Genomic DNA, 57671 nt, shown 5'->3' with positions numbered 1-57671 from the left:
TGGCCCGGCATCTTTTGTTATTGCCCTGGTGCTCTCATTACTGCTCCTGTTTCTATGCTGGATGCTGAGGAATGCTAAACTTGAAGGCAGACCAACGGGAAGCCTTGTCGGGATTTACCTCTTTATTGCCTCTTTTTGTTTCATTGCCAATTTTAATGCTTTGTATACAAGATTTATGAAGACCGATATCTATACGGATGAACTTCGGGATATCAATAAAAACTTCACGAGTCTGGAAAACGATGTAGAATCAAAGTTAAGTTACAAATACAATAAAGTAACCACCCAGAATATCGAAATTAAAAAGAAGCAGCTGATGGAACAGATTAAAGATCCCGGAAATAAAGGGATTGGAACCCGTGCACAATCTTTAATCAGGGATATTGAAAAGCTGACCGGTCAGAAAGTTGACCTGCTTACTCCGGTAGGAAATGACTATGAAGATCTTTCAGAAAGAATGGGACATCAGATTGACAATATGATTTCGGACCTATCGCCCGAAGAAAGAGCCTTAAAAACCGATATCAATAATGCAGCCTTGAAATGGAACAAAAACATCCAGGAACTGCTTCTGCTATCCAAAAAAGAAAAAGATGAAATGTCTCAAGGGTTAATTGATGAATCCCTGGCCGATTACAATAAACTGGGAAGCAGGTCACAAACGGTCTTAGGAAATGAAAAAATCCATTTTGAACCCGTTGTATCGCAGACACAGCAGGTGGGAAAAATTGGTTTCGCTTTTGAGCATGCCATTAAAAACTTTGGAATGTACCAATTTGTAGTCCTGGCAGGATGTATCTTACTGGATTTCGTGATTGTCATTATTATTTTACTGGTCACTACTCCCGGCGGCTACAACAGAAATAACGGAGGAAGTGTATTCAGCAATAAAAGAAGTGGTAAAACTATAATTCCCAATAATTAAACTATGGAAACTAACGACCAATTAAAGCCTTTATCTTTTGATATTGAAACTGAAGAAGCTTTAAAACCGCTTTCTTTTGAATTTAAAAATGATGCTCCTGAAGATTTTGTCCCTATTGCAAAAACCATATCCAATGATATAAAAAATAAAGAAAGCAACTTTGTTTTTTTCTTTGGAACAGCAGAATCCGGGAAATCAGTGATCCTTTCCTCTATGCTCTATTACCTCAGATCATATGCCGGGGTTTTAAGACCTAAGCTGGGTACTCCAAATTCTAAGGAAGCCAACGTTCTTCTTTCGGATTTTTTTGAAAATATACGCCAGGGGGTTTTGCCCAACAGAACAACCAGAGATCAGGTAACCCGCCTGGACCTCGTCTTTGAACCCAATAATAAATCTAAAAAAGTAGTGCCGATAGATCTTACTTTTCTGGAAACTTCGGGAGAAAACCACAACGATATCCGAAGAGGCGGAAGCTATCACAGCAGTATAGAATCTTTCTTGAATGCCAATATTCCGCTGACCTTTATTATTGTAACCAGTTATGAATCTGCTTATAAAGATGACTCCCTGATCAATGAATTTCTGGATGAACTGGAAAGAAAGGGTAAAAATTTAAAATCCGTCAATGCGATACTGGTGATTTCAAAATGGGATAAATCCGGAAGAATGGATGTGGAAAGCGCCGAAGAGCTGGATGGATTTATCTCCGAACGCCTTCCTATGACCTCACAACGTATTGATACCTATGGCTTAAGCAAAACCTACTACACCGTAGGAAGTGTGCAAAATGCAACCGGTGAAGAGAGGATTAATTTACTCAATCTTTCTACAGCAGAGGTTTTATCGAAATGGCTGTACAGAAGCATCATTGGCTATGATCTTGACTATGAAGGAACATTTTGGGAACGTTTAAAATTTAGTTTTACAAATTAATGGATACTACTTATTTTTTCTCTGCATTCGGTACCTTTGGCAATCCATACGGTTTCAGGCAGTCTTTTTTCCTGGGTGGAAACAGGAATATTGCAAAGGAAATCAGAACCTATGATTTAAAAACAGATGCCATTAAGCTATTTCCCCAAAGCAGCATCTATTCCATCCGGAAAGATTTTGCCGGTGATTGTAATCTCATTTCTTATGCTGTCTACAAATTTGCAAAAGAACAGAATTCTGACCGGGGCGGAACTTTTATAGGCTCAAGCCTTCTTTTCATTGATAAAATTGCATCGGAAAGCCTTGTCATCAATACATTGAATGATTTTCAGGATCAACTTGAAAAAAATAACCTGTCTGAAGGGACAATTGCTGTAAACCACTCTGATAACTTTTCGATACGAAAGCCCAAAGATTTTGATAAAATAGGGTTCAATGTCCGGGAAATGGAGGATTTGAATTTTACCAGGGCTACCCAAAACTACCTGGTTATTTATTGTGAAACCAATCCGGCCCAATTACAAAACTTTTTTACCAAGGCACTCGATCTTTTGAATGTGTATGATACCCTCTATTTTACCCAAAGTCACGAAATTGCAGAATTTGTAAAACAGAAAGGAATTTTTAAAATTGTAGATACCGGTGGCTTTAATAAAGAAATTGAAAAATTTCATGAAGAAAGGCTTCGGGAGGTTCAAAATGCTGTTGCTGATCTTAAAAAGGAAAAAGAGAATCTTAAAGAAGAAAAGACACAACTGATGGATGATCTCAGGAAACAGGTCGAGCGAAATGAAAAAAAGCATCAGGAAAATGAAGTCAAAATTCAAGAATCCAAAACAGGAATAGACCTCATCAGCCGGGAATACGAACAGTATGCTGAAAAAATTGATACTGTGATCAGGAATTTAGAATCAGATGGAAAAGTAGAGACTGCAAAGAAAAGATATCTTGAGCATAAAAAAACACTGATCAATACCATCAGCCAAAATAAGAATATAGAATCGCTTGATTCAATTTCTTATTTTAATACCAGAGCAGGAAATTCAAGAGAAGACAGGCCGTATGGAAATGATCTTGCAGAGTTCAATAAAGGTCGTAAAAATCATGAGGAAAAAGAATTCAGACTGGATGTTTTCAAAGTGCTGACATTTGTACTTTCTCTTTTATTAATCCTAGTTGTGACTGGGTGTTTTGTATTTTTGGATGCCGGAAAATTATTTCAAATCAGTTTATGAGGAGATTCTTATTCCAATGCAGCCCCCTTTAATCTGAGTTTCCACCATGATGAATTTATTCATGCATCAGTACTAAAAAATCAAAGAATACTTAACAGAAATCTCTGATTTCCTTGCGCCTTAAAAGCAGCCATTATTTAAATTTCTTTGCGTCTTTGCGTTTTCCAACCTATAAAATAATCTCAAAATAAAGTTGGTATATCGCAAAGGCGCAAAAATATTAACATGCCCAATAATCAAAGGCGCAAAGATTTTATCTCCGATAAAATTGTATCCTGTATAATTTTTCAAATAGTATTTAGATTTTGCCGATGAAACCAACCCGCACCCAGATTACCTATTCGTCTATCAATGCTAAAAAATCAAAGAACACTCGACGGAAATCTTTGATTTCTTTGCGCCTTAAAAACACCATATTATTTAAATTCCTTTGCGTCTTTGCGTTTTCCAACCTATAAAATAATCTCAAAATAAAGTTGGTATATCGCAAAGGCGCAAAAATACTGACATGCCCAATAATCAAAGACGCAAAGATTTTATCCCCGATAAAATTGTATCCTGCATAATTTTTCAAATAGTATTTAGATTTTGCTGATGAAGCCAACCCACACCCAGACCATCTTACTCATCTATTAATCGTAAAAATCACGGAATACTCAACGGAAATCTTCGATTTCCTTGCGCCTTAAAAGCAGCCTATTATTTAAAATCCTTTGCGTCTTTGCGTTTTCCAACCTACACCCTATTAAAATACCCTTACAAATCCCAATGTAAGGGTATTTTATATCTCTATAACTTTCAAAATCAACCCAGGAAATCACATGTATTTTTTCCAGAAAAAAGTACCACATATTTTAAAAATACAATGAAATTCAATCTATTAAAAATAAAATTGTTTATATTTAAATTAATAAAATAGCAACAGAATTCAATGTTTTGAAAGGCAAGATAATTGCAGTTATCTAAAAACCACACAAAATCAGACCTATGAATGTACAGTTAGATTCACATGCTAAAACTGAAAATGAGCCTATTGATTATTTTCTTCAGGATGTTTTAAACGGCTTACAAAGCATTCCCAAAAAGTTATCTTCAAAATACTTTTACGATAAAATTGGAGATCACCTTTTTCAGCAAATTATGGCAATGCCTGAATATTACCTTACCCGTTGTGAGCTTGATATTTTTAAAAATAAAACCGATGAACTTGCCGGCCTCCTCATTCCGGAAAATGAGCCTTTCGATTTGATTGAATTGGGAGCCGGTGACGCCATGAAATCTACCTATTTACTTGAATATTTGGTAAAAAAAGGAGCTGACTTTACTTATATGCCCATTGATATTTCCGGGAATATCCTTTCCATACTCGACAAAAAAGTAAACAGTCAATTTCCGGCATTGGAAGTAACCTGCCTGGAAGGTGACTATTTTGAGATGCTTCAAAAAGCGGCTTCATTATCCAACAGGAGAAAAGTGGTTTTATTTTTAGGAAGCAATATTGGAAATATGTCCCTGGAGGAAGCTGAAAGTTTCTGTTTGCATCTTAATAAAAACCTGTCTTCAAAAGATCGTGTATTGGTAGGTTTTGATCTTAAAAAAAATCCCCACATTATTTTGGATGCCTATAATGATAAAGAAGGGATTACTGCTGCCTTTAATCTTAATCTCCTGACACGAATCAATAACGAACTGGAAGGAAATTTTGATCTGGAACAATTTCAGCACTACCAAACCTATGATCCTGTAAGTGGGGCCTGCAGAAGTTTTCTGATAAGCCTTAAAAATCAAAAGGTAACGGTTGGAAATGTCAGCATTTCATTTGAAGAACATGAACTTATCAATATGGAAATTTCTCAGAAGTTCTCTGCAGAACAGATCAACGCATTGGGAGAGAAATCAGGGTTTGCCATAACCGGAGAAATTAAAGATTCTAAAAAATGGTTTGTAGACAGTATCTGGCAGGTACAATAAAAGTAAAGCATCTGAAAAAAGTATTGGATGCATTCGATATAAACTACATCACTAAAACTAAAAGACATGACACCAGAGATCACCACAAAAGATATAGTGAAAAAATATACGGATATCCGCAGACGTTCAGAAGAGATCTGTGCCCCGTTGGAAATCGAGGATTATGTAGTACAGCCCATCGTTGATGTAAGCCCACCGAAATGGCATCTCGGCCATACGACCTGGTTTTTTGAGACTTTTATTCTGGCTCCTCATTTTCCTGAATATGAAATTTTCGATCCTCAGTATAATTTTGTTTTTAACAGCTATTATGAAACTATTGGGGCAAGAGTAATCCGTACAGACCGGGGAAACCTCAGCCGCCCTTCTGTTTCAGATATCTATCAATACCGGAAATATGTGGATGAGCAGATGAAAGCTTTTCTTCAGAGCAGATTTATGACGGAAACCATTGAACCGTTATTGGAACTGGGTCTGAACCATGAACAGCAGCATCAGGAATTATTAATGACTGACATTAAATATATCCTGGGACATAATCCGCTATTTCCAGCCTATACAAAAGAGAAACAAACTGTAAAACCCTACGTGGAGGATGTACACATGCTCAGATTTCCTGAAGGCCTTTATGAAATAGGTTTTCATGGAGAAGGATTTTGTTTTGACAATGAGTTAGGAAGGCATAAAGCCTACCTTACCGGTTTTGAAATAGCCAGCCGGCTGGTGACCAACGGTGAATATTTGGCATTTATGGAAGCTGGCGGGTACAGCGATTTCAGGTACTGGCATGCCGAAGGCTGGGATTGGGTGAAGCAAAGCCATGCTGAATCCCCATTGTACTGGTATTATATAGACGGAAAATGGATGAATTATACATTGAACGGATTACAGGAAGTGGATCCTAATGGTATCCTGTGTCATATCAACTTCTATGAAGCATCTGCTTTTGCATCCTGGAAGGGAATGCGTCTTCCTACTGAAGCAGAATGGGAAGCGGCATCGGATCATTTTAACTGGGGAGCCCGCTGGGAATGGACCAATTCGGCCTATCTGCCCTACCCTCATTTTAAAAAAGAAGCAGGAGCTGTGGGTGAATACAATGGAAAATTTATGGTCAATCAAATGGTTTTACGTGGTGCTTCCGAAGCCACACCTCCTGGCCATAGCAGAAATACCTACCGCAACTTCTTTCAAACCAATTTAAAATGGCAGTTTACAGGAATCAGACTTGCCCAATAATTTTTGCCGATGATTACAGTTGAATCAGTTTCAAAAAGTTTTAACGGAAAAACCGCAGTAGATCATATTTCTTTTCAGGCCTATGATCAGGAAATACTCGTCCTCTTAGGAACCAGCGGCTGTGGGAAAACAACCACCCTTAAAATGATCAACCGGCTTATAGAAGCAGATTCCGGAAACATTCTTATTGACGGCAAAAATATCCGTGATCAGAAAGCTGAAGAGCTGAGAATGGGAATAGGTTTTGTGATGCAGCATTCCGGATTATTTCCTCACTATACTATCCAACAGAATATTGCGGTAGTTCCTGAACTGCTGAAGTGGGAGAAAAAGAAAACGGAAACAAGAACCCACGAGCTCTTAGCTAAGCTTCACCTTTCGGAAGAGGTACTTTCCCGGTTTCCCAATGAATTAAGTGGCGGACAGCAGCAGCGGGTTGGCATTGCCAGAGCTTTGATTGCCGATACTCCGGTTTTACTGATGGACGAACCTTTTGGAGCCCTGGACAATATTACAAAAGCAGATATCCATTCCGAATTTAAATCTTTGGAAGAGCTTAAAAACAAAACAATAGTATTGGTTACCCATGATGTACAGGAAGCTTTTGAGCTGGGTCACCGGATATGTCTGATGGATCAGGGGAAAATTGTTCAGACCGGTACTCCAAAAGAAATGCTTTATCGTCCTGAAAATAATTTTGTCCTCAATTTTTTTGCTGAAAACCGGCTCTTGCTGGAATATAAAGTAGCCACTTTACAGGATATTGCCCCTTTCCTGAATACTGAAGATTCCTATCACGAACCTGATCTTTCAGAAAACACAAGCGTCTGGAATGCCCTGCAGACATTAAGCTCAGATCACAATCATACAGGGTTGTATGAAAATCTGGTCAAAGCATTTAATCATTACAGAAAATTACAGACCGTATGACGCATCAGAGTCTTTGGCAGTTTATTGCTGAACAGCACGAAAAGTTAATAACCCAGATTATTCAGCATCTTGGGCTTACCTTTCTGTCTTTATTATTGGCGATCATGGTGGGACTTCCTTTAGGAATACTGATTGCCAGAAAAAAAAGGCTTTCCGGTTCTGTGCTTGGTATTGCTGGTATTTTGCAGACCATTCCCAGTATTGCATTGCTTGGATTTATGATTCCTGTGTTCGGCATCGGTCCTAAACCGGCTATTGCCGCCTTGTTAACCTATGCTCTTTTACCTATTATCCGCAATACATATACCGGAATCACAGGTGTAGATCCTGCTGTGATTGAGTCTGCCAAAGCAATGGGAATGAACAGAAGCCAGCTGCTTTTTAAGGTTAAACTTCCTTTAGCTATGCCTGTTATCATTGCCGGAATAAGGACTGCCGCCGTTATTAATGTAGGGGTAGCCACCTTAGCTTCATTTGTAGCAGCAGGTGGTTTGGGAGAATTTATCTTTGGAGGTATTTCGCTTAATAATACCAATATGATTTTGGCGGGTGCAATTCCTGCAGCATTACTGGCTATTCTATTGGACCAGGTGATTGCTATGATACAAAAGTCGGGATATCTGGTATTCCGGAAACTGAAATATGTAGCGCCGATTGTTCTTGTTATCATGGCAGTCGGCTATCTGCTTACTTCTGTTTCACATCATAAAATAAAAGCAGGTTTTACGCCGGAATTTATGGGAAGGCAGGATGGTGACATCGGGCTGCGTTCTGTCTATGGGCTCAATGTAAATCCACTGGTTGTCAATGATGCCATTATGTATAAAGCAGCTTATGAAAAAGAACTGGATCTGATCAGTGGTTATTCTACAGACGGGAGGATCAAGGCCTTTGATCTCTATGTACTGGATGATGATAAAAAAATCTTTCCCCCATACTTTGCGGCTCCCATCATGAAAACCAAAACTCTGAAAAAATTTCCGGAACTGGAAAAAGCTTTAAATCTGCTGGCGGGAAAATTCAATGATTCTATTATGACCGATTTGAATTACAGGTCTGATCATCTCCACCAGACACCGGAGAAGATTGCCAGGGATTTTTTAGTCCAGAATGGTCTCTACAAAAGTCCCCGGAAAGGAAATTCAGGAACGGTAAGAATAGGTTCAAAAATCTTCGGGGAACAATACATTCTTGCAGAAATGTATACTATGCTTATTGAAGGATATACAGACTATAAAGCGGAAACAAAAACAGGCTTGGGAGGAACTAAAATCTGTTTTGATGCCTTAATGAATGACGCAATTGATTTTTACCCTGAATATACGGGAACCGGGCTTCTTGTCCTCTTACAGCCTACGCCACAAATCCTGAAAAATGTTACCCAAAGCGCTGATAAAACCTACCAATATGTTAACTCAGAATTTGAAAAACAATATGGAATTCAATGGCTGAAGCCGCTTGGTTTTAATAATGCATATGCCTTAATGATGCGCCGAAAACAAGCTGAAGATCTTAAGATAAAAAGCATCTCTGATCTTAAAAGGTATGTAGACGGAAAATAGGTTGCCTTTATTTTTACTGACCGGTACTCTGAACACTTACCCAATCCAATCACAGTTAAAAAAATACTAAAATAGAGCAAATAAAATTTGAAAGATATTCTATGAACTATCTTTATATTTAAGCTATAATTAAAAACATGCAGAATAAAATACTTCCTTTTATTGTCTTATTATTGTTTTTGGATTCCTGCCAGGCTCAGGATACGGATATTCTTCTGATAGATCAACTGGATAAAACATTCAGTGTTTCAAAATTTTACCAATCAAGATTGCAGAAAACTAATGAGATTTTATCAACCGATCTCAAAAAGATGGATAAAAACGCGGCATTAAAAGCCCTGGAAACAGCTATGTTTGAAAAAGACACGTTGGCTTTCTACGCATCAGAAGGAAGATTGCCCTCAGACTTTTATCTTGAGTCTACCAATGATTGGATGAGCAGAAAAAAGAAACCGGTCAAATATTTTGGCTATCAATATAAAACAGTAGCTTATGATGAAGCAAAAGATACTTTGGCGATCGTAAATACAGTAGCCTTCCCTTCTTTGGACATGGCGGAAAACAATAAAGGAGAGTTTTCGTATCTAAGAGCCAGTAAAGCCTCAAGAAATAAAAAAGATTTTTTAAACCTGCTGAGTTTTCTACAAAAAAACAGCAAACGTATACCTATTGAAGACAGCTCATCTGAAGAAGTAAGCTGTTGGGAAAATAAAAACTTCTATTACATTCTGTCTAAAAAAGATGGAAAGGAGGAAGAGATCCTCTCATACGATCATTCAGGAAACAAAAATTCTAAAATGATTGAGATTTCAAACATACGTCTGAATGTATACAGCAAAGAATATATTCAAACTCTCGGAAAAGAAAAGTCCTATATTCCGGAATACATCCCGGCACCTAAATGAAAGCTATGAAAAACAATATACTGACCTTATTTTTAACGGTAACAATAAGACAAAAAGTTCCGTTAGGTATTGCTCTTGTTGCGGGAACATGTATTTCTTCTGCCCAGACATTCACCTCATCCGGAATCTGGTATGATATCATCCCCGGCAAACTTAATACAGACAGCCTTTTGGTCCAAAAAGGGTTTAAAATGAAGTACAGCGGTCCCAAAAAACAAGGAGGTCTTTTGTCTTGTTATTTTAATAAAAAGTCTGATGAATGGATGTTTATTCATGCCAATGTTCAGAATCAGATCACTTTCATATCTTATCTGCTCCCTACCTTAGAAAAATACAAGAAAAATCTGATGGAGAAGAAACAACTGCTCCCGGAAGAAGAAGTACAGGCAATGGGTAAAACCAGGCAGGAAAACAAGATATATTATGATCTCGGCTATATTTTTAAAAGACCTGAGTTATCATCTGATCAAAAGGAATGAAAGCCATGGTAAAAATTACCCAACGATCTTTTTCAAAAACATTATCTTCGCAGCAAATAAAAAAAACCTGACAATATGAAAAAAATAATATTTCTCGCCTCAGCTGTTCTTGTATTAAATTCATGTGTAGTATCCACTGCCGCAAAAGTGGTAAAGGGAGCGGTCAATGTAAGCTACAAGGCAGTAAAAGGAACGGTGAATGGGATTAGCTGGGCCGTAAGCAAAGCTAAAGGAAAGATTGATGAAGACCGTTTAGACGGAACCTGGAAAGTAGTGGGTGTATACCGTGGTTCTTTTGAAGATTTTTCAAAAGATCAGAACCCGGAAAGTTCATTCAGTACAGATTGTACAGAAAGTTATGATCAGATTATTTTCAAGGCTAAAAAATCTAAATTTCAGCCGGTACACTGCAGTTCTGAGAAAGAAGACTGGGTAAAATATTCTCTTGAATTTGGAAAAAATCCTTTGACTAAAGAAAAGGAAAACTATATAGAATACAACTCCAACAACTATATTTCAGTCATTGATGTCAACAACAAAACAATGGTTCTGGAAGGTAATGTAATGCCCAAACTGGCATTTTCCGGAGCTAAACTCTATCTTTTAGAAAAGGTGAAATAATCATTAAAAAGGTAATGAGGAGTTACTTAACCTGTACTCCTCTCCTTTTTAAAATACCTAATGGCTGCTTCAGTGTAACACTAAAAACATCAAAGTATTGTCAGACTTTAATCTCAATACCTTCTTTGAAAAGGCAATATATCCTTTGCTTGATCTTACGGATAGGGAGAAGCAAATGCTTTTGTCTGAAACCCGTATTCTATCTTTAAAAAATAACAGCTTTCTAATCAGGGAAAATACAATTGTGGATCATCTGTTCTTTTTAAATAAAGGATTGGTAAGAAGCTTCTATACTAAAGACCATCGTGAAATCAATACTGAATTTTTCTTTGAAAATGATTTTCTTACCGCATTAACAAGCTTTCTGACCGGTAAAATAACATATCTCAATTTTCAATGTCTCGAGGAATCTGAGGTCATTGCTATACCCAAAACTTTAATTGACCACCTTTTATTGCAGGATCAAAAATGGCATGTGCTCCTCAATCAGATCCTGAAAAAAGAGTTTATCAAGAAATGCTGCAGGGAAAGTTCTTTCCTGTTACATGATTCCCTTGAACGGTATCTGTATTTTCTTGAACAGTTCCCCAATTCGGAAAACAGAATTCCTCTTTTCCATATCGCCTCCTATCTGGGGATAAGCCCGGAAACATTAAGCCGCATCAGAAGTAAAAAATTGAAGCAAATTGATTTAAGTCAAGTAAATAAGATCTGATTTTCTGCACTTTTGTTTTAAATAATTCAATTATGGACAAAAGAGTACGATTTGATTTTGAAGTTTATTTTACCAACGGAGGAAATCTTAAAGGGGAAGATTTCAGACTGGACATCATGGGCGATGACATTACAGATCGGGAGCTTGCAGATTATATTATTGAAGATCTTAGGTTACTTATGGCCGGCAAAGTAAATATTCTGAATAAGCAGATCTTCAGTGAGCCTCACAAAAGAAAATCCGCAAAAGAACACTCCCCTACGGAAAGACTTATAGAGCTAAGTCATACCATCGAAGAAGGGCTGATCACCTATAAAGGACTTCCGGCTCCTCATATCTGTGATTATTTAAGTCGCAAGGATTCTCAAAAGTTTTATGACAAAGGTACAGAGTTTCAAATCGGCAATATAGAGATGGTCACCAATACAGGAACTTATATCGATTGTCCTTTTCACAGATTTGAAAACGGAAAAGATACAGCCGAAATAGAATTGGAAAAGTTTGCTGAATTAGATGCCGTAGTCTTTCGGATTCCTTATTCTGAGACACTGGAAATCACAGACGAACATTTCAGAAACAGGGAGATCAGAAATAAAGCCATACTCATTCATACCGGCTGGGATCGTCACTGGAATACTGAAACCTATTATGAAAACCATCCTTACCTTACGGAAAGTGCAGCAGAATATCTTAAAGACTGTCAGGTAAAACTTGTCGGCATTGATTCCCATAATATCGATGATACAGCAGGCAAAAGCAGACCGGTACATACCATTCTTTTATATGCCGAAATATTAATTGTGGAACACCTTTGTAATCTGGATAAACTTCCTGATGAAGATATCACTTTTACCGCTGCTCCTCCAAAATTCAAAGGGGTAGGAACTTTTCCGGTAAGGGCATTTGCTTCGGTAAAACAGACTTTACAAAAATAGTTTTCTGCGCAAGAATTTCTATTGATAAATAGTGAAATCACGGCTATTTTAAAAACTGAGCTGCGACAAAATATCCTCCGCCAACGACCAGTAATGGCAAGGCTATAGAGATCAGTACCAAAGGCCAGACAAATATTCTGAAATAAGTATATAATCTTACAGAAGAAGGATCCGCAGGGTCATAAATAACGGTCTCTGTTTCACCTACTGCCCAGAATGAAGGATTACTTCCTTCCGGCAATTCATAGGTATATTCAATATTATTTCGAGTCCGGAAGGTAAAAAGAGGTAGATATACCTCTCCGTCTGATTCAATTACCCGCAGAGAGGTAACAGTTGCTGTTGCCTTTTCTGCTTTCTGCAGGAATGCAAGTGTACTTCTGAAGCTCAGTAACGCTGCAACAAACAGAATCACTCCTGCCCCAAGGATGATATAATATGGCCACATAGCTTTCTTTTTATGGTTATTCATCATATTGCTTCCTGCAAACAGACATTTGACTACTCATTGATTTTCAGATTCATATCTTCAATATAAATATACAAAGATTTACTATATCCTAATTAAGTCCTGCCAATCAATCTGCTATTTGGTCTCTATTGCCACAATTTTCTTTCCTTCTTCTCCCAAATAATGAACTACCAGCTTTTCATATACTTTGTACCCATCATCTACATTCGTAAATATGAGAATTCCTTTTCCTGATTTTGGAAGTACAAAGGCAATACAGCGTGTTCCAAGATCAGCTCCTCCGTGTGATAAGGCATAGTTCCCATTTCCCAAATCATAGATTTCAAAACCCAATCCGAAGTATTTATTCTCCTTCGTTTTTACCTGATTTTTGGTCATTTCCTGAAAAACTTCAGGCTTTAAATGTTCACCCTTCATAACGCTAACCATAAAATTACCGTAATCCTGAATGGTAGTATGCAAGTCATCCGCAGCATTGGCTACTTTGTTTTTTTCCGTGGGATAAGGCTGACCTTCTTTATTATATCCTATCGCAAATCTCGATTCTTCTGTATGCTGATTCCAAATATAATCGGTGTCATTCATACTAAGCGGCTGAAAAATCAGCTCCCGGGCAAGTTGGTTCAACGGTTTTCCCAATTTCTTTTCCAACGCTTTACGCAGGTATTCAAAACCTTCTCCGGAATATTGGTATTGTGTTCCCGGCTCAAACTGAAAGTTTAGCTTTTTATCAGGATTCATCCATCTCCAGTTCGGAAATCCTGTCTGATGGCTCAAGATAAGTCTGGTGGTCAGCTTTCTGTGTCTTGGATCGTTTAGAACATCAGGATCTACCCAGTACTGGTCAAGAGGTTCATCCAGCTTCCATTTCCCCAAACTTACCAGACGCAGTGCTACCATTGCTGTTACAGGCTTGGTAAGCGAAGCCACATTGAAATAGGTATTATAAGGTGCCGGAACTCCTTTTTTTATTTCCCCAAAAACCCTTATCTGTTTAAGCTTTCCTTCTTCAATAATTCCCAGCCCGAGTGTCGGAATTTTATTTTCTTTCAGCCAGCTTTCAATCGCCTGGTCGTCCCCAGAAATATTCTCCTGAATCGTTGATTTTGCCTGATGATCAAAACTCAGGGATTTAGCCAGTTTCCAGCTTCCATTTTCTATCATCCAGAAATTGGTGAACTTAGCTTTCCCCCCTAATTTTTCGGGTTTTCCTTTTTCTTTTTCAGAAAACTCATGGCTGCCATTCTGAATAACGGCATATAGTTTTCCGTTTTGGTACATCGGATAGATTTCAGAACTTTTATCTATTAAAACTCTTTTTACCTGACGCATTTCCGGTGCCTTGCACAATCCGTTTTTAAAATCAATCATGAATTTCTTTTTATCAGAAATACCGTCTTTGTCATGATAAAACTCCAGCCGGTCGCTCAACATATTCTCCATTTGAGAAATATTGCAGGTATTAAAACCTACTGAAAAAAGAAGACTGTCTCTGGACATAATAGTCTTGTACAGGGCATCAGTTTTTTCTATCTGTGCTTGTGTATTGCTGAAGAAAAAGATGAAAAAAGGGAGTATAAAATGAGTATACTTTGTCATTGTTAATAATTTTGACAAAGATTAAATTTTAGTCCGTTTCAATGCAAAAAATGAACCTGACAAAAACCCGACAAAGCCCTGACATGCTTTATATCATGCTGAAATTCAGCCTAAAATACAGTTTCTTATTCCTATCTATTTCCGCTGCATTACGGAGAATAATAAATACATTAGAGAGTGCAATCAGGATCATCAGGATCAGGGTAAACGGACCTCCGAGCTTTAGAAAAATCCCCAACATAAATACAATAGGAGCCATTGCCGTCCACAACATCTGAACCGAGATAATCTGTCGGGCAAGGTTGTTTCTCTGCTTCATGGTAAACATCAGCAGCAGGGGAACTAAAATATTAAGAGGTGGAAGCACAATACATACAAGCGAAGAAAGGTTGATTATTTTAATCAGAGAATAGTTTATTTCTGGTGCTTCTTCTTTGATCTCTATGGTTTTCTCATCGGTATGTACTGCAACTGCAATATCATTCTGCAATAGGTTTTCTTCTATATCCAGGGTTTGTGCCAGCGCCCGGAGTGTATGTCCTTTAGGCTCCGTACCCGCTTCTATCCGCTGGATCGTGCGCACAGAAATTTTAGATCTTTCTGATAATTCTTCCTGGGTCAGATTCTTCTGCTCTCTTACTGCTTTTAATTTAGACATAGCATGCGTATTCTACAAAGAGATATGTATTCATTTTCGCTGGCTAATTTACATCTTTTTCAGTAGTAACGGTAGAAGCAATGCAGTAGAAAAGTTATTCCTATAAAAATCAACCATTTTATCAAAAATAAATGTAATTTTATTAAAATTATTTATGATATGTTATCGATAATCAATTAAATAGCATTTTCATACAACCCACAACACCAATCTTTTTATGGAAAATACCTCAGCCTCTCCATCGGAAATCAGGAAAAATATAGCAACCTATCTGGGACTCACCCTGCTGTTTTGTTTACCTGTTTATTATATGTGTATTGTTACCGGAAAACTAGGAGGCGGAGCCATATCTTACGCTACCATTATTATGTGGTGTCCGGCTATTGCAGCACTGCTGACCTGTCGTATCAGAAAAATCCCTATTGCTTCCCTGGGCTGGAAATGGGGACTCACCAAATATCAGGTGATGGCGTATTGTATTCCGCTGCTGTATTCCCTTGTCCCCTACCTTATCATCTGGATAAGTGGTGCCGGTGGTTTTTATAACCATGAGTTTGTGGCTGAAACAGGAAAAGGTATGGGCTGGAATCTTCCTGATGGAGTAACCATTATTCTGTACATCCTTCTGATGAGCAGTTTTGGAATGGTACGTTCCATCGGTTCTGCCCTGGGCGAAGAAATTGGCTGGAGGGGACTTCTGACTCCACAATTAGCGAAAATAAACTCCTATACTGCAACTTCCTTATGGATGGGAGTGATCTGGTCACTCTATCATTATCCTCTTCTTCTTTTTTCCAATTACAATACGGGCGGACCCAAATGGCTGGCATTAACCTGCTTTACGGTTATGATATTTGCGTGTTGTTTTATCTTCACCTGGCTGCGCTTAAAATCCGGAAGCCTTTGGACGGCGGCTATTTTACATGCCAGCCATAACCTTTTTATTCAGGCTATTTTTACCCCTCTTACGGTAGACAAAGGACATACCAATTATTATATCGACGAGTTTGGTATTGCTCTTCCCATTGCTACAGCTATCGTAGCGTACTTCTTCTGGAGAAAACGAAAGGAGCTGCCGGAGCAGACTCTTGAAAAATCAGATTCATCTGTTACCATTCAACCATTATCATAACATGCAACAACATTAGGATTGTTTTATATCAATCTGCCTTTTCCATCTTTCTGAATTTTCTGGATAAAGGAGTATTTAACATGGAATTGTCTGTGCCTATTTTATATACAAATTCGGAACAGTTCTAATCCTGTTCCGAATTTGTATCTATTCACATAAATAGCTTAGAATGAATGTTTCCTCAACTTTTACATTAGAAAACCTTCACAGATTTAATGATCATTAATGATACTTACAGGAGGCAATGTTGAAACTCCAGGGGGTAAAGGCGGTAACACCGGCCTGTTTCGGAGGGTCACATCATAGGTAATATGGCTGATGATCCAGTTGATGATAAGATCACCGGTCTCATTAGCAGGTATCAGTGGCTGGTTAAAATCTATAGGTCTTGTAAACTTGTTTTTCGTTGAAAAACTAATTAAATCTCCAACCCAGGGATCATCCTGTTTTGGATTATTTAAAGTTCTTATAAGAGGAATGCATCTAAGTTCCCAGGTTCCCGCCACCCAGTCATTACCATCCCCATGGTTCTTTCTATTGAAAAACAGATAATTAAAACCTTCTCTTTCCTTCTCATTGTAAGTTTCATCATTGTTTTCACTTGCGTAATCACTAAAGCAAAGGTAGCTGTAAATTTCATTCCGGTATTCTTTTAAAAATGCACGTAATTTTTCCCGGTTATTTACAGAATCTGGACTTTGGAAGTGCCATGCTGTAAATGTTTTTGCTCCGTCTTTTTTTGTTATAATGATAGCACAGCCATTCATTTCTCCGGTAATAACATATTGCGGCTCGGCTAAGGTAGGATACAAGGGAATATTTTCCAATCTTCCTATATTTGAAAAATCATCTTTTGGAGTTCCGGAAATGTATGGGAAAAAGTATACCGGACCTAAATTGATCCGCTTATACCCAAAGTATCTCTTAAGTAGGCCAACGTTTTGGCTCACCGTAACCCCACTAAAATCAAGATCATCAAATTCTACAATTTGCAAATCAGTTTTTTGGGGGAGCATATAAGATGGATTTTTTTTGCCTTCTGTTTTCCTTAAGGCCTCTCTGAAGTTTAAAGAAATAGCCTTCGGATGATTCCATATAAGATCCTCCGGCTCCGTTTCCTCTACTATTTTTTTTAGCATATAAATTATTTTTAAATGGGTAAAAAACTACTATTGACCGAAAGAACCGGCCTCCCTTATTTTAGCAGCCAGTTCCTGTAAAGATGCACGCGTCTCTGCATTGACATTAGCACCAAACAAAATCATAAGCTCATCTAAAACATGTTGTCCTTTGCCTCTCTCACTTTGCCAATAATCTTCTTCGGTACTCCCTACAGTTTTATGATTTTCATGGGTACTGATCTTTTGTAGTAGTTTCTGTACATCAGAGTCGTTAAATACCTCGCCTATCTTCTGTTCTCCTACATTTCCAAACAAAAGATGAATTAATCGTATGGCAAAATGAACTCCATAACCCACCTGATCAGAGGTAAAGTCTTTTGTCGCTATCATCGCACCAAGCCGTCCCTTCCGGTCTACTTTATTGGGTTCCAGCAGGGCCTGGTACTGCTGATATTCATTTCTTCCCATCCAGGTCCCTGCGCCTGCTGCAGAAAACAACAGTTGTACATATTTTTTTTTCATGATATAAGTTTATAATTGAATTTTTAAAGTTTTTATTTACTCAATGAAACCTGAACCAGGTTTTCTGAAAACTGATATCACAAATTTCTGTGTAAAGATTCTGATTCATCAAAGGGGAAAACCCCATTTTCAAAAAGTAAGGGTTTACCCGTATTACATGTAAACGCCCTCTTATTTTTGGATTGTGGTTGCCTTGAACACGATCAAAAAAAGAATGGATTAGTCTTTGACCAATCCATTCTTAAACAGTTTTTACTATTATATTTGACAATTCACAGATATATACTAAACCTGAGGATCTATATATAAAATCAAATCTCCGGGAAGTGTCACACCTGTTAAAGGTGCTATGGAAGCCGCCGGCCAATTGAAAGAAGTACTGGCACTTCCAATATTGGCTCCTACCTGAGATAAGCTGATATTAAACTTAAGCTGAGTAACCACTATTGGGACAACAATAGCTACCACAGCGGCTACACAGGCCCCTAAAGTTCCAAATGTTGCAATAATCAATGCTCCAACAATAGCCCATCCGCCCGGGCTTAATGCTGCAGAACCACTTCCGGATGGTGCATCAACATTAAACGAGATCGTCTGACCCGATAATCCCGGAGTAAGATAAATGTGACCACTCACATTTATCCAGATTAAGCTTGAAAATGCCGAAACAGGATACCCAACGGCACCGTAATCAGACTGTATCTGTCCATTGTTATTAACGTAATTATTCATACTCGTTAATTTAGGATTATACTCGCCATCGAGATTAACAGATGTGTTGAGGCTTACATTATAAGGTGTACTGGAGTTTCCTGTTACTGTAAATGAGCTGGCGGTGGTATTTAATTGGGTAGCCAGAACAGGAAGCAGCATATTATTAAGAATACACCGGTTAGATATATACATGGCGGCATTCTGATCTGATGGCAATAGAGCCGGGCCTCCCATAAAATTTAATGAACCAGCAGATCCCGTACTTGTATTGGCTACTAACGCCAAAATATTAGAGTCCGGATTTGAGGTGTTGGCCTGAATGGCAAAATAAATACTCCCTACAGGCTGTACAGCAGCCGGGACACCTTCCAGATTTACAGTTCCCAGATAATAAGAACCTCCTTTGTATACCTGTTGCAGGTAATATTCCACCATTCCGTTTAATACAGCTACCCAACCTTGCGGAGGATTTACACTTACACTAAATATAGCATATTGACTGGTAAAATCCAAATATAACCGTACCGCATCAGTACCGTCAAGGGTTACACTTAAATATTGAAGATTGGAAATAATAAGCAGAGTACTCCCATCCGGAATCACATGAGAAGCGCCCGAGAATGTCAGAGTTCCGCTTATTGGAACTTCTATAGAGGCCATAGAACTTGTGCCTGAACTTTGTGGGGGCGTTAAATTGGTGGTTGGTGTACCAAAAGATCCGTCAAATGTTATCCCTCCCGATGATGTATTAACATTACTGGGGAAAAGATTATCATTGTAAGCTGCTCCAATAAGCTCATTAAGCAGTGATTGGGTTGCTACCGCTACTAGGTCCCATCCCTGGGTCATTACTGTTGCCATATCTTTATTTTTTTAGGGTGGTTAATAAAATATCAGAAGCCTCTTTGACCATCTGAATAACATCCTGCGGGATCCCGATATTGGCATCTTGCATAGCCTTCATAGGATTTTCCACATATTGCTGACCATTATCCGCTGACCTTGAGATCCATTCTATGATTCTGTTCTCGTAAGGCATTAAGGCAACAAAAGCCTCCTGAATTTTTTTATTAACTGTTGAATCCGAGGTAATATTTGATGTAATCATTGAAGAAAAGCCCTTGTTGGCATGAAAGCTTACATCATAGGATTTTCCATTTTCATTAAATTGAAATGATGTTTCGGTTAAAGTCTGTTTTTCCATGTGATTTGATTTTTGATTGTTGCCTACTCTTAAAGGTTTTCAGCATTCCCTATTGATTATAAACAATAACGATATGAAGATCGTCCCTGCTTTTTGATTTGTTTTCTGATTAGTAAGCTCAAAGTAACGCACAAAAAGAAGGGAATTTTAGAGTGTAAATAACCAAATTATGTATTCAGTATAAATACTCTTACTACACTGATTAAATAACAAAAACACAACTCACAACTCACAACTCACAACTCATAACTCATAACTCATAATGTATAAATACAACGCTCCCACCCAACATTTCACCCATGAGAGAATTCCCTTATTTTTTAAAATTCAGTCTTTTCCCTTAATGAAGATTTATTTTGATTGATGAAATTTGTATCAGACAAAAGAGGTTAACAATCTCATACTGAATATTCGATAAGAAAAAAGAAAGTGTTGAATTGAAAGGAAATCTTTGAAAAAAGATGTTTGAAATTAAAAATAATAATAACCATTTAAACCCAAAATATGGCAGATACAGTAAACAATCAGACTACAGATGCAGTAACGCAGACGAATGTTACCGTGCTTGGTGAATCTCCCGCACAGGCCATGAGTATGCTCTACCAGATGGCTACACATGCCAGTGGAATTTCCATTCAGAATTCGGTAACGAATCAGCAGAACTTAAATCAGCTTAATCCTGCGATTGTTGCAGATGCCATTAAAATTTTAAAAGGATAATCTAAAACCTTACGATCATGAATGAGCACAACAGTCAAATCCAACAATCGCAGACAGCGGATGCCACCACTCCGGTGGAGAAAGCTGTAGTATTTGTAAACAGTGAGGTATTGGCACCCCCAAAAGCATCCCCTATGACCGGAGTAGCAAAAGTAATGATTGAACAGTCTACGGGAATGATGGTTCAGGATCTGCAGTCTTTTTTAAAAGGATTTGAGCAGGTAGGTCTTATTGCCTTAAGCAGATTAGCCAACAATTTATTGACTTACGGATCGCCTGTAGGTCCTGCTCCGGGCAGTAAAGATACAGAAGCTCACAAAGCTGAATTTGTACAGGCAGAGGGGACGGGACATAGTAATGAAATGATGAAAGACTTGTTTAAAATGGTGAGTGATTATGCAGAAGTAAAAGCTAAAATTTCCAATACCATATACAACGCCAATACGCTTCCCATTCCGAATGAAACACCGGTATCTCCCCCTTATACCGATATTTTATCAGAGGCTGAAGATCCTGAAAAAAAAAACAGGTAGATCCGGTAACGGAACAAACCTCATCAGAAAAAGAAGAAATGAAAAAAAGCTTTATTACGGCTGATCATGAGGGGAAATTAGTATTGAAGTCAATAAAACTGACACAGCCACTCGTAAAACCAGAAATTAAAGAAGCAGTAATTCCTTCAGAAGAATCTGAAGTTACAACAGAAAAGAAAACCATAATAACCCAACTCATTGACAAACTTAAAATAAATAAGAAATGAATTATTCTACAGTAACCAAACCCGCTAAAATTTTAAATCTACAGAGCTTACATGATTTAAATGAACGGCTTTATCTGACCAGAAACAGTGATACCGCTTATTTGGACACAAAAAACACAGATAGCAAGAAAACCGACAATAATGCAGAGCGTATTGTATTTAATCTCCAAACATCGGACATTAATATACAACCTTCTGTAAGACTGGTCAACTGCACCAGGGGAAGTAAAAGATACAATCATTTTCAGTCTTTTGTGATAGAACCTAAGGATAAATCAACCGGAATCGTAGTTATTATGATCAAGCTGGATGATCCGAAAGCCTTTTATTGTAATGTAAGAATTTTACCCCTTACTACTTTAAGCGACATTGCACTTCCGGAGAGTGATTCAAAACCTCTCACTATTAATCTTGAAAGATCAAAATGCATTCTCAAAACGGATATTACAATTACTCCATCCAATACGGGAGAAGCAATGTATTCGGTACATGATGTAGATGTTTCTGATGTTTCTGACCTGGTCACTCCGGTTGAGATGATAGAATTAAAGAGGGAACTGGAGTTTCAGGCTTCCAAGCTGATTGCCCATTATTTCCAGGAAATCCTAAGTATTGTAGTGAATGAAACGCCAGTAAATAATGGGAAGCCTATTGTGATTTCGGATGATTATATTCTAACCCTTCCTCACAATCAATTAAAAGAAATGCTTTCAGCCAATGCTATTTCTGGGTGTATTTCTTTAGAAGTTACAGGCTATAATGTAATCAGAGGGCTTAATCCGGACTGGAGGGCTGCTTCTGCATTTATCGGCTATATACTGTAATTGCCAGGTATTTTTTTTAACATCATAAAAAACAACATTAATGCGCAGAAGAATTCCCAAAAAAGTTCCTGTTCAGCAGCCTCCTGTCCCGGTGACGGAAGAATACAATAAGCCTGCTATCATTGAAGAAGAAGTGATGCCTTTTGTATTGAGGCACGAAGATGAAATCATTAATTACATCAAAGAAAAAGCAATAAAGGAGACCATGAAATCACTGGCACCTTTACTGGAAAAACTGGAAGAAGCAGTTAAACAACAAGAAGCAGCTCCCACTCAGGATTTCCCACCCACTGCTTCTGCTGCCCCGGCAATGAATTATGAAGAACAGCTGAAACAGCTTCAGGAGGCTTCAACAGCAAAGGTAAAGGAGAAAGAGATAAAAATAATGGAGCGAATGAATAAGCTGAATACAAGGCTTGGTAATATTCGGATCTAAAAACATCAAAAACTAAATATATACTATGAACGAAATTAATGCATTCATCACAGGAATGTCTACGGCTGTGCCCGGTGCCATTTCTACACAGATAAGTGCCCATTCCACAGGGCTCATGCAGATTAATTCTGCGTTAAACCAACAACGGGACTCTATGATGGGAATAACCAATTATGTCATGGGAGTCAAAAAAATGAGTTCTGGAAAACGGAAATACCGAGAATTGGAAATGCTTAAAAAGGGAAGGTTTTAATCCCTGCATCAAAAACTATGGATGCGGTTTATTTTCTCTGTAAAGATAAAATCCGGTGCCCTCAACATATACCATCAGGTCAACATTTATTTTGCACCGGTTTTTAGATGCTGTCAGTGTACAAAAGCAATCATTCAGAATCCATTTTTTTTTCCGGCCCAAAGGAATTGATCACTGCCGGCATACCTACAGCAGAAATATATTTTTAAGACAGATATTAAAATTATAACCGCATCCTTTTAATAAAAAATATGCTTTAAACTCGCACAGATTTTACAGATCATGGTTTCAACCATTGTATTAAGAATCACCCTTCGGATCTAATCATCAATTACCAGTCTATACCAATGCTTTTGAAATTTATTCATCTGCAGGATCTGTTGTGAGTTTAAAAATAGAATAGAAAACTAGTTTAAATCAATAATTTATTAACCGAGATCAGATCTCACCAAAAACAATTACAACTATGGCAACAGTCAATGAACAAATCACAGACGCAGTAACGCAATCTAACGTAAAGGTAGTAGCAGAATCTCCTGCAATGGCTTTAAGTAACGTGTATCAATCGGCAGCACATTCTACAGGAATTATGTTTGAAAATGCAGTCAATACGCAAAATCAACAAAACATTTTAGGTCAGGCAGCCACTACTCAGGGAATCCTGCAGATCTATAGCCTGGATACCGTAGCAGATGCCGTTTCGATTGCTAAGATCCTGAAACCCTAATTTTTAAACTTTTTGATAAAAAGTGATCATCCCAGCCGGAAAATCCGGTTGTTTTTTAACCCATAAACAATAATCGTTATGCCAGTAAACGGACAAATCACAGACGCAGTAACTCAGTCGAATGTAAAAGTAGTAGCAGAGTCTCCTGCAATAGCTTTAAGTAATGTGTATCAGACAGCAGCACATTCTACAGGAATTATGTTTGAAAATGCGATTAATGCTCAAAACCAGCACAATATCGTTACCCAGGCAGCTACAACACAAGGTGTTACTCAAATTTACAGTAAAGATACCATCGCTGATGCTATTTCTATTGCTAAGATCCTGACCCCTTAATCCATTTTTGCAGACCGCAGCATACAACAATTTTACAATACCGGAAAACCCGGTTGATTTTTAACCTTAATAAAAAATTATAACTATGGCATCAGTCAACGAACAAATCACAGACGCAGTAACCCAGTCCAACGTAAAAGTAGTAGCAGAATCTCCTGCAATGGCGCTGAGTAACGTATATCAATCAGCAGCACATTCCACAGGAATTATGTTTGAAAATGCAGTGAATGCACAAAACCAACAAAATATTCTGACTCAGGCAGCTACGACACAAGGTATTTCACAAATCTACAGCCTGGATACTATTGCAGATGCGGTTTCCATTGCTAAAGTCCTTAATCCGTAATTCATTTTTGCGAAAAGCAGAATACTATCCGAGCAACCGGAAAATCCGGTTGTTCTTTAAACCTCATAAAAAATTATAACTATGGCATTACCTACCGAAAAAGCAGGAACAACAGTCAACGAACAAATCACAGACGCAGTAACACAATCGAACGTAAAAGTAGTAGCAGAATCTCCTGCCGTAGCACTGAGCAACGTGTACCAGACAGCAGCACATTCTACAGGAATTATGTTTGAAAATGCAGTGAATTCACAAAACCAACAAAACATAGTTACTCAGGCTGCCACTACACAGGGGATTTCACAAATCTACAGCCTGGATACTATTGCAGATGCCGTTTCTATGGCTAAAGTCCTTAATCCGTAATTCATTTTTGCGAAAAGCAGAATACCATCCGAGCAACCGGAAAATCCGGTTGTTCTTTAAACTTAATAAAAAATTATAACTATGGCATTACCTACCGAAAAAGCAGGATCAACAGTCAACGAACAAATCACAGACGCAGTAACACAATCGAACGTAAAAGTAGTAGGAGAATCTCCCGCAATGGCACTGAGCAACGTGTACCAAACAGCGGCACACTCTACAGGAATCATGTTTGAAAATGCAGTGAATTCACAAAATCAACAAAATGTAGTTACGCAGGCTGCTACTACCCAAGGTATCTCACAACTATACAGCCTGGATACTATTGCAGATGCGGTTTCTATGGCTAAAATCCTTAATCCGTAATTTATTTTTTGCGAAAAGCAGAATATTATAATCCGAACAACCGGAAAATCCGGTTGTTTTTAAACCTCATAAAAAATTATAACTATGGCATTACCTACCGAAAAAGCTGGAACAACAGTCAACGAACAAATCACAGATGCAGTAACGCAATCGAACGTAAAAGTAGTAGGAGAATCTCCTGCAATGGCTTTGAGCAACGTATATCAATCTGCTGCACATTCTACAGGAATTATGTTTGAAAACGCAGTAAATGCACAGAACCAACAAAATATTCTAGGTCAGGCAGCGACTACTCAGGGAATTCTGCAGATCTACAGTCTGGATACCGTAGCCGATGCAGTTTCTATGGCTAAAGTATTAAATCCTTAATTATAGTGTGTTTTTTAGATTTCTTGTTATCAGGGAGTACATCAATGTGCTCCCTGATTCTTTATGATTATTTATCTAGCAAAACAATTTCATTCGCATCAATAATACTGTTTTGTACCGCGTAAATGACCAATCCAGCCATATTCTTCACTCCTGTTTTAATCATAAGATTGGTTTTGTGGGTTTCTACAGTTTTAGGAGAAATAAACAGGGAATCTGCAATTTCTTTCGTACTCATTTGTTGGCAAACCAATCGTAAAACTTCCACTTCTCTCTCTGTAAGTTCATTTTTAGAAAAAGAATGAAATTCAGGAAGCTTGTTGGAAAGCTGCCCTCTCATTGCATCAATCTGTTCACTGGAAAAATAATGCCCGGTATGGTAAACCGTGTTGAGGACAGTCAATAGCTCCTCCAGCTCAATTTCTTTAGATAAAAACGCATGAGCCCCCATTTTTAGCATTTGTCCCATAAAAGAACGGCGATAAAAACTGGATAGCACTACGATTTTAGTTTGTATTTCTCTTTGGGCCAAGGCAGACATCACATCAAGACCATCACCATTTGCCATTCTCAAATCTAAAATCAGAATATCCAAAGAGCCACAATCTTCTTCGGCGAGAAAATGATACCCACTTTTTGCTGTAACGACTACCTGATAGATGCCGCTATTCTCGATATAATTTTTCAAAAGCTGTACAAACAGCAGGTCATCATCTACAATGCCTATTTTAATTCTTGAATGTTCCATGTATATTGTTTTATTGTATTGCCATACAGGCGATAAATTTTGTTCCTTTCTCAGGTTTTGTTTTAAGTTTATAGATTGCTTTGATTTTTTGTGCTCTTGAATGAACATTTCTTAATCCTATCCCACCCGAATGATTCCCTATAATAAAGCCACGACCATTATCTTCTATGGTTAACATCAGATAATTCAGCGATATTCTTAGGGATACATCCACTCTGGTAGCTTCAGCATGTTTAAGAATATTGGTGATTAATTCTTGTATGATTCTGAAGATATTTAATTTTACAGGATTGCTGATTGCTATCTCTATTGTAAGATGATGAAAAATAACTTCTATATTTTTATTAATCGGTACGAGATAATCCGCAATTAAATCTGCAAGATCAATTTCATTGAGATCAGGAGGAGTCAGATTATGGGATAATTCCCGAATCAGCTGCATTGATCTTTTTAAATCAACATTGAGCTCTTCCGGCTTTTTCTCATTGATAGTCAAACGAATAATATTCAGCTGCGAGATGATATTATCATGAAGTTCTTCTGCCAAACGTTCCCTATCCTGTTCCTGTAAGCTCAGCATATGCTCCCCGTATTCCTTTTTCACATCCCTGAACATCGTCGAGACTTTCTGCTTGTTTTTTTTGATACTTTTTAAATAATTAATAACCAATAATGTGATGAATAATGTTGTTAAAAAAAATAGCCCAATACCGATCCATATCCATACGACTACCTGATTCTGATTTTCCCAACAGCACATCCCAGATTAATAAAAGCAATATAAAAAGACAATAACAAAACGCCTCTAAGAAGCCAGATGGGCCCTACCCAGCTCAGATGGTTGCTGATTAAAAAATTAAAAGTAGTAGAGATCACACATTCAACGGAAAAGAACAGAAAAACAACGATGTTTACAATAAACATACTTTTTTCAACTCTTCCTACCCTGATGATCTTCATGAAATAAGAAGCTGCATAACTGCAAATAATAATACTACTGATGATATTAGAATAGAAAGTGACCGATGTAGCGTTTTGTATATACAACATATTACCAATCAGCAAAAACCCTGCATAACAATAGATCACCCATCTGATTTTGCGGGAAAGCTGAATATAATAATTGCTATAAACCACCGTAAGGGCTACCAGACCAAAAAACTGGCTGAGTGCATAATTATAGGTGTTAAGCGTGTTTAATTTCATCAACCGGTCAATTAAGTCGGCCATCTCCAACGTCAGCTCTCCTGAAAGAAGTACAATCACAGGAAACTTTGTTCTTATCCCTTCTTTTACCAATATAATCAACCCAGTCAGTAAAACGAGATTAATCATAATTTGCAAGTACAGGGAAAGGCTGTTATACGAAAACACTGGTGCTTTGCTTCAAAAGTTGATAATCACTGAGACTATCAATCGTAAATGGAGGTCGTGGAGTAGAATAGTTTTCTGCAGTTTCACTGATATGGTTAATCGCTAAACTTTTCACCGTAATCATTTCGATATGATAAGGGAAATTACTTTCTTTTTTTTCTAAGTTATTCGTGAGCCCAAAGAAGCAGATACATGTCTGGGCATCCAGAATCCCCATTCTTTCATAATCCGAAAACGGAATAGAGATCAGTTGAAAAAAATCTTCTGTTTTCTGAGCCTGAAGCCAGGAAGTAGCAAACATGTTCCATCTGAAACTTCTATTTATGGCCGCTTCTGAAGTAATTGAAGGTGGATTTAATTCCATATCATTACTGATTTCCATCTTCCCGTCAGCAAAATCACGGGAAAAGCTTTTAATAACTATAGCACCAAAATTAGCCTCTTTATCACTTGTAGAATCAATCAGAAAAAACTTTAATTGTTCCTCATGAATACCTACATAAGCATGAATTCTTTGGTGTTCTCCTGTAAGGTTTTTTTTCCACCGTTCAATTTCTGCTCCTGAAACACTGAAATGGGTTCCCTGATTTAAATAATTCAAAATTTTGGTCCCATTCGTATCAATCCCGTTTTTGTAAGAATCAATAATATTTTTCCATTTTCTAATGGCTTCAAAGATGTTTTCAGTAGTCATGATAGCTATTTGTGAATGATAATTATTTTATGTGTTGAAATTTACAAAAAAAATGCACTCCTATTTATTTTTAAATCACTTTTGTGTGGAAAACATAATACAACGTAATTAAAATTAATATTCATCTATTTTTTTTTCAAAAAACATGAGAAGCAGTATGTATCTTTGTAATACAAAACGATCTCATTTAAAACCTCTTTACATCATGATTCCATTCCACGAGCTTTTATTCTTTATTCTGGCTGCACTTGTTCTTGTAATCAGCCCGGGGCCCAATATGATCTATCTGATATCCAAATCAATAACGCAAGGAAAGAAGTCAGGGTTTATTTCATTGATCGGGGTAGTCTGTGGATTTCTGTTTCACATCGTTATGGTATCTTTTGGGTTGACCGCCGTATTATTTGCGGTGCCCATCGCTTATACAGTCCTTAAAACAGTAGGAATTATTTATCTTTTATATTTAGCTTATCAGGCCATTAAACCTAAGAGCAAAAACATTTTTGAAGTCGATGAAAGCGGATCTCATGACAGTCCTAAAAAGCTTTTCAGTATTGGCTTTTTAACCAGTATGCTCAATCCCAAAGTAGCTGTCTTTTACCTGTCCCTTTTTCCACAGTTTATCAAACCTGAATATGGATCAGTACTGATCCAGAGTTTGGAACTTGGAGTTATCCAGGTTCTGGTAAGTTTTAGTGTTAACTTTTTAATCATATTAACCGCGGCAAGAGTGGCTTTATTCTTTGCCCACAACCCTGCCTGGATAAGAGTACAAAAGTGGTTTATGGCTAGTGTACTGACCTGCTTAGCCATAAAGATGGCATTCTCAAAGGCAAAATAAAAGATGAAGCATACCATTCCTACCTATGATTTAAGTGATATTTCGGAGCATCATTTTCTTATCAAAAGACTGGATGAAAATTATCACCATTCAAAAGATACTATTTTGGATAAAGGGATACACCGTGACAGCCATTATATTTTCACTTGTATGGAAAGTGGCCACGTAAAAATGATGGTTGATTTTAAAATCATTGAATCTCAAGGCAGCTCTATTTTCTGTGTATTGCCTAATCAGGTACATCAGGGGCTTTTGATGAAAGATGTGAGCGGTTGGTTTGTAGCGGTAAAGGCAGATTGGCTTCCGGATACCGTACGTGCTGTTTTTGAGGAATCCCTGGATGAAGTGAAGCCTATTACTATCGATAAAAATTGGATGGAAAAGATCAATACATCTGCCAGTATGCTCCAGGCTTCCTTCACTGAGGAAACATTCGCCTCCAAAGAAGGGCTTTTGGTTGTTCACTCTTTATTGAATGCTTTTGTCGGGATGTTTGCTTTTATATATTCCCGCGAAACCACCTCTGAAATATCTGATGAAAACCGTTCTTTGCAGCTGGCAAGAGCTTTCAGAATCAGGATAAGAGAAAATTTTAAAACCACGAAAAGTCCATCAGAATATGCTGAACTTCTCAATATTTCAAGAGGATATCTCACCGAAGTAATCCGGGAGGTAACCGGAAAGCCAGCACAATACTGGATCCATCAGGAAATTATCATAGAAGCAAAAAGATTATTAGCCTTTACCCATCTTACAGTAAAGGAAATTGCTTATGAATTGGGATATAGTGATCACACTTATTTTAGCCGTTTATTTTCAAAACTGGTGGGCCAGCCTCCCTCAGCATTTCGGGATAAAAATAAAACAGGAAAGTAACCCACGAATAATCCAACCAATTCCCTGAAACAGCTATCGCTATATTTTAATTTTACAGCTTCCTTTGTCATAAAAAATTATTTATGCCAAGCTTACCAAAATGGATCAATGATACTGTAGAAAATGTGTGGTCTTCAAAGTTTAAAGACTGTAATGTTATCGATAAGAAGAAAATTACTGATGAGCTTTACTGTATACGTTTTGCCACAGACTTGCAGGATATTCATTATGAACCTGCCTATGCCATAGGAATAAGAGTCAACGATAGGGATTTCCGTAATTATTCTCCTTTTAATTTCAACAGAGAAGCAGGTACATTTGACATTCTCTTTCATATTCACGATATCGCAGCAGCAGGAAGCAATTTCGTGACCCACCTGTCAGCAGGAGATTCTATAAAAATTTTAATACCCAGAGGAAAACGTTTTTTTGATCCCGATGCCATGATGCATTTCTCAATAGGTGATGAAACATCCCTGGGAAGCTCTCTTGCCATTAAAGAAGCTGCTGAAGAATCTAATCTCTTATTTGGCTGTCTCCATGAGGTGGAAGATTCTTCGGCTCTGGAAACCCTGAGTTTATACGGATACCATGCTCCAAAGAATAATATCATGGTTATTATTGAATCTCTAACTGATTTTTTAAGGGAAGAAAAACAAGCTATATACAATGATGATGTGATTTTCTATGTAACGGGAAACGGAAATACAATGACACTGATCAGAAAATTCCTAAAGGCAAAAGGAGTATCCTCCAGATGCATCAGATCACAAGCCTATTGGATAGAAGGAAAGAAAGGATTGTAAGTGATACTCACAATTTTATCTGACAATTAGAGATTTAATTGTCAGATAAAATTAAAGATCAGGGGGGCATCATTTTATTTCATCTTTTTTCCCAATTCTTTTGCCTTTTTCAGCCAATGATTCCGCTGTTCTTCCTTAGAATTCCTGATTACTCCAATATAAGTTACCTTCACCGGTTTTACGCCGCAAAACTCCAACGTAGATCTTTTAAGCTGATTAACACTGGGTCTGCCGAAAAAAAGACGGTAATACCAACCCGGCTGATCTAAAGTGGTAATAATATGTCCTGTTTTCCCTTTCAGAAACCGATCCCACCATACAGAGTTTTCCCTGTATTTAAAAGCCATTCCCGGTAAGAAAAGCCGGTCTATAAAACCTTTTGTGATGGCGGGCAGGCCGCCCCACCAAACAGGATGTATCCATACCAGGTGATCAGCCCACTGTATGATTTCCCAGGCTTTAAGCAAGTCCGGTTCCAGTTCCATCCTTTTTTGATACCCGAATTGCAGATTAGGATTAAAATCGAGATAGGCAATGGTAATTTCCTTTACTTCTGCCCCCGATTCCTTTGCTCCGTTTCTGTATGCTTCAGCAATTCCAAAATTGAACGAATCTTTATTTGGATGTCCGTTGATAATGGCTATTTTTTTCATTGTGTTACCTTGATATTAATGGTTTCATATGCATTAAGCTGGGCTAATAATGATAAGGGTTCATGCAGCTGGTGTCCAAAATAAACATTATTTCCATGAGGGTTTCTCAACAGCTCTTCCGTATGCAGCACTGCTGATAAAGCGGTTAGTTCTGCCTGTCCTTTTGTACTCTGTAAACTTAATTTCCTGCAAATCCCTTTATCCTTTACAACAATTTCAAATACTGACTGATCTCCTTTTCCACTGGATCCGAAGATCATCTTTCTTTCTTTTAAAGATAAAATACTGAAAATTCTAAGGTACTGAAAAGAGCCAAGCAACCACGTAATAAATTTTGAATTGTAGGTCATTTTTACACTGACATCAGGAACTCTTTCTACCCGGTTTAAAATATAAAGATCCGGAACATCAAAATTATAAGCCCTCTTCTTCCCTATGCCAAAGGAAAAATCAAAAACTTCAGTATTTAAAAAATGCCGGATAGAAACAGGTTGATCATTTTTATATTCACTGAAAGGAACAGCCACATTTTCTGCCATAAAATGAGCAGAGCTTTCTCCAGCCAGATCCTTTACAGAATAATATACAAAAAGCTTAATCTCCCGGATATCTACCCTATCTGAAAGCGTATTTGCCAACCCCGGAACAATTCCTCCCATCCATCCTGAGCTGAATACAATTCTGCTGCTGACTTTTCGGTTCTTTGCCAGATCGTAGGCTTTTACCAGATCAGGAGTTGGCTTGGTGATATCCAGATAATCGATCTTATTGTCAATAGCAAAGCGGAGAACATGATCCGTTTTATCATTGACTGAAAGAATAATCAGGTTGATTTTTTTCTCTAAAATTATGCTAAAAGAACCCGGATCTGTGACGTCAATCTTTAGGTCTTTATCAGTTTTACCTCCTTTTCGTCCCCCAATAAAAATATTGAACTGAGGATTTCTTTTTTTTAAAATACGGGCAATCGTTTTACCCACTAATCCGGTTCCACCAATAATCAGAATATTATGCTCCATCTATTTTTTTTACAAAATTATAGAGCTTCCGGACCAATGAACAGGACAAATGTCTAAAAAGAAATTTCCTTTCGGATACGGCTTAAATGGCGTTGGGTAATCCCAAGATAAGAAGCCAGGAACTGCAGCGGAATATTCTGGATATAATCCGGTTGGTTTTTAAGTAAATCGGCATACCTCTGGGCAGCATTGTTACGCTGAAGCTGAAAGAATCTTTTTTCAAGTTCCATATATTCCTGCTCGGCTATTGCTTTTAAAAATAAGGTCCAATTGGGATTATTCCGAACCAGCTCTTCTATTTTATCTTTTTTCAAAATAAGCAGATCAGCACTGGAGATAGCCTGCATGGTCTCCATACTTGGAGCCCCTGAAATAAATGATGAATAGGAAGCCATCAGATTATTGGGAAATCTGAAACAGTACGTAGTATCTTTCCCATCATCGGAAATATAATACGAACGGAAAATTCCGGATTCTATGAATGCAATCTCTTTACATGGATCACCTTCCTGCACAAAGTAGTCATTTTTATTGACGCTCCGGGGTTCAAAAAGATGTAAAAACTCCTCAATTTCACTTTCTGAAAATAGGGAAAACATTCGAAAATAATCCTGTATCATAGTTTTTAAAAAATAGTATCCTTCCTACTTGAATACAGCGAAAATAAATAAAAACAGCATGAAAATAAAATTACGGCCTATAAAGTATAAAGAAAAGCAAAAATGGTCTCATGAGGAATTGTATCCTATCCTTTTACAAAAAACGTAAAACCACCCCGAATGGAATGATTTTACTACCGTTTTAAAACTGATTGAGTTATGTATATGAAGATATGATGTTTGTGTTGATGCAAATATAGGCAGCTCTCAATTCCCCTGTGTCAGGGGAATCCCTAAAGTTTTCTCCGTAAAAATACGGTTGTATAAAAAGAAAAAGCCCTGTAACAAGACGTACAGGACTTCAAACGTATCTAACAATTATTCTGTTAAAGTTCAATGCTGTGCCAAAAGCTATATTCCTTAATCAGCACAAACATCTTATTAAAGAGGGCTTACCAACTGTAAGAACCATTCTTTAACCTCTCCTTCTAAATAAGGAGCAATTTTTTCTTCACATGTTTTATGATACCCATTTAACCAGGCGATTTCATTTTCTAAAAGAATTTCTTTCACTATGGTATCTTTAAAGAACGGGCAGAATGTCAGTGTTTCAAATTCATAGAAAGTTCCGTTAATTGTTGTTTCCGCTTCTTTCACGGCAATCAGATTTTCATGACGGATTCCGTATTCTCCTTCAAGGTAATATCCAGGTTCATTGGAGCATACCATTCCCGGAAGAAGATCCTGTGGATTCAGATCTTTTCTGATGCTTTGCGGGCCTTCGTGAACATTCATAAAACTTCCCACACCGTGACCTGTTCCATGATTGTAGTCTTTGCCATCCATCCATAACGGAAGTCTTGCAATGGCATCAAGTTGTACTCCTTTAGTTCCTTTCGGGAATTTCACCATAGATAAACGGATCAGTCCCTGTAATACTAATGTTGAGTTTCTCTTGAAATCTTCAGAAACAGCTCCCAAAGCAAAAGTTCTTGTAATATCTGTAGTGCCTTCAAGATACTGTCCTCCTGAATCTACCAGGATACTTGCATCATTAGTCACGTCTTTGCTTCCTTCCTTCTTGGCCGAATAGTGAATGACAGCACCATTACCTTTATATCCTACGATGGAACCGAAACTTTCTCCCACAAAATTCTCACCTTCTGCACGGAAGCCTCTCAGTTTTTCACCAATAGAATATTCGTTCATGGTTTCTTTTCCGGCATTATGAGTCAGCCAGTAAAGGAATTTTACCATCGCTACCCCATCTCTCGCCATTACTTTTCTGAAACCTTCCAGCTCAGTTTCATTTTTTTGAGCTTTCATCAGATTTCCGGGAACCGGAGCTTTGATAAACTGATTATCTGTTTTTAGTGTTTCAAAAATCTGTTGGTTGGTGTTCGGAGAAACCAGTACTTTTTCATTTTTGAATGCTTTCAGATAATTATAGAATTCTTCGTAAGGCATCATTTTCACGAAAGAATCATCCAGTTGTTTTCTGGCCCCCACTTCCATTTTATCCAGGTCTGTGAATAAAACAGCATCATTTTTAGTGATCACAATATATCCTAAAAATACAGGGTTACTCTGTACATCGCTTCCTCTAAGATTGGAAGTCCATGCTACATCATCTAAACTTGAGATGATGTGAACAGTAGCATCCTGATCCTCCATTTTCTGACGGATAGCAGAAAGTTTATCCGCTACAGATTGACCGGCTCTTTCTACAGGGTGTACAAAGATTGGATTTTTTGAAGGTGTACCTCTTTCTTTCCAAACTTCTTTTAAAAGAGGAATGTCAGCCAGTACAATATTTTTTGAATTAAATTTTTGAGAAAGCAGTTCCCAGTTAGCATGAGAAGCTGCTAAAGCATTAACGGCCACTTTACCTCCTGCAGGAATTTCCGAAATAATCCAATCGATATAATTGGGAGTTCCTTCTATTCCATCTTTGAAAAGGTCAATTCCTGAACCTTCCAACTCATCAACCGCTTGTGTAAAGTATCTTCCGTCTGTCCAAAGCCCTGCTTTATCTTTGGTTACTACCACAAAACCGGCAGAACCCAGAAATCCTGACAACCAGGCTCTCTCCTGCCATTCTTCAGGAAGATATTCACTCATATGGGGATCTGCAGAATATACTATAAATGCATCAACATTATTTTTCTGCATTTCTTCACGAAGCGCAGCAACTTTTTCCTTTGAAGTCATTCTTTTCATTTTTAAACACCGAAAGTTACGAAAAAATTGAACCCGAAGGATCAATTCCACCGTCTATTTTCCGTAATAATCTGTTATTATTCCTTAATTTCCCAGTAAACAGCCACTATATATTGAATCTTATAATATATGGTAAGTCTTTTTAATGAATTAAGTATTCTGAAGAAGTTTCTCAATATATTGAGCACTAATAAACCCACTCTTACATCCGGAATGGGTAATTTGTAATTGAAAATATTTAATTTACTGATTCTTAAAAAATGGATAGCATTTAGTTGTCTTCAAACTCATTATCTTTAAGCAGCTCAGCCAGCACTTTCTTGGCACGCATCACTCTCACTTTGGTATTGGCAACAGAAATCCCCAGTTCTTCGGCAATTTCTTTGATGCTTTTCTCTTCAAAAAATCTAAGTTTGATAATATCCTGATAGTTGGCATCCAAAGATTCAATGGTTTTAATGATCTTTTTCTGCTCTTCATTGGAAATCATCAGTTCTTCAGGAGATTTTGCATATTGATTTTTAACCTCATCAAGATTTTCAACGGCATCCTCATTTTCGCGGCTTCTCTTTCTCCAGAAGTCAATGACCGTATTCTGAGCTATGGTAAGGACCCAGGTTTTAAACTGAAAGTGTGGATCAAACATATCCAGCTTTGAGAGTACTTTGGAAAAGACGTTCACAGTGATTTCGTCGGCATCATTTTCATCCCTTACTTTTTTCATCACAAAAGAGAAAACATCTACCCAAAAAACATTAATGAGTTTAGTCTGAGCCTTTTGGTCCTTGTCCTTGGCTTTTTGAATGAGCAGAAATAGCTGTTCGTCGTTCATTACTAACAAATATAGCATATTTGAATGAAAATTCAAAGACTGAGGAAAACTGAATTGGCAAATATATCAATCAGCAAATTTCCCCTTTTGCCCCCTTGATACTTCTGAATTTACTATCTTTGCCCCGTAAAATTTTTAAAGAAAAAATCAATGAATTCCTTTATAGAAGAACTTAAATGGCGTGGTCTTTATGCCGATATGATGCCCGGAACCGATGAACAACTGAATAAAGAGGTAACTACTGCATATATTGGTTTTGATCCGACAGCCGATTCTTTACATATCGGAAGTCTTATCCAGATAAAAATTCTTGCTCACTTCCAACAGCACGGGCACAAGCCTATTGCTCTTGTAGGAGGAGCTACAGGTATGATTGGAGATCCATCCGGAAAATCTGCGGAAAGAAATCTTTTGGATGAAGAAACGCTTTTACATTATGTTGACTGTTTAAAGAATCAGCTGTCAAGGTTTTTAAATTTTGATGGAAACGAGCCTAATAAAGCAGAATTGGTCAACAATTATGACTGGATGAAGAATATTTCTTTCCTTGATTTTGCAAAAAATATCGGAAAGAATATCACGGTCAACTATATGATGGCTAAAGATTCTGTAAAGAAAAGATTTTCAGGGGAAGCAGGTGCAGACGGAATGAGCTTTACGGAGTTTACTTATCAGCTGATTCAGGGATATGATTTCCTTCACCTGTATCAAAACAATAATGTAAAACTTCAGATGGGAGGTTCTGACCAGTGGGGGAACATTACTACGGGAACAGAACTGATTCGTAGAAAAGCTCAGGGAGAAGCATTTGCATTAACGGTTCCTTTGATCACAAAAGCTGACGGTTCCAAATTCGGAAAATCTGAAAGTGGAGAAAACTATTGGTTGGATAAAAAGAAAACTTCACCCTACAAATTCTACCAGTTCTGGTTGAATGCTACAGATGATGATGCTGAAAGATTCATTAAATTCTACACATTCTTAGGAAAAGAAGAGATTGAAGCGTTGATTGAAGAGCACAAAACAGCTCCTCATGAAAGAAAACTTCAGAAGAAACTGGCTGAAGAAGTTACTGTTTGGGTACACGGAAAAGAAGAATATGAAAAGGCATTAAAAGCTTCGGAAATTCTTTTCGGACGTTCTACCGCTGAAGATCTTGTAAGCCTTGATGAGGAGACCTTCCTTGAAGTATTTGACGGTGTTCCGCAAAAAGAAGTGGCCCAAGCAGATGTATTGGGAATCAATGTCATTGATCTTCTTTCTGAAAAATCAGGATTCTTAAAGTCTAAGAGTGAAGCGCAGAGGGAGATGAAAGGAAATTCAATTTCTGTAAACAAACAAAAAGTAAATGATACTTTTGCAGCTAGCGAAAGCGACCTTATTGACGGGAAATTCCTGTTACTTCAAAAAGGTAAAAAAAGCTACTTTATTGTAAAAGTAATCTAATTCTGAATATACTATTAAAACGGCGCTGAGATTTTATCTCAGCGCCGTTTTTCGTTCGAAAATAATTTGATTTTAAAATGTGTAGCTTGCAGAAGCCGATAAATATTGACCGCTGGAAGTACCTTCTTTTTTTAATTCTCCGTCTACCCAGATTTGAACTTTTAACGTTGCAGAAGCGTCTGCCCCAATTGCATTTACTGCAACATTGGCATTATAAGCTCCTGCTTCTGAAGTCACTTCAGGGCTTGACCAGGTCGTTCCACTAAGGCTTGAAGCCGTTGTAGGATTACCGTCTATTCCATATACCGCCACATCAATGTCAGCTCCTGTAGAAGCAATCGCTTTAAAAACCACTTTATGACTTTTCCCGCTTCCCGGAGTATTGTCATCGTCATCATCTTTACTGCAAGATGAAACAAAACCGATGAACATGGTTGCTAATAATACAACAAACGTACCTCTCAACAGTTGACTCATTCTCATTTTTTTCATAATCTTTTTGTTTAAATTTTAGTTACTTTATTTAATATTCTATGATTAGTGATTTGATAACTGCAAAGCTATTAGAGTCCATAAACTTTATCAATCCTGAAAAATGAGTAATTTTTTCTACCTAGATTCAGGTATTTTTTTTGCTAAATTTTTTAATTAAATTGAGCATTTTTAAAAATATTATACAGAATTGATCCATCATGAAGAGATTACTTATCTTATTAAGCTTATTCCTGTCTTTCAGTTTACAGTCCCAGCAAATCATTCCTCTTCATGAGCAACCCTATTTAGACAGCCTGCAAAACATTACAATAACTAATACATCCAACATTCCAAAGGCCAATGCTTATTTCCTGCTGTCCAATTATTACAGAAATATCGATTCTCTTTTAAGCAGGAAGTACCTGGAAAATGGGAAAACATTCATCAAAAACAATCCTTTCCTTTCTGCAAAATATGATTTTTACAAAGCGCAATATTACCTGGACCGGAATAAAGCTAAGGCAGCTATCTTTTATGAGCAGGCCATTAAAGGATTATCAAAATTCAAGACTGAAGAGTCGGACCTCCTTCAGTCTTCAGCATGGTACAGCTATGGAGTAGCACAAAAGGATAAGGAAGGCTACCCTTTCTTGCTGAAGATTATCCTTGAAAAAAGTATTCCGTTGGCTAAAAAATATAAAAACAGCAGAAGTCTGGGATTTTTATATACACAACTTGCCGTTATTCTCATGTATAATGCTGAATTAAAAAAAGCTGAGAATTATAATACTAAAGCTTTAGAAATTCTTGAAAAGAACTACCCGAATTCTGCAGAGCTATTTTTCACCTATCTCAATTCTGCCAACAATTTCTGCTATCAGACCAACGGGGATGAAGCAAAAAAATGCTTGGATAAAGCTGAAAAGCTGATTGCCCCTTACCCGGAATCCTCTGTCAATGCATTTTATTATTACAGTAAAACCCTGCATTGTATTACCAAACAAAAGAATTCTGAAGCACTGCCTGTGATTGAAAAAGGAATTTTTTATGCAAAAAAGTTCAATCAGAATCTGCTGGCACAAATGTTTTATTTCAATAAATATGATATTCTAAGAAAATTAAAGAAATACCATGAGGCTAAAAATGTTCTGGAGGGTATTTTAACAGAAAAATCTCTTGCCCTTGATCTCAATAACCGAAAGACCATTTATAAGCAACTTTCTATACTCAGTGAAGAAATGGGGAATTCCCGGGAAGCATTGGTATGGGAACAAAGGTATTCCGGGCTTAGCGACAGTTTGAATACAGAAAATATAAAACTTGAGATCAATAAGATTGAATCAAAATTTAATGCTGCTGAAAAAGAAAGAAAAATAGCCACTTTAAATGCTGAAAAAAAACAAAAAGAATTAGAAGTCAATAAGAAAAATTCTTACTTATGGGGACTGAGCTTCATTCTGGTATTAGCCTTAAGCCTTTTACTTTTCTTTTTTATCATATTCAGAAAAAACAAAAAGATATCTGAGCAAAAGATCAACGACATCAAACAAAAGGAAGAATTATCACTTACCAAAGCTATTCTGGATGGTGAAGAAAGAGAAAGGGAGCGTATCGCGAGGGATCTTCATGATGGTTTGGGCGGGATGCTTGCCGGCGTTAAAATTAATTTTTCTACCTGGTCGTCCAGTCATTTAGATGCTGAAAAAGATCAGGAGTTTTACAGGATTTTAGGGCAATTAGACAGCTCTGTGAGTGAACTCCGCCATGTGGCTAGAAACCTAATGCCTGAATCCTTACTTAATTTTGGTTTGGAAACCGCTTTGCAGGATCTTTGTGAGTTTTATATCAGAAAAGACCTCGAAATTGATTTCCAGGCTATTGGTATTGAAAAAGATCTGCCCGTAACTATCCAGCTTAATATCTACCGCATTGTACAGGAGTTATTGGCGAATGCTATTAAACATGCTGAAGCCAGTAATATTTTACTGCAATGTTCTCAGTCAGGGAAAAACTTTTTGATCACTATTGAAGATAACGGGAAGGGATTTGAAAAAGATATAGAGAAAACCAGTAAAAGTATGGGGCTTCGGAATTTGAAAAACAGGGTCAATTACCTGAGAGGAAAAATGGAGGTAAGTTCAGATACCCAGGGGACAACAGTTAACATAGAACTCAATATTGATGGAGAATAAAAAAATAAATATTGTCATTGTAGACGATCATCCTATCGTCATTGAAGGATTGAAAATGATGCTGAACAATCAATTACATTTTAGTGTTTCGGAAAGTTTCACCTCCGGTTCAGAAATCATGGGGTTTATCAGATCACACAAAGCGGATATTATCCTTCTGGATATTACACTGCCTGATGCCAATGGAACGGAGCTCTGCAGAGAAATAAAAAAAATATCCCCGGATACTTCAGTCATTATGTTTAGTAACCGTTCTGAGAGAAGCATCATTATGCAGTCTCTTCAAAACGGAGCCAGTGGTTATATTCTTAAAAACACCTCTATTGATGAATTGGTCGTTTGTATTCAGGGGGCCTACTCGGGAAATATTGTTTTCTGTAATGAAACCAGACAGATTATCAGTAAACCTTCCCTAAATGACCATCCAATACCAAGACTCACTAAAAGAGAAAAACAGATCCTGCAAATGGTAGCAGAAGGAAAAACAAGCATGATGATTGCTGATGAACTGTTCCTGAGTCCTCTTACTGTAGATACACACCGTAAAAATCTATTACAGAAGTTTCAGGTAAAAAACTCTACTGAGCTCATCACTATTGCCGTACAGCAGAATATGATCTGAAAATAAAAAACCGCTCTAAAAGCGGTTTTAAATGATATATTAAATTTTTAAAACAATTCCTCCTCTACCACCCAAGGCTACTGATCCACCATCGAATTCCACGTTGACCACAAAATGATCTTTGAAACCTTACCTGCAAAAAGCCAAATCAGGCCCAGTCATAAAAATCTTTCTTTCATTTATTAAATTGTTTATTATTTAGTTTATTAAAAAATTATAGTAAACTCATTGTGCATGTTGGGACTAGGGTAACAGTGGATAATTATAAAATTTATGAAAAAAAAATATTATTGACAAAGTGATTCTGTGTAATAGAGATTTATTAACCTGTAATTTCCATATATCCCCATGCACGATGAGTATTAATTGCTTTTTCTAATCTGTATGGTATGAGAAATGGTATTTTTATCGGTTTCCATATTGACAATATAGTTTCCTTCAGGATAATTCTGCATATTGATCATATGCTTACCTCCTATCTGGATGATTTGATGCTGTAATTCTGCGAAAATCTGCTTCCCGGTCATGTCATATATTCTGATCGATTTAATTTTAGTGTTTGAAGGGATATTTATCCATAGTTTTCCGTCTTTTACTGGATTGGGATACATTATCGGTTTTTTTTCTATCTGAATATTTTCCGTAGCAAGGTTAGCATTGGTAGCATACTGAAAGTTTGAAGACTGGGGTGCTGATACCGGTGATATAAGGTTGACGATTGAAAAGACCGCAATTGTTTCTCTATTGTTTTTATACCATATATAATTGATCATTTCTGTCACTGAAGTTGTACCTGCACCGGATGATGTTACAGTACTTACTTTTTTCACTCTCAGCACATTGGTAAAAGTACCAGCAGGTGTTATAATGGTACCATACCCATCCGCTGTAAATACATCATTGGTGGTCGTTGTAATGGTATTATCCGTTACGGAAGAAGTATCTGTAAAAGACTGTCCATACGTAAGAGGAAATATAAGTTCAATCGGGGTATCCGTATAAGCATAGGTAAAATTCATTGTTTCATTACGAGCGCCTAAATGTTCAAACTGAGTGTCTGTAAGACGGAACATATTTTTATCAGGGAATTGAGTTCCGGTACTGGGATCAATTAATGCTATATACCGGTTTGCTGTGGGAAAAGCCGAACATTCAGCAATACCCGGACATACTCCCCAGACAAACGTAACCCCAATCGCTGTTCCTTGAATATTGGAAAAGTCCCAGGTTATATTCGCTCCTCCGCTTCCTGGAGAATACGCTCCCGGCGCAAGGGAAACAGCTGTATTTGGGAAAGTTCCGGTAATTATATCTGCACTTGTAATGGTAGGTTGTGCCTTTATCTGTATAGTAAAAAGTATACATAAGATAATAATGAGTAGATATTTTGTTTTCATACTTTAAATTTTTGCTTTATAATTTTAAGATTTTGTTTCATACAAGAATTTCGAGTACAAATGTTGCTTAACCAGAGCTAAAAAAAAACTGTAGGAATCAATTTTTTATAAAAAACAATAGAACTTTTTATAAAAAGTACGCCTTCAAATACCATATAAAACATTAAAAAACAAACAATTAAGCAATAATCATATATTTCAAATTATCCTTCTGGGTGGGATGTGTTTTGAAAGCATATTAATTTTTAATTTTACGCCATACACCAATGCATTCATAAAAATATCGCGGCACCATAGTAAAAACAGCTATGATGAAACAAAATTTAAATAATGGTTGGGTCTCTGGAATATCATAGCATTGGAATGCTGGAAAGAAATTGATGGTGCGTTGAAAAAATGGATCCATAGATAAAGACAGATATGTTTTAAACCATCTACCGAACTTTTAGGATAAAACTTAAAAAAAATAATATGAAAATACAATGTAAAAACAGCTTAAAAAAATTATCAAGAAAAGAACAATCAACAATCATTGCCGGGCAGCTTTCTCTTATTGGTGATGATGGACCTGGTGGTGGCGGTGGAACTAATAATGGCAACGGTTCGGGCACTGTAGATCATTGCTGGAAGATGACGATCAATGAATGCTGTTCTTCAAATATGTGCATCGATCAATGTGCACATCTATGTTCAACTTCCGTATAAGGCTATTTCAATCTGGATCAATTCTCCGCATTTAATTTCTCAATATACTGAAACGGGGTAACTCCCGTTTTTTCTTTAAACGTTCTTGCAAAAGAAATTCCACTTTTATAACCCACAAGATCAGCCAGCGCCTGGGTGGTGTAATTACGCAGTTTTCTATTTTCAGATAATTCCTTCAGAATATAATTGATTCTTAATTCGTTGGTATATTCACTGAAAGATTTCTTCATGTATTTATTGATCGTCTGTGAAAGGTAAGTGGTATTCGTACCCAGTCTTTTGGCTGCATAGGCCTGGTTAAACTCATTTTTAAGATAGATCTTTTTGTCTTCCAGTTCAAGCAGTTTTTCCATGATCTCAGCTTCTTTTTCATTGCTGATTGTGAAGCTGCTTTTATTCTGATGATTGTTTAGGCTGCTGTTCTTCACCTGAAGTAATATTTCATCCAGCCTGATTTCTATTTTTTTCTTTTTTCGGATCTGAAGCAATAAATATCCTGTGATACAGCCTATCAATACGACCAGTATGATAATAAGAAACAAACGGTTCCTAAGTATAGAAGCACTTTTATTGATCTCTTCATTCAAATTTTTGGAATTGATTTCCCTATAAATATTGGCAATATTTTTCTTTTCCAATTCAGAATTCTTTTGGTACAGCTCAATGAATTTGTTATTAAAAAATTCTACAGAATCTACTTTCCCTTCTTTTAAATAAATTTTGGATAAATAATCCTGGGCAAAAATATAGTCTATATTTACCTGTGAATCTTTCTCCATTGAATGGGACATTTCCAGAAAACTCTTCTTGGATTTCATATATTCATTCAACTCATAGTAATTCACTCCTAAATTATATTTAAGATTGAGAATTTCATCCTTAAGCTGCAGAGAAGTATAGAGATCCAGACTTTTCAGATAATATCCAGATGCTTTCTGGTAATTTTCCTGCTTGTTATTTAATGTCCCCAGCTTTAGATAAGTGCCTGCCAACAGCTTTTTATCTTTTGTAGAACGAAGCAGTTGATTAAAATTTTGCAGCGCGCTGTCTGCATATTTTTTATTCTTATCCGGGTCAGAGATGTATTTATCAGAATACAGGTGGCCTAAATTAGAAAACAGGTTGTTGTAAATAATCTCAAAATTTTCCTTTTCATATAAATACTTATTATTCTCCAGAAGCTCAAGCACTTGCCTGGTTTCCGAAATAGCATCATCTGTTTGCTTTATATTAAGCTTTACATAGGCAATATTTCCCTTGATCTTTATATGTTGCCGGATATCATTATTTTTTTGTGCAAAAAAATCAGCCCTTATAAATTTTTTTAATGCTTCATTAGGGGATTCATTGGCCATATCGGTGTTTCCGAGAATATTATATATGTGCGACAGATTCCCATAATTTTGCTCAATTTCAGGAATTTTCTTTAAATAGGTATTAATTTTTACCATATAACCCTGAGTTGCATTTTCCTTTCCGGTAATGGTCAGTAAGTATCTTTTTGCAGTATATGCAAATGCCAGATCAGCATTATTTTTTGAAGCAAAAATTTTATCTACGTACGTTAAAGCACTATCTGTACCTATTTTCTGGTAGATAAAAAATTTATCCTTGTAAGCCTGTATATTTTGTTGGTTCTGTGGAAATACAGAAGAAAATGCAATTAAAAATATCAATATCGTTATTTTTTTCCACATCTATTTTTCGAACTAAAATTAATATTCTAAGATACTTAATTTTGTTCCTAGATTTTAAATAATAAAACAATTTAACAACATTATCTATCAACCTACCAAAGTCAACAATTCAAGATCTAACATTTAAAAAGAAGTTACAACTGATCTTCACAAAAATCAAACGAAAATCTAATACCTGTCAAATGATAAAAAAATAAAAAAACCGCCTTAAAAAGCGGTTTTAATGATATATTATAATGTTTATTTACAATTCTAAGAAGCTGTAATCAATAGAAGCTACTAAAACACCTTTCCCTTTCTTCTTGCTGGTTTTTGCAATTTCACCATCTATCCAAAGGTTGATTGTCAATTCCGAATCAGTTTCGGGAAGTAATGCATTCGCATCCAAATTTAATTGTGCCTGGCTGGAATTCACAAAAAACTCTTCACTCTTCCATGAGGTCCCTACAGGATCAAAGATGTCATTTTTAGTAGTACCCACCTGGGTTACAATAGTTTTAATAACTCCTCCGGTAGTTGTTTTCACTTCGAACTGAACTACATGATCCTGAAATTCATCATCGTCATCTTTTTTACAAGAACTTACAACGGTAATCACAGAAAATAATAAAACGAATAAAAAAGAAAGTCTAAGTAAACTTTTTGATTTGTAAAATTGCTTCATTCTTCAAATAGATTTTTTAATGTTTCAAATATAAGTTTTTTATTAATATAAAAATAACTTTTATGAAAAATTTCCAATAAAGATTTGCAAATAATATCAAATCAGCAAAAAGCAAAACAGATCTCTAAAATGCAATAATACAGTGCAAACAGCTAATTGTTAAACATACAATATATTATTTGATAAGTTACCCAACCGAATTATAAAAGGTAAGATTACAATATGATTTATTAATTATATTTGCTGTATGAATTTAGATTATCTAGTAAGAGAACCAGAGAATATCACAGCCAATACTCCTATTCTTTTTATGCTCCACGGATATGGCAGCAACGAACAGGATCTTTTCAGTTTCAGAGAAACATTACCTGCTGATTGGCTTATTATAAGTTTCAGAGCACCCAGAGACACCCAATTTGAAGGGTATTCCTGGTTTGATATTGACTTCAACAACCCGGAGAATTTCATTGATTTAGATCAGGCCAAAGAATCATTGGAAGGTACATTGGAAAGTATATTAAAAATTATCAATCACTATGGTCTTACAGAAAGTAAGGTTCATTTGTGCGGTTTCAGCCAGGGAGGAATATTATGTTATGCCTTAGCGTTGAAGCACCCTGAATTATTTAATAATATTGCCTGTCTTAGTTCTTATCCGGAAGAGAAACTTTTAGATGGTATTGTAAAAGATAAGAAGAAACTTGAAAAATTACGTTTTTTCATATCACATGGAACAGAGGATGCTGTCATTCCATTAGAATGGGGAAGAAAGGCTGCCGACCTGTTGTATGATCTGAGCTGTTATTTTACCTTCAGAGAATATATGAGCGGACATGGGGTCAATCAAAAAAACTATATGGACCTGATGGATTTTTATTCAAAAAACGCATAGCCTTATTTGAAATAATTTCAAGATAAACACTACATTATTGTAGTTTATATAAACATTCCTGCATTTGGAATGTTTTTTTTATTTACAATTAAGATAATTTCGTTAAATTCAGTAAATGAAATTCAAACTTCTTTTACTGGGTGTATTGTTTAGCATTTTTATAAATGCCCAGAACTCATTTGAGTTGATCAACACCAAAAAAGCTGTTATTCCTTTTAAATTTATCAATAACCTCATCTTTATTCCGATCACCGTCAATGGAGCAGAACTTACTTTTTTAGTGGATACGGGAGTAGCAGAAACGCTGCTTTTCAGCCTGGAGAACAAAGAGGTAAAGTTAGAAAATGTTGAAAAAATAAAATTTTCAGGTCTTGGGGGAAGCCTAAGTATCGACGGGTTCAAATCTGAGCGTAATACAGCCCGAATTGGAGATGCTGTCATCAATACCTCAATGTCTATTTATATTATTCTTGATGAGGAATTTAATATTTCATCTCATGTAGGAATTCCTGTAAACGGAGTTATTGGCTATCATTTTTTTAAAAATCATCCTATCTCTATAGATTATCAGGCAAAGAAAATTACCATCTATGAAAATGCTGACCTGCTCACAAAGAAGATCAGAAAATATGATGAATTTCCTATTACCATTGAAAAAGATAAACCTTATATGTATGCTGATGTAGAAATGACCCGTGAAAAGAATAGCTCAAAACTTTTGATTGACCTAGGAAACAGCGATGCAATATGGCTCTTCCCTACCCTAATCAAAAATTTTGTATACAACAGACCTAATATTGATGATTTTCTTGGGCGTGGATTCAACGGAGACATCTATGGTAAAAGAAGCAGAATACGCAATTTTTATCTTGGAAATTTTCGATTTGAAAAACCACTGACCGCTATGCCGGATGAGTTTTCTATCCAACATGTTAATCTAGTGGACAATAGAAAAGGTTCTGTAGGTTCAGAAATTATGCGCCGGTTTACTATTATTTTTGATTATGCCAACAAAAAATTATTTTTAAAGAAGAACCGGAATTTCAATGATCCTTTTCATTTTAATATGAGTGGATTAGATTTCAGGCAGGATGGATTAGAATGGGGTCATGAAAGAGTACAAATTGAAACTCAGTCTTCGACTGCTAAAACAGATTCAGTGTACAAAGGGGATTCTTTTCAATATAAATTCACGCTGAAGCCTCTCTTTTCCATTTCAGGAGTAAGAAAAGATTCTCCAGCCTATAAAGCAGGTCTCAAAAAAGATGACAAAGTAATCAGCATCAATAGAAATAAAGCTTCAGACATGACTCTGGAGAGTATTATGGAGCTTATGAAATCTTCCGAGGGACAAAGTATTACCATTGTTGTCCAAAGAAAAAATGAGACCTTGACCTTAAGCTTCACTTTGGAAGATCCAATACCTTATCAAGATTAATATAGGAAGTCCGAAGAAACTACTTTAGACAGAATATGATCATTATTGGAAACCACCATCTGTCTTTGGTGGATGATGATAATACCGTAATCTATCAAGTATTTGGTCACAGCTCAGCAGTCTGGACATCTTTCAAATTTTCTCTGAATGACTTTCTTGATGATTTACTACGTAGAAAAGTGAATAAAAAAGCGCCGGATACCCTTGTAAACATTCCTGCATTTGGAATATTTTTTATTTACAATTAATATAATTTCGCTAAATTCAGTACATGAAATTAAAATTTATTTTATTATTTTTTTTCTTTGGCATTTTAGGTAATGCACAGAATTCTTTTGAATTAATCAACGCCAAAAAAGCTGTTATTCCTTTCAAACTTATCAATAATCTGATCTTTATTCCTATTAATATTAATGGGGCAGAGCTTACTTTTTTAGTAGACACAGGAGTATCCGAAACCATGCTTTTCAGTATGGAAAACAAGAAAATAAAGCTTGAAAATGTTGAAAAAATAAAATTTTCAGGACTTGGGGGAAGTTTAAGCCTTGATGGGTTCAAGTCTGAACGCAATACCGCCAAGATAGGTGATGCTATGATTAATACCTCCATGTCTCTTTATATTGTTACCAATGAAGAATTCAACATTTCACCCCATATAGGGATTCCTGTAAACGGAGTGATTGGATATCATTTTTTCAAAAACCATCCGGTTTCAATAGATTATGTGGCTAAGAAGCTAACTGTGTATGAAGATACTGACCTGTTTAAAAAGAAAATCAAAAAATTTGAAGAACTTCCGATTACCATAGAAAAAGATAAACCTTATCTCTATACCGATATAGAGATGACCAATGAAAAGAAAAGTTCAAAATTATTAATTGACCTTGGAAACAGCGATGCTATATGGCTCTTTCCTTCTCTTATTAAAAATTTCGTTTATAACAGACCTAATATTGATGATTTCCTCGGACGTGGTTTCAATGGGGATATCTATGGTAAGAGAAGCAGAATTCACAATTTTTATATTGGAAAATTTCAGTTTGAAAAACCACTTACCGCAATGCCTGATGAATTTTCTATCCAGCATGTGAATCTTGTAACAGACCGGAAAGGTTCTATAGGTGGAGAAATAATGCGTCGTTTTACCATTTTTTTTGATTATCATAATAAAAAACTATACCTTAAAAAAAACAGAAATTTTGATGACCCTTTTCATTTTAATATGAGTGGACTGGATTTCAAACAAGACGGTATGCAATGGGCCGAAGAAAGAGTGAAAATTGAGCCTAAACCATATTCAGGTTCTATGAATGAAACCTTTAAGGCAGAATCATTCCAATACAATTTTAGCTTAAAACCGCTTTTTTCAATTGCAGGAGTCAGAAAAGATTCTCCCGCCTATAAAGCCGGGTTAAAAACAGATGACAGACTTATCAGCATCAATGGTAAAAATGCATCAAATATGACATTACAAAAAATTAATGAATTAATGAAATCTTCTGAGGGCCGGGACATTAATATTGTTGTCCAAAGAAACAATGAAACCTTAAAAATAAGTTTCGCTTTAGAAGATCCAATACCTTATCAAGATTAAAATATGAAGACCGAAGAAACCACTTTAGACAGAATAAGAACCCGTCCGAGATTTAAAATGTTTACGCATCTTACCAAAGAAGAATATGCGGAAAGTTTAAAAAAATATCTTGCCGGGCATAAGGATGAATTTTCCGGAAATATAAACAAAGAGGTGGCTACCATTTCTGTAGAAACAAAATATGATAATTATTGGAAACCCCGCCTGTCTTTGCGGGTAGAAATGGAAGATGACCATACGGTAATCCGTGGAGTATTTGGTCCCAGCTCAGCAGTCTGGACATTTTTCATGTTCCTTTATTTTTCTTTTTCTATTCTCTGGATGACCTTCTTTACCATGTATTATGTAGAAAAGCAAATAAAAAGCGCCGAATACCCTTGGGCATTGAGCGCTTCTTTTGTGATGTTATTTTTTATTCTTCTCACTTATGCTGCTGCAAGATTCGGACAGCATAAAGGAAAGGAAGAAATGCTTAAACTGAGAAGATTTGCTGAAGAATCGACTTTACAGTTTGAAAAAAAGATTAATTAGACGACGGTTCTACCGGTCTCTCGCTATCAACCGGGGTAGCCATCGCTTTAGCCGTTTTGATAGAATCTGCTACTTTTTCTCTGTTGCTTTGCTCTTTCAGCATCTTGGGAACATCCGGTTCCAGCAATTTGGTCAGCTCTTCCACGGAGATATTATTAGCATTGGGATCATCCAGAAGCTTCTTCCAGGGTCTTCTTCCTCCCCAGTTGTAGTCACCAAATACCATTACCGCTGTTCCTCTCGCTTTTGTAGTAGCACCTCCCGGATTCAATATCCACGTATCTGCGTAAGAGTATAACCATTGGGCATCTTTTCTCAGTAATCGTAAACATGAGTGCGATGCAGGATATCCCGGAAGCGTATATTCATGCCATCCGATCCCTCCAATATTATGGATATTAAAATTATAAGGAAGTTTCCATTCACTGCTTACAGTGGAAATGGAGAGTTTCTTTTTCCAGTTGGCAAAAGTAAGTCCTCTTGTGGTCTGCGCAGCCTTTTTACCCATACTTGTAGGGCCCCACTTCACCAGACTTCCGTTAGAATAAACAGCATAAGCCTGTATAGGGTATGAAAAGATCACAAACTTCTTTACCCCACTTAATACATCAAGCTGCATAGGGAAAGGTGAATATGCCATCAGGGTGGTATCTATTTTCGCAGGGACTACTAAGGTATCTGCATTCCACTTACTTTTAGAATCCAGCCTGTTTAAAGCTAAAATGGCGGTCCTTTCTTTTTCGTTATACTTTTTGCTGAATTCCGCATAGAGAGAATCTCTCATTTTTTTGTCTTTTGGGATAACGAAGGCATTGTAAAATCCATTTTCCTGCATTACCGGTGGAACAGATTCTTTCTTGACTACGAGTACGGAATCTTTCTTTATAGAATCAGTCTTCGCTTCAGGACTTCCCGACACAGAAGAAGCTGTATCTTTAAAAGTATCACTTATTTTTTCTATTTCTTTTTTACAGGAAACAAGAAATACTGCGCATAAGCATGCGTATAGAAATAATTTTTTCACAGACATGTTCTTCATAAATAAATTAGGTCACTTAGTTTGGCTACCCAGTACAAATATCAGACCTAAAATCGAATCACAAAAGACATTATGGAAAATACCGTAAAAAAACGGTAATAAAGTAGATTCTTTACAACAATTTATTGGTTTTAGCATAAGTTAACGCTTCGGCAATATTATTTACCCCAATTTTTTCAAAAAGTTTTTTTCGGTGAAACTTCACAGTATCGGCAGTAATGAAAAGTTTTTCAGATATCTCATTGATCGTCAAACCACTCGCGTATAGACTTAAAATTTCATATTCCCTGGAGGAAAGCTTTATTTTTTCACTTTTTTCCCAGACATCTGTTACATAATCATACTTCAATAGGGTATCCGATCCTTCTTTGCTAAGGACAACATTTCCCGAAGCGCTGCTATTGGAAAGCGAAACGATGCATAAAGCTTTCCACACCTGCCCTTCTTCGGTAAGAAACATCGGGGTAAGCTTGTGATTGACAAGAATAAGGTTCTTTTTACCGTTGATAAGATAAAAGTCGTAAGAGATGGAATACAGTTTCCTTTCGTCTACAGGAATGGTTTCATAAAAATCAAATCCTGCTTTATTGATCTTGATCAGCATCTCTACATCTTCAGGTTTTACATTCTGAAAATAAAAAGCATAGCCCAGCTCCTTTACTTCCTCGGAGCTTTTCCCACACAGGAAGAGAGGATTTTCAGAAACATATTCAAATGCTTTCGTCTGATAATTAATAACGTATAAACTTTGATAAGTGGTTCTTGCCAGTGCTTTTACAGCCTCCAGATAATCTCCGGACTGGCTGAAGTCGATGTCTGCATCCTTACTGACTTCGTTTTTATCATTAAAAAATCTATTAATTTCTTCCATAGGTTTAAAATATCAATCTGTACACTACACAAAAGAGTAGTTTTAGCTTCGATACCACAAATCTACACAAAAGTGTAGCAGTTTTCAAAATACCGTGATTTACTTTTGCGAAAAGATTTTCATGATTGTGCCTTTTTGGAAGATCGTCGCAAGATGGGTTTGAAACCAGCTTTAAAGAAGCTATCAATAAACTCCTTTACTGTTATCAATAACCATGATATAAAGAAGCTGCCAAAACAATTCGGTCATCGTAAAAAGTAGATTTCAACAATGAAGTTTTTATCGTAATCGCCTCGGATAATGGAGGATTATTCAGACTGAAAATATTATAAAACAACGGCCGAATTATAGCAGCCTTCAAAAATCAGAACACTTTATACTGATTAATCTCTATTACTGTCTTACCAGACAGTATTTTTTTGTGATCAACAGCCCGCTGGGAAGCCTACAATATCGCACAAATATCTTATCAAACATTATGATAAAGGAGAAAACCCAAACTGGGTAAGGCAATGTGGGAGAAAAAAACTAGAATACTTTAACCTCAATCATTTAGATTATAAAAATTTGCTGCTTTATCAATACTGATATTTAATAATTTGTTAAAGATGCTGTGCCCATATTATCTATAATTTTGACAAAATATCAGTTATCATGTTATACATCATTATGGTAGTTGTACTACAGGCACTTATCACCCTTACCCTATTAATCTCTCTTATCAGAAACCGAGAATCTGTACTGAATATGTTGCTATTATATATTGTGGTAGTAACACTGGATATGGGATATGAATATTTCATTATTCAGAAGTTTGGATATGAATCCGTACTGTATGAAATACCGGGAAGCCTCCGTGTTTTTAAAGGGCTTATTTTCTTATACATTACCACCTATTTAATCAATGCCAGATGGCGGGATAAACTCAAATATCTGATTATTCCCTTAACCCTGGTTGTTATTCATCATGCGATTGCTCTTTCTGCAAAAATTTTCGGCCTTTCCTGGGCAGATATCGCTATTCAATCCTATAAATCCTATTTCATTTATTATAGTTATTATTGGGTAGCCAGTCTTTCTGTATGCATTTATCTTTTAATAAAGCATCGCCACAGCAGTAATCATCCTCTGGTCAGAAATTTCCGGTACTTAGCCTGCTATGTTTTAATGGGAGTATTGGTTTTCTGGGCTGTTTATCAGCTGGGGTTAAATACATTGGTCTATCAAAAGATTTACAGCCTTTTATTTCTTATTCAATTTGGCTGGATTCTGTACGTGTATATGGTAACCTATCAAAACAAAATGAAAGAAGAGCCACAAAATACCTATTCTCTTCCTGTTCCAAAAGAAACATATCAATATAAAGATCTTTCAAAAATAGACTTCATTACCGTACAAAATGCCATTACTTCCTTTTATCAGGACAGTCACATTTATCTGGATGAAGAATTCACCCTGGATCAGCTTTCCAGCCATCTGAAAATCAATAAAGCAGACCTAAGTATTACTTTCAACAAGCATCTTCATTCCAACTTTCACGAATATACCAATAGAAACCGTATTTATCATTTTAAACAGATTTTATCAGAAGATCCTTCTGCCAGTGTTATTGATATTGCATTTCAGTGTGGTTTTAAATCCAAGTCTACTTTTTATAAATACTTCAAAAAGGAATTTGACTGTCTCCCCTCTCAGCTCGTTCATTAGTTACAATAATTTAATATTGGTAAAATACTGATTTACAATACAGTTCGCTTCGAACTCAATGAAAGAAGTTGCATAAAATTTAAATGAACTAAAACTTTTTAATGACCCTACATCTTTGCATGAAATTTTTACAGAGATGGCACGCAAAAGACTTTTTTTAACAAAAGCAGCATTTTTTCTACTTGGGCCTTTAGCCTTTGCACAGACAACCATTCATGGTATTGTAGTGGACAGTGAGGGAAACCTTCCCAATGCCCTGGTCTATATTGAAAATACCGGGGAAAAGGTTACCTCCAATACGGATGGTTCCTTTGTTCTTAATAATGTGTATGATGGCACTTATAAACTTGTTGTCGAATACAAGGGATATGAAAGGCTGTATATTCCTTTCTCCGTCACAGATAAAAAGGAAACTGATCTCGGATTAATCAGATTGGGGGCAAAACCTAAAGAAAACAGTCTTCAGGAAGTGATTGTTACCAGTGTATACAAAGCATCACAGGCCAGGGCTATCACGATGAAAAAGAACTCCAATACGATTACAGAAGTTCTTTCCGCTGATGCAATAGGAAAACTTCCTGACCGTAATGCAGCAGATGCCGTACAGCGTATGCAGGGAGTATCTATTGAACGGGATATGGGTGAAGGACGCTTCGTAGCGGTAAGGGGAACACCGGTACAATGGACTGCCTCTACCCTAAATGGCAATAGAATGCCAAGTGCCAGTGGTGATAATGCCAACAGAGGAGTCCAAATGGATATCTTTCCGTCAGAGCTCATTCAGAATGTACGTTTATCTAAAGCGCTGACTCCTGATCTGGATGGGGATGCCATTGGTGGAAATGTAGATTTTATCACCAAAACCTCTCCTAATAAAGAAACCCTGGCAATAAGCATGGCTTCCGGCTACGTTAATATGTCCAAAGCCCCGACCTACAATACATCAGTAGTATACGGAAATAAAATTACTGATAAACTGAAATTTATTACCTCAGCGGTCATCTGGGAGCGCTCTACTGCTATAGATCAGATGAGGAATATTTTCAATTACGGAAACAAGGACAAAACAGCTTCCTACTCGATCAATCAGTTACAGTTACGGGATTATCAGGCCAACAGAAGAACGTTGGGATTCAATCTAGGATTGGATTATGAGATCGACAGCAGGAATAAATTATATATTAAAGGATTGTACAGTCAGTATAAAGATGGGCAGTCCGTACGGGAAACCTATTTTAATTTCGACAGTAAAAATGTAATGCTTCAGGCCCGTCATGCAGATTATCTTACCGATCTGTATTCTATGCAGCTGGGGGGTAACCACCAGGTAGGACAGCGTATGGAAGTCAATTGGTCATTATCCAAAGCACGTTCGGAATTCAAATTTAACTCACCTTCGAATCTTTCTCAGGATGAAAGAGGCTATCCAATGGTCAATTTCATACAGCCTATGACCTACGGAAATCTGTCTGCAGACGGAAGAAAATATAATGCGATGGATGCTCCTGACGGCGTTGGAAATACAGGAGCTTATACACTGCCTTATACCCTGCAGAGTATAGCAGCAGATAAGCTAAAATTAAACCAGATTATCCTCAGCCAGAATCATAACAGTGAAACAGACCTCCGGGGGCAAATTGATTTAAAATATAAAGTATCAGACAGATTTGAGCTTAAATGGGGGACAAAATACAATAATAAAGAAAAAGTAGTCAACAGTTCTTTACTGGTCTGGATGCCCAAATCATCCCTGGGGATTCCCGGAGCACCGGTTACTTACCTAAGCCAGCTGGAACGCGAAGGATTCCCCTACAGAGGAGGATTCATGAATCCTCTTGGTAATCCATATAACTCAGTGATCATTGATCAGATCACCAACGCGCAAATTGACCAAATGTATACGACCGGTACCCAAAACAGTTTAGGATTAATGCAGGTCAATACCAAAGACAGCAGCTCCAATATTACGAGCTCCTACAGAGGTACTGAAAACGTATGGGCAGCCTACCTGATGGGAACCTGGAAAATTACTGATCAGCTGCAGGTATTGGGAGGATTCAGAAATGAATACAATGCTATTACATTCTGGGGCAAAAAGGTAACCTCTGATCAAAATGCCAGGGCAGTAGATATTAAAGATAATAAAACATATAATGTACTGCTTCCCATGGTCAATATGAAATGGAATATCAACAGTGACCGCATCCTGAGACTCGCCTATACCCGCTCCTTCGCAAGACCTGATTTCAATGATCTGAACCCGGGAACAATCGTAAATGATATCACCAATACGATCACCCAGGGAAATACCAAACTGAACCCTACCTTTTCGAACAATTTTGATATCATGTTTGAAAACTACTTCGGTAAACTGGATCTTATTACAGCAGGCGTTTTTTATAAAGATATCACCAATCTTATCTATAAAGATCAGTCCGTTACAGAGATTGCCGGAAGGTCTTATACTTTTACTGCCCCTAAAAACCTGGAAGGCGCTCAACTCTTCGGTTTTGAATTTGGGATCTCCAAACGTTTTGAAAATCTGCCGGGCTTTTTAAAGAATATAGGTTTTGAAGGCAACTATACTTATATCTCCTCTAAAATGGATATGCCTGTCTATGAAAACGGTAAACAGACCGGTACGATGTCTACCACTATTCCCAATCAGGCAAAACATATTTTCAATACGATACTGTTTTATGAAACCAATAAATTAATGCTTCGTCTTGCCGGAAATTATAAAGGGAATTATGTAAGTGAGATCAGGGCGGCTGCAGGCGCAGATCACTATCAGTACTTTGATAAAAACTTCACTGTGGATATTTCCACCTCATATAGTATTACAAAGAGAATACGCCTGTTTATAGAGCTTAATAATGTTTTCAATGAACCCAACCGCTACTATATGGGAGTAAAGGATCGTGTAGAAAATATTTCTTATTCGGGGATGCGTGGACAGATGGGTTTCAATTTCAATTTTTAATCAAAATTATTTATTCATATGAAAAAGTATATATATGGAGCTGCATGTTGTATGGCAGCATTAATACAGGCACAGGATAAATGCCAGAATATAAAGATCAATCAACTGCAGGTTGTAGGAACCCACAATTCATATGCTCAGCCGGCAGACCCAAGGGTATTGGAATTGGTTACTCCAATTATTAACGGTATGATGCAGAAATACAGCAGCAGCATGTCTGAAGAGCAAAAAGCTAAATTCAAAGAATACCATCCTTACGGAATGGATCTGAAAGAGGGATTGAATTACAACCATCCTGATTTTACAGAACAGCTCAATGCCAATCTCCGGGGCCTGGAAATAGATGTTTATTATGATCCGGAGGGAAAACGTTTCAGCAATCCTGCTACCTATCAGATCTTACAGGCAAAGGGAATAACTGATTTGGCGCCTATGAATACAAAAGGCCTGGACCAGCCTGGTTTCAAAGTATTGCATATGGCAGATATAGATTTCAGATCGCATTATCCCACTTTAAAAGATGCCCTCACAACCCTTCGTCAGTGGTCTGACAAACATCCGGGACATACCCCTATCTTTATGATGATAGAGGCAAAAGATTCAGGATTCCCTATTTTTGAAAACAGCACGAAAGTTTTACCTTTTGATAAAAAAGCATACGATGAGCTGGATGAAGAAATCATAAAGTACCTTGGAAAAGATAAGATTATTACTCCCAAAGAGGTTCAGGGTAAGTATTCAACATTAAAAGAGGCTGTAACGCACCATAACTGGCCAAAGCTTAAAGAGGCTCAGGATAAATTTATTTTTATGCTGCTTCCAGGAAGTGCCGGAACTTTATCCTCTAAAAACAATCCTTATCTTATCAATGGCTCACTGAAAGACAGAATCATGTTTCTCAGCAGTGAACCTGATGATTCTTTTGCCGGTTTTATTCTTCGGGATAATGCCATCATAAGACAAAAAGAAATACAGGATCTGGTAAAGCAGGGCTTTATGGTAAGAACAAGGTCAGACATTGAAACTTATGAGGCAAAGATCAATGATACTTCACGGGCTAAAGCAGCCTTCAGCAGTGGTGCCCAGGTTATCTCTACCGATTTCTTCCGCCCCGGAAATACATACGGCACCCCTTATTATGTACATCCACCTCAGGAAAAGGATTATATGAACAATCCCGTCAACACTTCCTGCAAATAATAGTAAAGCCGGTTCTGAAAACAGAACCGGCTTTTTTAAATGATCTCTCAGAAAACAAAAAAACCTGTAAATACTTACAGGTTTTTTAATTGAGTTGCGATCCGGACGGGATTCGAACCCGCGACCTCCGCCGTGACAGGGCGGCATTCTAACCAGCTGAACTACCGGATCAATTTTTT

The 57671-nt window shown here is 36.9% G+C and carries 62 protein-coding genes and 1 tRNA gene (1 of these 63 running past the window's edge); 40 read left to right on the top strand and 23 right to left on the bottom strand.

Translation table 11 applies throughout. The features are described 5' to 3' along the window. The 12 genes from B8967_RS22225 to B8967_RS22165 all read left to right on the top strand — a co-directional run. Nucleotides 1-925: the 3' portion of a hypothetical protein gene (locus B8967_RS22225; protein WP_047486812.1), read on the top strand. Its footprint begins 104 nt before the window's first position; 925 of the gene's 1029 nt are visible here — the last part of the coding sequence; its start codon lies off the left edge, out of view; it ends in the stop codon at nucleotides 923-925. A gap of 3 nt (nucleotides 926-928) precedes the next feature. Further along, a complete protein-coding gene (locus B8967_RS22220) occupies nucleotides 929-1861 on the top strand; it encodes a hypothetical protein (protein ID WP_047486815.1) in 933 nt (310 codons plus the stop codon). Next, nucleotides 1861-3096 (top strand): hypothetical protein, encoded by a 1236-nt coding sequence (locus B8967_RS22215; protein ID WP_084087907.1) that lies wholly within the window; start codon nucleotides 1861-1863, stop codon nucleotides 3094-3096. The genes B8967_RS22220 and B8967_RS22215 overlap by 1 nt, the downstream gene beginning before the upstream one ends. A 987-nt stretch (nucleotides 3097-4083) precedes the next feature. Beyond that, entirely contained in the window at nucleotides 4084-5067 is a 984-nt protein-coding gene (gene egtD, locus B8967_RS22205) for an L-histidine N(alpha)-methyltransferase (RefSeq protein WP_084087905.1), read from the top strand. Nucleotides 5068-5133: 66 nt separating this feature from the next. Continuing rightward, entirely contained in the window at nucleotides 5134-6306 is a 1173-nt protein-coding gene (gene egtB / locus B8967_RS22200) for an ergothioneine biosynthesis protein EgtB (RefSeq protein WP_084087904.1), read from the top strand. Between the two features lie 9 nt (nucleotides 6307-6315). Beyond that, the gene (locus B8967_RS22195; protein WP_084087903.1) at nucleotides 6316-7236 is read left to right on the top strand and encodes an ABC transporter ATP-binding protein; all 921 of its coding nucleotides are present in this window, start codon (nucleotides 6316-6318) and stop codon (nucleotides 7234-7236) included. Beyond that, a complete protein-coding gene (locus B8967_RS22190) occupies nucleotides 7233-8798 on the top strand; it encodes an ABC transporter permease/substrate-binding protein (protein ID WP_084087902.1) in 1566 nt (521 codons plus the stop codon). The genes B8967_RS22195 and B8967_RS22190 overlap by 4 nt, the downstream gene beginning before the upstream one ends. Nucleotides 8799-8935: 137 nt before the next feature. Beyond that, complete coding sequence (locus tag B8967_RS22185) at nucleotides 8936-9703, top strand: hypothetical protein (RefSeq protein WP_084087901.1); 768 nt, start codon at nucleotides 8936-8938, stop codon at nucleotides 9701-9703. A 5-nt stretch (nucleotides 9704-9708) separates the two neighbouring features. Continuing rightward, on the top strand, nucleotides 9709-10182 hold the full coding sequence (locus tag B8967_RS22180; protein WP_228406284.1) for a hypothetical protein: 474 nt from the start codon (nucleotides 9709-9711) through the stop codon (nucleotides 10180-10182). Between the two features lie 75 nt (nucleotides 10183-10257). Continuing rightward, entirely contained in the window at nucleotides 10258-10803 is a 546-nt protein-coding gene (locus B8967_RS22175; protein ID WP_047487191.1) for a membrane lipoprotein lipid attachment site-containing protein, read from the top strand. Between the two features lie 97 nt (nucleotides 10804-10900). After that, entirely contained in the window at nucleotides 10901-11518 is a 618-nt protein-coding gene (locus tag B8967_RS22170) for a Crp/Fnr family transcriptional regulator (RefSeq protein ID WP_143330570.1), read from the top strand. Between the two features lie 32 nt (nucleotides 11519-11550). Next, on the top strand, nucleotides 11551-12453 hold the full coding sequence (locus B8967_RS22165) for a cyclase family protein (RefSeq protein ID WP_084087899.1): 903 nt from the start codon (nucleotides 11551-11553) through the stop codon (nucleotides 12451-12453). A 43-nt stretch (nucleotides 12454-12496) separates the two neighbouring features. Here the strand turns inward: B8967_RS22165 and B8967_RS22160 are convergent, their stop codons facing one another. From B8967_RS22160 to B8967_RS22150, 3 genes are all read right to left on the bottom strand, one after another. Beyond that, nucleotides 12497-12901, bottom strand: a complete 405-nt coding sequence (locus B8967_RS22160; RefSeq protein WP_228406283.1) for a DUF3592 domain-containing protein — start codon at nucleotides 12899-12901, stop codon at nucleotides 12497-12499. Nucleotides 12902-13039: 138 nt separating this feature from the next. Next, nucleotides 13040-14524, bottom strand: coding sequence for a serine hydrolase domain-containing protein (locus B8967_RS22155; protein ID WP_084087897.1), 1485 nt, complete (start codon nucleotides 14522-14524; stop codon nucleotides 13040-13042). 88 nt (nucleotides 14525-14612) lie between these two features. Next, on the bottom strand, nucleotides 14613-15182 hold the full coding sequence (locus B8967_RS22150; RefSeq protein ID WP_084087896.1) for a helix-turn-helix domain-containing protein: 570 nt from the start codon (nucleotides 15180-15182) through the stop codon (nucleotides 14613-14615). Between the two features lie 217 nt (nucleotides 15183-15399). Here B8967_RS22150 and B8967_RS22145 point away from each other — a divergent pair, with 217 nt between their 5' ends. Next, nucleotides 15400-16314, top strand: coding sequence for a type II CAAX endopeptidase family protein (locus B8967_RS22145; RefSeq protein ID WP_084087895.1), 915 nt, complete (start codon nucleotides 15400-15402; stop codon nucleotides 16312-16314). Between the two features lie 212 nt (nucleotides 16315-16526). Here B8967_RS22145 and B8967_RS22140 read toward each other — a convergent pair whose 3' ends face one another. The 4 genes from B8967_RS22140 to B8967_RS22125 all read right to left on the bottom strand — a co-directional run bounded on the left by B8967_RS22140 (nucleotide 16527) and on the right by B8967_RS22125 (nucleotide 19875). Continuing rightward, nucleotides 16527-17453: a hypothetical protein gene (locus tag B8967_RS22140; protein ID WP_084087894.1), complete on the bottom strand. Its 927-nt coding sequence runs from the start codon at nucleotides 17451-17453 to the stop codon at nucleotides 16527-16529. Between the two features lie 30 nt (nucleotides 17454-17483). After that, nucleotides 17484-17957 carry a hypothetical protein gene (locus B8967_RS22135; protein ID WP_084087893.1) on the bottom strand — a complete coding sequence of 158 codons (474 nt, stop codon included), beginning with the start codon at nucleotides 17955-17957 and terminating at the stop codon, nucleotides 17484-17486. A gap of 285 nt (nucleotides 17958-18242) precedes the next feature. Beyond that, entirely contained in the window at nucleotides 18243-19532 is a 1290-nt protein-coding gene (locus tag B8967_RS22130) for a TULIP family P47-like protein (RefSeq protein WP_047486858.1), read from the bottom strand. A 4-nt stretch (nucleotides 19533-19536) separates the two neighbouring features. After that, on the bottom strand, nucleotides 19537-19875 hold the full coding sequence (locus tag B8967_RS22125; protein ID WP_084087892.1) for a hypothetical protein: 339 nt from the start codon (nucleotides 19873-19875) through the stop codon (nucleotides 19537-19539). Between the two features lie 504 nt (nucleotides 19876-20379). On the opposite strand from B8967_RS22125, the gene B8967_RS22120 reads away from it, so the two are divergent. From B8967_RS22120 to B8967_RS22065, 12 genes are all read left to right on the top strand, one after another. Then, on the top strand, nucleotides 20380-20595 hold the full coding sequence (locus B8967_RS22120) for a RebB family R body protein (protein ID WP_047400697.1): 216 nt from the start codon (nucleotides 20380-20382) through the stop codon (nucleotides 20593-20595). A gap of 17 nt (nucleotides 20596-20612) precedes the next feature. After that, complete coding sequence (locus B8967_RS22115; RefSeq protein WP_047486864.1) at nucleotides 20613-21128, top strand: hypothetical protein; 516 nt, start codon at nucleotides 20613-20615, stop codon at nucleotides 21126-21128. A 38-nt stretch (nucleotides 21129-21166) separates the two neighbouring features. Then, a complete protein-coding gene (locus tag B8967_RS22110) occupies nucleotides 21167-21355 on the top strand; it encodes a hypothetical protein (RefSeq protein WP_047486867.1) in 189 nt (62 codons plus the stop codon). After that, complete coding sequence (locus B8967_RS22105) at nucleotides 21352-22179, top strand: hypothetical protein (RefSeq protein ID WP_084087891.1); 828 nt, start codon at nucleotides 21352-21354, stop codon at nucleotides 22177-22179. The genes B8967_RS22110 and B8967_RS22105 overlap by 4 nt, the downstream gene beginning before the upstream one ends. Nucleotides 22180-22219: 40 nt before the next feature. Further along, nucleotides 22220-22615 carry a hypothetical protein gene (locus B8967_RS22100; RefSeq protein WP_084087890.1) on the top strand — a complete coding sequence of 132 codons (396 nt, stop codon included), beginning with the start codon at nucleotides 22220-22222 and terminating at the stop codon, nucleotides 22613-22615. Nucleotides 22616-22640: 25 nt separating this feature from the next. Next, on the top strand, nucleotides 22641-22868 hold the full coding sequence (locus tag B8967_RS22095; RefSeq protein WP_084087889.1) for a RebB family R body protein: 228 nt from the start codon (nucleotides 22641-22643) through the stop codon (nucleotides 22866-22868). A gap of 466 nt (nucleotides 22869-23334) precedes the next feature. Next, nucleotides 23335-23595 (top strand): RebB family R body protein, encoded by a 261-nt coding sequence (locus B8967_RS22090; RefSeq protein ID WP_047486879.1) that lies wholly within the window; start codon nucleotides 23335-23337, stop codon nucleotides 23593-23595. Between the two features lie 78 nt (nucleotides 23596-23673). Further along, nucleotides 23674-23931, top strand: coding sequence for a RebB family R body protein (locus B8967_RS22085; RefSeq protein ID WP_084087888.1), 258 nt, complete (start codon nucleotides 23674-23676; stop codon nucleotides 23929-23931). Between the two features lie 85 nt (nucleotides 23932-24016). Beyond that, nucleotides 24017-24277 (top strand): RebB family R body protein, encoded by a 261-nt coding sequence (locus B8967_RS22080; RefSeq protein ID WP_047486885.1) that lies wholly within the window; start codon nucleotides 24017-24019, stop codon nucleotides 24275-24277. 81 nt (nucleotides 24278-24358) lie between these two features. Next, a complete protein-coding gene (locus B8967_RS22075; protein WP_084087887.1) occupies nucleotides 24359-24643 on the top strand; it encodes a RebB family R body protein in 285 nt (94 codons plus the stop codon). A gap of 81 nt (nucleotides 24644-24724) precedes the next feature. Beyond that, nucleotides 24725-25009: a RebB family R body protein gene (locus tag B8967_RS22070; protein WP_047486888.1), complete on the top strand. Its 285-nt coding sequence runs from the start codon at nucleotides 24725-24727 to the stop codon at nucleotides 25007-25009. An 84-nt stretch (nucleotides 25010-25093) separates the two neighbouring features. Next, a complete protein-coding gene (locus B8967_RS22065) occupies nucleotides 25094-25378 on the top strand; it encodes a RebB family R body protein (protein ID WP_047486890.1) in 285 nt (94 codons plus the stop codon). A gap of 67 nt (nucleotides 25379-25445) precedes the next feature. On the opposite strand, the gene B8967_RS22060 is transcribed toward B8967_RS22065, so the two are convergent. Genes B8967_RS22060 through B8967_RS22045 form a run of 4 tightly spaced genes read right to left on the bottom strand, consistent with a single transcriptional unit; the run spans nucleotide 25446 to nucleotide 28194 of the window. After that, on the bottom strand, nucleotides 25446-26126 hold the full coding sequence (locus B8967_RS22060; RefSeq protein WP_047486893.1) for a response regulator transcription factor: 681 nt from the start codon (nucleotides 26124-26126) through the stop codon (nucleotides 25446-25448). A gap of 10 nt (nucleotides 26127-26136) precedes the next feature. Next, on the bottom strand, nucleotides 26137-26886 hold the full coding sequence (locus tag B8967_RS22055) for a sensor histidine kinase (protein WP_084087886.1): 750 nt from the start codon (nucleotides 26884-26886) through the stop codon (nucleotides 26137-26139). Continuing rightward, on the bottom strand, nucleotides 26856-27461 hold the full coding sequence (locus tag B8967_RS22050; RefSeq protein ID WP_084087885.1) for a hypothetical protein: 606 nt from the start codon (nucleotides 27459-27461) through the stop codon (nucleotides 26856-26858). Before B8967_RS22050 ends, B8967_RS22055 begins: the two co-directional genes overlap by 31 nt. A 25-nt stretch (nucleotides 27462-27486) precedes the next feature. Beyond that, complete coding sequence (locus B8967_RS22045) at nucleotides 27487-28194, bottom strand: hypothetical protein (RefSeq protein WP_084087884.1); 708 nt, start codon at nucleotides 28192-28194, stop codon at nucleotides 27487-27489. A gap of 205 nt (nucleotides 28195-28399) precedes the next feature. Here B8967_RS22045 and B8967_RS22040 point away from each other — a divergent pair, with 205 nt between their 5' ends. The 3 genes from B8967_RS22040 (at nucleotide 28400) to B8967_RS22030 (ending at nucleotide 30717) form a co-directional block, all read left to right on the top strand. Further along, on the top strand, nucleotides 28400-29035 hold the full coding sequence (locus tag B8967_RS22040) for a LysE family translocator (protein ID WP_047486905.1): 636 nt from the start codon (nucleotides 28400-28402) through the stop codon (nucleotides 29033-29035). A gap of 3 nt (nucleotides 29036-29038) precedes the next feature. Further along, on the top strand, nucleotides 29039-29911 hold the full coding sequence (locus B8967_RS22035) for a helix-turn-helix domain-containing protein (protein ID WP_084087883.1): 873 nt from the start codon (nucleotides 29039-29041) through the stop codon (nucleotides 29909-29911). Between the two features lie 83 nt (nucleotides 29912-29994). Next, nucleotides 29995-30717: a siderophore-interacting protein gene (locus B8967_RS22030; RefSeq protein WP_047486911.1), complete on the top strand. Its 723-nt coding sequence runs from the start codon at nucleotides 29995-29997 to the stop codon at nucleotides 30715-30717. Between the two features lie 74 nt (nucleotides 30718-30791). On the opposite strand, the gene B8967_RS22025 is transcribed toward B8967_RS22030, so the two are convergent. The 5 genes from B8967_RS22025 to B8967_RS22005 form a co-directional block, all read right to left on the bottom strand. Further along, nucleotides 30792-31370, bottom strand: coding sequence for an NAD(P)H-dependent oxidoreductase (locus B8967_RS22025; protein ID WP_084087882.1), 579 nt, complete (start codon nucleotides 31368-31370; stop codon nucleotides 30792-30794). After that, on the bottom strand, nucleotides 31367-32389 hold the full coding sequence (locus tag B8967_RS22020; RefSeq protein ID WP_084087881.1) for a saccharopine dehydrogenase family protein: 1023 nt from the start codon (nucleotides 32387-32389) through the stop codon (nucleotides 31367-31369). The genes B8967_RS22025 and B8967_RS22020 overlap by 4 nt, the downstream gene beginning before the upstream one ends. A 53-nt stretch (nucleotides 32390-32442) precedes the next feature. Continuing rightward, the gene (locus B8967_RS22015) at nucleotides 32443-33009 is read right to left on the bottom strand and encodes a Crp/Fnr family transcriptional regulator (protein WP_084087880.1); all 567 of its coding nucleotides are present in this window, start codon (nucleotides 33007-33009) and stop codon (nucleotides 32443-32445) included. Between the two features lie 420 nt (nucleotides 33010-33429). After that, nucleotides 33430-35199: an aminopeptidase P family protein gene (locus B8967_RS22010; RefSeq protein WP_084087908.1), complete on the bottom strand. Its 1770-nt coding sequence runs from the start codon at nucleotides 35197-35199 to the stop codon at nucleotides 33430-33432. A gap of 280 nt (nucleotides 35200-35479) precedes the next feature. Further along, a complete protein-coding gene (locus tag B8967_RS22005; protein WP_047486924.1) occupies nucleotides 35480-36040 on the bottom strand; it encodes an RNA polymerase sigma factor in 561 nt (186 codons plus the stop codon). Nucleotides 36041-36190: 150 nt separating this feature from the next. On the opposite strand from B8967_RS22005, the gene tyrS reads away from it, so the two are divergent. After that, entirely contained in the window at nucleotides 36191-37486 is a 1296-nt protein-coding gene (gene tyrS, locus B8967_RS22000; RefSeq protein WP_084087879.1) for a tyrosine--tRNA ligase, read from the top strand. 72 nt (nucleotides 37487-37558) lie between these two features. On the opposite strand, the gene B8967_RS21995 is transcribed toward tyrS, so the two are convergent. Further along, nucleotides 37559-37978: a hypothetical protein gene (locus tag B8967_RS21995; protein ID WP_084087878.1), complete on the bottom strand. Its 420-nt coding sequence runs from the start codon at nucleotides 37976-37978 to the stop codon at nucleotides 37559-37561. A gap of 200 nt (nucleotides 37979-38178) precedes the next feature. Between B8967_RS21995 and B8967_RS21990 the strand changes: the two genes are divergently transcribed. Both B8967_RS21990 and B8967_RS21985 read left to right on the top strand, forming a co-directional pair. Further along, the gene (locus B8967_RS21990; protein WP_084087877.1) at nucleotides 38179-40152 is read left to right on the top strand and encodes a tetratricopeptide repeat-containing sensor histidine kinase; all 1974 of its coding nucleotides are present in this window, start codon (nucleotides 38179-38181) and stop codon (nucleotides 40150-40152) included. Then, nucleotides 40142-40774, top strand: coding sequence for a response regulator (locus tag B8967_RS21985; RefSeq protein ID WP_084087876.1), 633 nt, complete (start codon nucleotides 40142-40144; stop codon nucleotides 40772-40774). The genes B8967_RS21990 and B8967_RS21985 overlap by 11 nt, the downstream gene beginning before the upstream one ends. 362 nt (nucleotides 40775-41136) lie before the next feature. On the opposite strand, the gene B8967_RS21980 is transcribed toward B8967_RS21985, so the two are convergent. Continuing rightward, nucleotides 41137-42171, bottom strand: a complete 1035-nt coding sequence (locus B8967_RS21980; protein WP_084087875.1) for a T9SS type A sorting domain-containing protein — start codon at nucleotides 42169-42171, stop codon at nucleotides 41137-41139. 471 nt (nucleotides 42172-42642) lie between these two features. On the opposite strand from B8967_RS21980, the gene B8967_RS22365 reads away from it, so the two are divergent. Then, nucleotides 42643-42876 carry a hypothetical protein gene (locus B8967_RS22365; RefSeq protein WP_047486943.1) on the top strand — a complete coding sequence of 78 codons (234 nt, stop codon included), beginning with the start codon at nucleotides 42643-42645 and terminating at the stop codon, nucleotides 42874-42876. A 17-nt stretch (nucleotides 42877-42893) separates the two neighbouring features. On the opposite strand, the gene B8967_RS21975 is transcribed toward B8967_RS22365, so the two are convergent. After that, nucleotides 42894-44552, bottom strand: coding sequence for an AraC family transcriptional regulator (locus B8967_RS21975; protein ID WP_179140104.1), 1659 nt, complete (start codon nucleotides 44550-44552; stop codon nucleotides 42894-42896). A gap of 265 nt (nucleotides 44553-44817) precedes the next feature. After that, entirely contained in the window at nucleotides 44818-45237 is a 420-nt protein-coding gene (locus B8967_RS21970) for a hypothetical protein (RefSeq protein WP_047486949.1), read from the bottom strand. Between the two features lie 247 nt (nucleotides 45238-45484). On the opposite strand from B8967_RS21970, the gene B8967_RS21965 reads away from it, so the two are divergent. From B8967_RS21965 to B8967_RS21945, 5 genes are all read left to right on the top strand, one after another. Continuing rightward, a complete protein-coding gene (locus B8967_RS21965; RefSeq protein ID WP_047486954.1) occupies nucleotides 45485-46129 on the top strand; it encodes an alpha/beta hydrolase in 645 nt (214 codons plus the stop codon). 115 nt (nucleotides 46130-46244) lie between these two features. Next, nucleotides 46245-47567, top strand: a complete 1323-nt coding sequence (locus B8967_RS21960) for a retropepsin-like aspartic protease (RefSeq protein WP_047486957.1) — start codon at nucleotides 46245-46247, stop codon at nucleotides 47565-47567. Between the two features lie 35 nt (nucleotides 47568-47602). After that, nucleotides 47603-47815, top strand: a complete 213-nt coding sequence (locus B8967_RS21955) for a hypothetical protein (protein WP_084087873.1) — start codon at nucleotides 47603-47605, stop codon at nucleotides 47813-47815. Nucleotides 47816-47838: 23 nt separating this feature from the next. After that, nucleotides 47839-49161, top strand: a complete 1323-nt coding sequence (locus tag B8967_RS21950; RefSeq protein WP_084087872.1) for a retropepsin-like aspartic protease — start codon at nucleotides 47839-47841, stop codon at nucleotides 49159-49161. Between the two features lie 3 nt (nucleotides 49162-49164). Further along, on the top strand, nucleotides 49165-49692 hold the full coding sequence (locus tag B8967_RS21945; RefSeq protein ID WP_047486964.1) for a hypothetical protein: 528 nt from the start codon (nucleotides 49165-49167) through the stop codon (nucleotides 49690-49692). On the opposite strand, the gene B8967_RS21940 is transcribed toward B8967_RS21945, so the two are convergent. Both B8967_RS21940 and B8967_RS21935 read right to left on the bottom strand, forming a co-directional pair. Further along, nucleotides 49685-50731 carry a L,D-transpeptidase gene (locus B8967_RS21940; protein WP_084087871.1) on the bottom strand — a complete coding sequence of 349 codons (1047 nt, stop codon included), beginning with the start codon at nucleotides 50729-50731 and terminating at the stop codon, nucleotides 49685-49687. The genes B8967_RS21945 and B8967_RS21940 overlap by 8 nt on opposite strands. 112 nt (nucleotides 50732-50843) lie before the next feature. After that, nucleotides 50844-51602, bottom strand: coding sequence for a response regulator transcription factor (locus tag B8967_RS21935; protein WP_047486969.1), 759 nt, complete (start codon nucleotides 51600-51602; stop codon nucleotides 50844-50846). A gap of 654 nt (nucleotides 51603-52256) precedes the next feature. On the opposite strand from B8967_RS21935, the gene B8967_RS21930 reads away from it, so the two are divergent. From B8967_RS21930 to B8967_RS21920, 3 genes are all read left to right on the top strand, one after another. Next, nucleotides 52257-53309 (top strand): helix-turn-helix transcriptional regulator, encoded by a 1053-nt coding sequence (locus tag B8967_RS21930; protein ID WP_084087870.1) that lies wholly within the window; start codon nucleotides 52257-52259, stop codon nucleotides 53307-53309. Between the two features lie 136 nt (nucleotides 53310-53445). Beyond that, complete coding sequence (locus B8967_RS21925) at nucleotides 53446-56292, top strand: TonB-dependent receptor (RefSeq protein WP_084087869.1); 2847 nt, start codon at nucleotides 53446-53448, stop codon at nucleotides 56290-56292. An 18-nt stretch (nucleotides 56293-56310) separates the two neighbouring features. Then, nucleotides 56311-57492, top strand: a complete 1182-nt coding sequence (locus B8967_RS21920) for a phosphatidylinositol-specific phospholipase C domain-containing protein (protein WP_084087868.1) — start codon at nucleotides 56311-56313, stop codon at nucleotides 57490-57492. 97 nt (nucleotides 57493-57589) lie between these two features. Here B8967_RS21920 and B8967_RS21915 read toward each other — a convergent pair. Then, nucleotides 57590-57663 (bottom strand) — tRNA-Asp (locus B8967_RS21915). Nucleotides 57664-57671 lie beyond the last annotated feature (8 nt).

The sequence above is a fragment of the Chryseobacterium sp. YR221 genome (assembly GCF_900176315.1).
Classification (GTDB): domain Bacteria; phylum Bacteroidota; class Bacteroidia; order Flavobacteriales; family Weeksellaceae; genus Chryseobacterium; species Chryseobacterium rhizosphaerae.
Note: the sequence above shows the minus strand (reverse complement) of the source record. Positions and strands in the feature narration are given on the sequence as shown.

Excerpts from the sequence above, each read along its gene's own strand:
- B8967_RS22220 (WP_047486815.1), top strand. The coding sequence starts at position 929 with ATGGAAACTAACGACCAATTAAAGCCTTTATCTTTTGATATTGAAACT.
- B8967_RS22215 (WP_084087907.1), top strand. The coding sequence starts at position 1,861 with ATGGATACTACTTATTTTTTCTCTGCATTCGGTACCTTTGGCAATCCA.
- egtD (WP_084087905.1), top strand. The coding sequence starts at position 4,084 with ATGAATGTACAGTTAGATTCACATGCTAAAACTGAAAATGAGCCTATT.
- egtB (WP_084087904.1), top strand. The coding sequence starts at position 5,134 with ATGACACCAGAGATCACCACAAAAGATATAGTGAAAAAATATACGGAT.
- B8967_RS22195 (WP_084087903.1), top strand. The coding sequence starts at position 6,316 with ATGATTACAGTTGAATCAGTTTCAAAAAGTTTTAACGGAAAAACCGCA.
- B8967_RS22190 (WP_084087902.1), top strand. The coding sequence starts at position 7,233 with ATGACGCATCAGAGTCTTTGGCAGTTTATTGCTGAACAGCACGAAAAG.
- B8967_RS22185 (WP_084087901.1), top strand. The coding sequence starts at position 8,936 with ATGCAGAATAAAATACTTCCTTTTATTGTCTTATTATTGTTTTTGGAT.
- B8967_RS22180 (WP_228406284.1), top strand. The coding sequence starts at position 9,709 with ATGAAAAACAATATACTGACCTTATTTTTAACGGTAACAATAAGACAA.
- B8967_RS22175 (WP_047487191.1), top strand. The coding sequence starts at position 10,258 with ATGAAAAAAATAATATTTCTCGCCTCAGCTGTTCTTGTATTAAATTCA.
- B8967_RS22165 (WP_084087899.1), top strand. The coding sequence starts at position 11,551 with ATGGACAAAAGAGTACGATTTGATTTTGAAGTTTATTTTACCAACGGA.
- B8967_RS22160 (WP_228406283.1), bottom strand. The coding sequence starts at position 12,901 with ATGTGGCCATATTATATCATCCTTGGGGCAGGAGTGATTCTGTTTGTT.
- B8967_RS22155 (WP_084087897.1), bottom strand. The coding sequence starts at position 14,524 with ATGACAAAGTATACTCATTTTATACTCCCTTTTTTCATCTTTTTCTTC.
- B8967_RS22150 (WP_084087896.1), bottom strand. The coding sequence starts at position 15,182 with ATGTCTAAATTAAAAGCAGTAAGAGAGCAGAAGAATCTGACCCAGGAA.
- B8967_RS22145 (WP_084087895.1), top strand. The coding sequence starts at position 15,400 with ATGGAAAATACCTCAGCCTCTCCATCGGAAATCAGGAAAAATATAGCA.
- B8967_RS22140 (WP_084087894.1), bottom strand. The coding sequence starts at position 17,453 with ATGCTAAAAAAAATAGTAGAGGAAACGGAGCCGGAGGATCTTATATGG.
- B8967_RS22135 (WP_084087893.1), bottom strand. The coding sequence starts at position 17,957 with ATGAAAAAAAAATATGTACAACTGTTGTTTTCTGCAGCAGGCGCAGGG.
- B8967_RS22130 (WP_047486858.1), bottom strand. The coding sequence starts at position 19,532 with ATGGCAACAGTAATGACCCAGGGATGGGACCTAGTAGCGGTAGCAACC.
- B8967_RS22125 (WP_084087892.1), bottom strand. The coding sequence starts at position 19,875 with ATGGAAAAACAGACTTTAACCGAAACATCATTTCAATTTAATGAAAAT.
- B8967_RS22120 (WP_047400697.1), top strand. The coding sequence starts at position 20,380 with ATGGCAGATACAGTAAACAATCAGACTACAGATGCAGTAACGCAGACG.
- B8967_RS22115 (WP_047486864.1), top strand. The coding sequence starts at position 20,613 with ATGAATGAGCACAACAGTCAAATCCAACAATCGCAGACAGCGGATGCC.
- B8967_RS22110 (WP_047486867.1), top strand. The coding sequence starts at position 21,167 with ATGAAAAAAAGCTTTATTACGGCTGATCATGAGGGGAAATTAGTATTG.
- B8967_RS22105 (WP_084087891.1), top strand. The coding sequence starts at position 21,352 with ATGAATTATTCTACAGTAACCAAACCCGCTAAAATTTTAAATCTACAG.
- B8967_RS22100 (WP_084087890.1), top strand. The coding sequence starts at position 22,220 with ATGCGCAGAAGAATTCCCAAAAAAGTTCCTGTTCAGCAGCCTCCTGTC.
- B8967_RS22095 (WP_084087889.1), top strand. The coding sequence starts at position 22,641 with ATGAACGAAATTAATGCATTCATCACAGGAATGTCTACGGCTGTGCCC.
- B8967_RS22090 (WP_047486879.1), top strand. The coding sequence starts at position 23,335 with ATGGCAACAGTCAATGAACAAATCACAGACGCAGTAACGCAATCTAAC.
- B8967_RS22085 (WP_084087888.1), top strand. The coding sequence starts at position 23,674 with ATGCCAGTAAACGGACAAATCACAGACGCAGTAACTCAGTCGAATGTA.
- B8967_RS22080 (WP_047486885.1), top strand. The coding sequence starts at position 24,017 with ATGGCATCAGTCAACGAACAAATCACAGACGCAGTAACCCAGTCCAAC.
- B8967_RS22075 (WP_084087887.1), top strand. The coding sequence starts at position 24,359 with ATGGCATTACCTACCGAAAAAGCAGGAACAACAGTCAACGAACAAATC.
- B8967_RS22070 (WP_047486888.1), top strand. The coding sequence starts at position 24,725 with ATGGCATTACCTACCGAAAAAGCAGGATCAACAGTCAACGAACAAATC.
- B8967_RS22065 (WP_047486890.1), top strand. The coding sequence starts at position 25,094 with ATGGCATTACCTACCGAAAAAGCTGGAACAACAGTCAACGAACAAATC.
- B8967_RS22060 (WP_047486893.1), bottom strand. The coding sequence starts at position 26,126 with ATGGAACATTCAAGAATTAAAATAGGCATTGTAGATGATGACCTGCTG.
- B8967_RS22055 (WP_084087886.1), bottom strand. The coding sequence starts at position 26,886 with ATGTGCTGTTGGGAAAATCAGAATCAGGTAGTCGTATGGATATGGATC.
- B8967_RS22050 (WP_084087885.1), bottom strand. The coding sequence starts at position 27,461 with ATGATTAATCTCGTTTTACTGACTGGGTTGATTATATTGGTAAAAGAA.
- B8967_RS22045 (WP_084087884.1), bottom strand. The coding sequence starts at position 28,194 with ATGACTACTGAAAACATCTTTGAAGCCATTAGAAAATGGAAAAATATT.
- B8967_RS22040 (WP_047486905.1), top strand. The coding sequence starts at position 28,400 with ATGATTCCATTCCACGAGCTTTTATTCTTTATTCTGGCTGCACTTGTT.
- B8967_RS22035 (WP_084087883.1), top strand. The coding sequence starts at position 29,039 with ATGAAGCATACCATTCCTACCTATGATTTAAGTGATATTTCGGAGCAT.
- B8967_RS22030 (WP_047486911.1), top strand. The coding sequence starts at position 29,995 with ATGCCAAGCTTACCAAAATGGATCAATGATACTGTAGAAAATGTGTGG.
- B8967_RS22025 (WP_084087882.1), bottom strand. The coding sequence starts at position 31,370 with ATGAAAAAAATAGCCATTATCAACGGACATCCAAATAAAGATTCGTTC.
- B8967_RS22020 (WP_084087881.1), bottom strand. The coding sequence starts at position 32,389 with ATGGAGCATAATATTCTGATTATTGGTGGAACCGGATTAGTGGGTAAA.
- B8967_RS22015 (WP_084087880.1), bottom strand. The coding sequence starts at position 33,009 with ATGATACAGGATTATTTTCGAATGTTTTCCCTATTTTCAGAAAGTGAA.
- B8967_RS22010 (WP_084087908.1), bottom strand. The coding sequence starts at position 35,199 with ATGACTTCAAAGGAAAAAGTTGCTGCGCTTCGTGAAGAAATGCAGAAA.
- B8967_RS22005 (WP_047486924.1), bottom strand. The coding sequence starts at position 36,040 with ATGAACGACGAACAGCTATTTCTGCTCATTCAAAAAGCCAAGGACAAG.
- tyrS (WP_084087879.1), top strand. The coding sequence starts at position 36,191 with ATGAATTCCTTTATAGAAGAACTTAAATGGCGTGGTCTTTATGCCGAT.
- B8967_RS21995 (WP_084087878.1), bottom strand. The coding sequence starts at position 37,978 with ATGAAAAAAATGAGAATGAGTCAACTGTTGAGAGGTACGTTTGTTGTA.
- B8967_RS21990 (WP_084087877.1), top strand. The coding sequence starts at position 38,179 with ATGAAGAGATTACTTATCTTATTAAGCTTATTCCTGTCTTTCAGTTTA.
- B8967_RS21985 (WP_084087876.1), top strand. The coding sequence starts at position 40,142 with ATGGAGAATAAAAAAATAAATATTGTCATTGTAGACGATCATCCTATC.
- B8967_RS21980 (WP_084087875.1), bottom strand. The coding sequence starts at position 42,171 with ATGAAAACAAAATATCTACTCATTATTATCTTATGTATACTTTTTACT.
- B8967_RS22365 (WP_047486943.1), top strand. The coding sequence starts at position 42,643 with ATGAAAATACAATGTAAAAACAGCTTAAAAAAATTATCAAGAAAAGAA.
- B8967_RS21970 (WP_047486949.1), bottom strand. The coding sequence starts at position 45,237 with ATGAAGCAATTTTACAAATCAAAAAGTTTACTTAGACTTTCTTTTTTA.
- B8967_RS21965 (WP_047486954.1), top strand. The coding sequence starts at position 45,485 with ATGAATTTAGATTATCTAGTAAGAGAACCAGAGAATATCACAGCCAAT.
- B8967_RS21960 (WP_047486957.1), top strand. The coding sequence starts at position 46,245 with ATGAAATTCAAACTTCTTTTACTGGGTGTATTGTTTAGCATTTTTATA.
- B8967_RS21955 (WP_084087873.1), top strand. The coding sequence starts at position 47,603 with ATGATCATTATTGGAAACCACCATCTGTCTTTGGTGGATGATGATAAT.
- B8967_RS21950 (WP_084087872.1), top strand. The coding sequence starts at position 47,839 with ATGAAATTAAAATTTATTTTATTATTTTTTTTCTTTGGCATTTTAGGT.
- B8967_RS21945 (WP_047486964.1), top strand. The coding sequence starts at position 49,165 with ATGAAGACCGAAGAAACCACTTTAGACAGAATAAGAACCCGTCCGAGA.
- B8967_RS21940 (WP_084087871.1), bottom strand. The coding sequence starts at position 50,731 with ATGAAGAACATGTCTGTGAAAAAATTATTTCTATACGCATGCTTATGC.
- B8967_RS21935 (WP_047486969.1), bottom strand. The coding sequence starts at position 51,602 with ATGGAAGAAATTAATAGATTTTTTAATGATAAAAACGAAGTCAGTAAG.
- B8967_RS21930 (WP_084087870.1), top strand. The coding sequence starts at position 52,257 with ATGTTATACATCATTATGGTAGTTGTACTACAGGCACTTATCACCCTT.
- B8967_RS21925 (WP_084087869.1), top strand. The coding sequence starts at position 53,446 with ATGGCACGCAAAAGACTTTTTTTAACAAAAGCAGCATTTTTTCTACTT.
- B8967_RS21920 (WP_084087868.1), top strand. The coding sequence starts at position 56,311 with ATGAAAAAGTATATATATGGAGCTGCATGTTGTATGGCAGCATTAATA.